The sequence below is a fragment of the Arthrobacter sp. PvP023 genome, assembly GCF_017832975.1.
GTDB lineage: Bacteria > Actinomycetota > Actinomycetes > Actinomycetales > Micrococcaceae > Arthrobacter.
Genome location: NZ_JAFIBI010000001.1, coordinates 3,257,434 through 3,315,104, shown reverse-complemented (window position 1 = coordinate 3,315,104; position 57,671 = coordinate 3,257,434). Strand labels below are relative to the sequence as shown.

50 protein-coding genes and 1 tRNA gene (2 of these 51 only partly in view) are annotated in these 57,671 nt (G+C 65.2%); 35 read left to right on the top strand and 16 right to left on the bottom strand.

Annotated features, from left to right (window positions below; genetic code table 11):
• From JOE31_RS15220 to JOE31_RS15205, 4 genes are all read right to left on the bottom strand, one after another.
• Window positions 1-669, bottom strand: partial view of a bifunctional 2-methylcitrate synthase/citrate synthase gene (locus tag JOE31_RS15220; protein WP_209746055.1) — the 5' portion only. The gene continues 471 nt to the left of window position 1, outside the view; the window shows 669 of its 1,140 coding nt (coding positions 1-669); the start codon lies at window positions 667-669; its stop codon lies beyond the left edge, outside the window.
• 65 nt (window positions 670-734) lie between these two features.
• A complete protein-coding gene (prpB, locus tag JOE31_RS15215; RefSeq protein WP_209746053.1) occupies window positions 735-1,640 on the bottom strand; it encodes a methylisocitrate lyase in 906 nt (301 codons plus the stop codon).
• The gene (locus JOE31_RS15210) at window positions 1,640-3,160 is read right to left on the bottom strand and encodes an MmgE/PrpD family protein (RefSeq protein ID WP_209746051.1); all 1,521 of its coding nucleotides are present in this window, start codon (window positions 3,158-3,160) and stop codon (window positions 1,640-1,642) included. The genes prpB and JOE31_RS15210 overlap by 1 nt, the downstream gene beginning before the upstream one ends.
• A gap of 10 nt (window positions 3,161-3,170) precedes the next feature.
• Window positions 3,171-3,812: a GntR family transcriptional regulator gene (locus tag JOE31_RS15205; protein ID WP_104175530.1), complete on the bottom strand. Its 642-nt coding sequence runs from the start codon at window positions 3,810-3,812 to the stop codon at window positions 3,171-3,173.
• Between the two features lie 175 nt (window positions 3,813-3,987).
• Here JOE31_RS15205 and JOE31_RS15200 point away from each other — a divergent pair, with 175 nt between their 5' ends.
• Complete coding sequence (locus tag JOE31_RS15200; RefSeq protein ID WP_209746050.1) at window positions 3,988-5,889, top strand: AMP-binding protein; 1,902 nt, start codon at window positions 3,988-3,990, stop codon at window positions 5,887-5,889.
• Between the two features lie 43 nt (window positions 5,890-5,932).
• Here the strand turns inward: JOE31_RS15200 and JOE31_RS15195 are convergent, their stop codons facing one another.
• Together JOE31_RS15195 and JOE31_RS15190 are read right to left on the bottom strand one after the other, a co-directional pair.
• Window positions 5,933-6,643, bottom strand: a complete 711-nt coding sequence (locus tag JOE31_RS15195; protein WP_209746048.1) for a response regulator — start codon at window positions 6,641-6,643, stop codon at window positions 5,933-5,935.
• The gene (locus tag JOE31_RS15190) at window positions 6,640-8,271 is read right to left on the bottom strand and encodes a sensor histidine kinase (RefSeq protein ID WP_209746046.1); all 1,632 of its coding nucleotides are present in this window, start codon (window positions 8,269-8,271) and stop codon (window positions 6,640-6,642) included. Before JOE31_RS15190 ends, JOE31_RS15195 begins: the two co-directional genes overlap by 4 nt.
• A gap of 140 nt (window positions 8,272-8,411) precedes the next feature.
• Between JOE31_RS15190 and JOE31_RS15185 the strand changes: the two genes are divergently transcribed.
• The 10 genes from JOE31_RS15185 to JOE31_RS15140 all read left to right on the top strand — a co-directional run bounded on the left by JOE31_RS15185 (window position 8,412) and on the right by JOE31_RS15140 (window position 18,215).
• Window positions 8,412-9,749 carry a cation:dicarboxylate symporter family transporter gene (locus tag JOE31_RS15185; protein ID WP_209746044.1) on the top strand — a complete coding sequence of 446 codons (1,338 nt, stop codon included), beginning with the start codon at window positions 8,412-8,414 and terminating at the stop codon, window positions 9,747-9,749.
• 260 nt (window positions 9,750-10,009) lie between these two features.
• Window positions 10,010-10,909 carry a ParA family protein gene (locus JOE31_RS15180; RefSeq protein WP_028271698.1) on the top strand — a complete coding sequence of 300 codons (900 nt, stop codon included), beginning with the start codon at window positions 10,010-10,012 and terminating at the stop codon, window positions 10,907-10,909.
• 8 nt (window positions 10,910-10,917) lie between these two features.
• Entirely contained in the window at window positions 10,918-11,811 is an 894-nt protein-coding gene (locus JOE31_RS15175) for a ScpA family protein (RefSeq protein WP_374100850.1), read from the top strand.
• Window positions 11,812-11,912: 101 nt separating this feature from the next.
• Window positions 11,913-12,527, top strand: coding sequence for an SMC-Scp complex subunit ScpB (locus JOE31_RS15170; RefSeq protein WP_245199742.1), 615 nt, complete (start codon window positions 11,913-11,915; stop codon window positions 12,525-12,527).
• A 110-nt stretch (window positions 12,528-12,637) separates the two neighbouring features.
• Window positions 12,638-13,858: a pseudouridine synthase gene (locus JOE31_RS15165; protein ID WP_209746040.1), complete on the top strand. Its 1,221-nt coding sequence runs from the start codon at window positions 12,638-12,640 to the stop codon at window positions 13,856-13,858.
• A gap of 1 nt (window position 13,859) precedes the next feature.
• Complete coding sequence (locus tag JOE31_RS15160) at window positions 13,860-14,969, top strand: prephenate dehydrogenase (RefSeq protein ID WP_209746038.1); 1,110 nt, start codon at window positions 13,860-13,862, stop codon at window positions 14,967-14,969.
• Window positions 14,969-15,682 (top strand): (d)CMP kinase, encoded by a 714-nt coding sequence (gene cmk, locus JOE31_RS15155; protein WP_209746036.1) that lies wholly within the window; start codon window positions 14,969-14,971, stop codon window positions 15,680-15,682. Before JOE31_RS15160 ends, cmk begins: the two co-directional genes overlap by 1 nt.
• Window positions 15,683-15,743: 61 nt before the next feature.
• Window positions 15,744-16,427, top strand: coding sequence for a 1-acyl-sn-glycerol-3-phosphate acyltransferase (locus JOE31_RS15150; protein WP_209748479.1), 684 nt, complete (start codon window positions 15,744-15,746; stop codon window positions 16,425-16,427).
• 10 nt (window positions 16,428-16,437) lie between these two features.
• Window positions 16,438-17,988 (top strand): ribosome biogenesis GTPase Der, encoded by a 1,551-nt coding sequence (gene der / locus JOE31_RS15145; protein WP_043480377.1) that lies wholly within the window; start codon window positions 16,438-16,440, stop codon window positions 17,986-17,988.
• A 150-nt stretch (window positions 17,989-18,138) separates the two neighbouring features.
• A tRNA-Pro gene (locus tag JOE31_RS15140) sits at window positions 18,139-18,215 on the top strand.
• 96 nt (window positions 18,216-18,311) lie between these two features.
• Here the strand turns inward: JOE31_RS15140 and JOE31_RS15135 are convergent.
• Complete coding sequence (locus JOE31_RS15135; protein ID WP_209746034.1) at window positions 18,312-19,202, bottom strand: Fpg/Nei family DNA glycosylase; 891 nt, start codon at window positions 19,200-19,202, stop codon at window positions 18,312-18,314.
• A gap of 148 nt (window positions 19,203-19,350) precedes the next feature.
• Between JOE31_RS15135 and gcvH the strand changes: the two genes are divergently transcribed.
• From gcvH to JOE31_RS15110, 5 genes are all read left to right on the top strand, one after another.
• Window positions 19,351-19,737 carry a glycine cleavage system protein GcvH gene (gene gcvH, locus JOE31_RS15130; RefSeq protein WP_043429635.1) on the top strand — a complete coding sequence of 129 codons (387 nt, stop codon included), beginning with the start codon at window positions 19,351-19,353 and terminating at the stop codon, window positions 19,735-19,737.
• Window positions 19,738-19,872: 135 nt separating this feature from the next.
• Complete coding sequence (locus JOE31_RS15125; RefSeq protein ID WP_209746032.1) at window positions 19,873-20,349, top strand: FHA domain-containing protein; 477 nt, start codon at window positions 19,873-19,875, stop codon at window positions 20,347-20,349.
• A 23-nt stretch (window positions 20,350-20,372) separates the two neighbouring features.
• The gene (locus JOE31_RS15120) at window positions 20,373-21,089 is read left to right on the top strand and encodes a MerR family transcriptional regulator (protein WP_209748477.1); all 717 of its coding nucleotides are present in this window, start codon (window positions 20,373-20,375) and stop codon (window positions 21,087-21,089) included.
• A complete protein-coding gene (locus tag JOE31_RS15115) occupies window positions 21,089-21,592 on the top strand; it encodes a bifunctional nuclease family protein (protein WP_011691403.1) in 504 nt (167 codons plus the stop codon). Before JOE31_RS15120 ends, JOE31_RS15115 begins: the two co-directional genes overlap by 1 nt.
• 241 nt (window positions 21,593-21,833) lie before the next feature.
• Window positions 21,834-22,430: a MerR family transcriptional regulator gene (locus tag JOE31_RS15110; protein WP_209746030.1), complete on the top strand. Its 597-nt coding sequence runs from the start codon at window positions 21,834-21,836 to the stop codon at window positions 22,428-22,430.
• Between the two features lie 129 nt (window positions 22,431-22,559).
• Here JOE31_RS15110 and JOE31_RS15105 read toward each other — a convergent pair whose 3' ends face one another.
• The gene (locus tag JOE31_RS15105; RefSeq protein ID WP_209746028.1) at window positions 22,560-23,396 is read right to left on the bottom strand and encodes a ParA family protein; all 837 of its coding nucleotides are present in this window, start codon (window positions 23,394-23,396) and stop codon (window positions 22,560-22,562) included.
• A 306-nt stretch (window positions 23,397-23,702) separates the two neighbouring features.
• Between JOE31_RS15105 and JOE31_RS15100 the strand changes: the two genes are divergently transcribed.
• Window positions 23,703-27,098 carry a pyruvate carboxylase gene (locus JOE31_RS15100; protein ID WP_209746026.1) on the top strand — a complete coding sequence of 1,132 codons (3,396 nt, stop codon included), beginning with the start codon at window positions 23,703-23,705 and terminating at the stop codon, window positions 27,096-27,098.
• 54 nt (window positions 27,099-27,152) lie between these two features.
• Here JOE31_RS15100 and JOE31_RS15095 read toward each other — a convergent pair whose 3' ends face one another.
• Window positions 27,153-28,991 carry a long-chain fatty acid--CoA ligase gene (locus JOE31_RS15095; RefSeq protein ID WP_209746024.1) on the bottom strand — a complete coding sequence of 613 codons (1,839 nt, stop codon included), beginning with the start codon at window positions 28,989-28,991 and terminating at the stop codon, window positions 27,153-27,155.
• Window positions 28,992-29,212: 221 nt separating this feature from the next.
• Here JOE31_RS15095 and JOE31_RS15090 point away from each other — a divergent pair, with 221 nt between their 5' ends.
• A complete protein-coding gene (locus JOE31_RS15090; protein ID WP_209746022.1) occupies window positions 29,213-30,304 on the top strand; it encodes an ROK family glucokinase in 1,092 nt (363 codons plus the stop codon).
• Between the two features lie 29 nt (window positions 30,305-30,333).
• Here JOE31_RS15090 and JOE31_RS15085 read toward each other — a convergent pair whose 3' ends face one another.
• From JOE31_RS15085 to JOE31_RS15075, 3 genes are read right to left on the bottom strand one after another with little or no spacing between them, the layout of a single operon-like run.
• Window positions 30,334-30,873, bottom strand: coding sequence for a hypothetical protein (locus JOE31_RS15085; RefSeq protein ID WP_209746020.1), 540 nt, complete (start codon window positions 30,871-30,873; stop codon window positions 30,334-30,336).
• Window positions 30,870-31,697 carry a carboxylesterase gene (locus JOE31_RS15080; RefSeq protein WP_209746018.1) on the bottom strand — a complete coding sequence of 276 codons (828 nt, stop codon included), beginning with the start codon at window positions 31,695-31,697 and terminating at the stop codon, window positions 30,870-30,872. The genes JOE31_RS15085 and JOE31_RS15080 overlap by 4 nt, the downstream gene beginning before the upstream one ends.
• Window positions 31,694-32,482, bottom strand: coding sequence for a carboxylesterase (locus JOE31_RS15075; protein ID WP_209746017.1), 789 nt, complete (start codon window positions 32,480-32,482; stop codon window positions 31,694-31,696). Before JOE31_RS15075 ends, JOE31_RS15080 begins: the two co-directional genes overlap by 4 nt.
• Before the next feature lie 111 nt (window positions 32,483-32,593).
• Here JOE31_RS15075 and JOE31_RS15070 point away from each other — a divergent pair, with 111 nt between their 5' ends.
• Both JOE31_RS15070 and JOE31_RS15065 read left to right on the top strand, forming a co-directional pair.
• On the top strand, window positions 32,594-33,367 hold the full coding sequence (locus JOE31_RS15070; protein ID WP_209746015.1) for a 1-acyl-sn-glycerol-3-phosphate acyltransferase: 774 nt from the start codon (window positions 32,594-32,596) through the stop codon (window positions 33,365-33,367).
• Between the two features lie 92 nt (window positions 33,368-33,459).
• Entirely contained in the window at window positions 33,460-34,851 is a 1,392-nt protein-coding gene (locus JOE31_RS15065; RefSeq protein WP_209746013.1) for a class II 3-deoxy-7-phosphoheptulonate synthase, read from the top strand.
• Between the two features lie 95 nt (window positions 34,852-34,946).
• Here JOE31_RS15065 and JOE31_RS15060 read toward each other — a convergent pair whose 3' ends face one another.
• Window positions 34,947-37,079, bottom strand: a complete 2,133-nt coding sequence (locus JOE31_RS15060; protein ID WP_209746011.1) for a Stk1 family PASTA domain-containing Ser/Thr kinase — start codon at window positions 37,077-37,079, stop codon at window positions 34,947-34,949.
• Window positions 37,080-37,180: 101 nt separating this feature from the next.
• Complete coding sequence (locus JOE31_RS15055) at window positions 37,181-38,524, bottom strand: lytic transglycosylase domain-containing protein (RefSeq protein ID WP_209746009.1); 1,344 nt, start codon at window positions 38,522-38,524, stop codon at window positions 37,181-37,183.
• A gap of 243 nt (window positions 38,525-38,767) precedes the next feature.
• On the opposite strand from JOE31_RS15055, the gene JOE31_RS15050 reads away from it, so the two are divergent.
• Window positions 38,768-39,121, top strand: coding sequence for an Rv2175c family DNA-binding protein (locus JOE31_RS15050; protein WP_209746007.1), 354 nt, complete (start codon window positions 38,768-38,770; stop codon window positions 39,119-39,121).
• Window positions 39,122-39,175: 54 nt separating this feature from the next.
• On the opposite strand, the gene JOE31_RS15045 is transcribed toward JOE31_RS15050, so the two are convergent.
• Both JOE31_RS15045 and JOE31_RS15040 read right to left on the bottom strand, forming a co-directional pair.
• A complete protein-coding gene (locus JOE31_RS15045) occupies window positions 39,176-40,270 on the bottom strand; it encodes a polyprenyl synthetase family protein (protein WP_209746005.1) in 1,095 nt (364 codons plus the stop codon).
• On the bottom strand, window positions 40,267-40,797 hold the full coding sequence (locus tag JOE31_RS15040) for a hypothetical protein (RefSeq protein ID WP_011691418.1): 531 nt from the start codon (window positions 40,795-40,797) through the stop codon (window positions 40,267-40,269). Before JOE31_RS15040 ends, JOE31_RS15045 begins: the two co-directional genes overlap by 4 nt.
• 140 nt (window positions 40,798-40,937) lie before the next feature.
• On the opposite strand from JOE31_RS15040, the gene dinB reads away from it, so the two are divergent.
• From dinB to JOE31_RS14970, 14 genes are all read left to right on the top strand, one after another.
• Complete coding sequence (dinB, locus tag JOE31_RS15035; protein ID WP_209748475.1) at window positions 40,938-42,098, top strand: DNA polymerase IV; 1,161 nt, start codon at window positions 40,938-40,940, stop codon at window positions 42,096-42,098.
• A gap of 320 nt (window positions 42,099-42,418) precedes the next feature.
• A complete protein-coding gene (locus JOE31_RS15030) occupies window positions 42,419-42,790 on the top strand; it encodes a DUF3040 domain-containing protein (protein WP_011691420.1) in 372 nt (123 codons plus the stop codon).
• A 388-nt stretch (window positions 42,791-43,178) separates the two neighbouring features.
• Complete coding sequence (mraZ, locus tag JOE31_RS15025; protein WP_011691421.1) at window positions 43,179-43,607, top strand: division/cell wall cluster transcriptional repressor MraZ; 429 nt, start codon at window positions 43,179-43,181, stop codon at window positions 43,605-43,607.
• A 188-nt stretch (window positions 43,608-43,795) separates the two neighbouring features.
• Window positions 43,796-44,794 carry a 16S rRNA (cytosine(1402)-N(4))-methyltransferase RsmH gene (gene rsmH, locus JOE31_RS15020; RefSeq protein ID WP_209746003.1) on the top strand — a complete coding sequence of 333 codons (999 nt, stop codon included), beginning with the start codon at window positions 43,796-43,798 and terminating at the stop codon, window positions 44,792-44,794.
• The gene (locus tag JOE31_RS15015; RefSeq protein WP_209746001.1) at window positions 44,791-45,453 is read left to right on the top strand and encodes a hypothetical protein; all 663 of its coding nucleotides are present in this window, start codon (window positions 44,791-44,793) and stop codon (window positions 45,451-45,453) included. The genes rsmH and JOE31_RS15015 overlap by 4 nt, the downstream gene beginning before the upstream one ends.
• A gap of 43 nt (window positions 45,454-45,496) precedes the next feature.
• Window positions 45,497-47,299 (top strand): penicillin-binding protein 2, encoded by a 1,803-nt coding sequence (locus JOE31_RS15010; protein ID WP_209745999.1) that lies wholly within the window; start codon window positions 45,497-45,499, stop codon window positions 47,297-47,299.
• 77 nt (window positions 47,300-47,376) lie between these two features.
• Complete coding sequence (locus JOE31_RS15005) at window positions 47,377-49,029, top strand: UDP-N-acetylmuramoyl-L-alanyl-D-glutamate--2,6-diaminopimelate ligase (protein ID WP_209745997.1); 1,653 nt, start codon at window positions 47,377-47,379, stop codon at window positions 49,027-49,029.
• A 6-nt stretch (window positions 49,030-49,035) separates the two neighbouring features.
• Entirely contained in the window at window positions 49,036-50,511 is a 1,476-nt protein-coding gene (gene murF, locus JOE31_RS15000) for a UDP-N-acetylmuramoyl-tripeptide--D-alanyl-D-alanine ligase (RefSeq protein ID WP_209745995.1), read from the top strand.
• Window positions 50,508-51,617 (top strand): phospho-N-acetylmuramoyl-pentapeptide-transferase, encoded by a 1,110-nt coding sequence (gene mraY, locus JOE31_RS14995; protein WP_209745993.1) that lies wholly within the window; start codon window positions 50,508-50,510, stop codon window positions 51,615-51,617. The genes murF and mraY overlap by 4 nt, the downstream gene beginning before the upstream one ends.
• Window positions 51,599-53,200 (top strand): UDP-N-acetylmuramoyl-L-alanine--D-glutamate ligase, encoded by a 1,602-nt coding sequence (gene murD, locus JOE31_RS14990; RefSeq protein WP_209745991.1) that lies wholly within the window; start codon window positions 51,599-51,601, stop codon window positions 53,198-53,200. The genes mraY and murD overlap by 19 nt, the downstream gene beginning before the upstream one ends.
• A gap of 2 nt (window positions 53,201-53,202) precedes the next feature.
• Complete coding sequence (ftsW, locus tag JOE31_RS14985) at window positions 53,203-54,585, top strand: putative lipid II flippase FtsW (RefSeq protein ID WP_209745988.1); 1,383 nt, start codon at window positions 53,203-53,205, stop codon at window positions 54,583-54,585.
• A 6-nt stretch (window positions 54,586-54,591) separates the two neighbouring features.
• Window positions 54,592-55,692, top strand: coding sequence for an undecaprenyldiphospho-muramoylpentapeptide beta-N-acetylglucosaminyltransferase (murG, locus tag JOE31_RS14980; RefSeq protein ID WP_209745986.1), 1,101 nt, complete (start codon window positions 54,592-54,594; stop codon window positions 55,690-55,692).
• Window positions 55,689-57,092: a UDP-N-acetylmuramate--L-alanine ligase gene (gene murC, locus JOE31_RS14975; RefSeq protein ID WP_209745984.1), complete on the top strand. Its 1,404-nt coding sequence runs from the start codon at window positions 55,689-55,691 to the stop codon at window positions 57,090-57,092. The genes murG and murC overlap by 4 nt, the downstream gene beginning before the upstream one ends.
• Window positions 57,085-57,671 carry the 5' portion of an FtsQ-type POTRA domain-containing protein gene (locus tag JOE31_RS14970; protein WP_209745983.1) on the top strand. 295 nt of this gene lie beyond the right edge of the window, so the window shows 587 of its 882 coding nt (coding positions 1-587); the start codon lies at window positions 57,085-57,087; the stop codon falls past the right edge of the window. The genes murC and JOE31_RS14970 overlap by 8 nt, the downstream gene beginning before the upstream one ends.

The window sequence follows — 57,671 nt, the reverse complement described above, 5'->3', positions numbered from 1 at the left end:
GCCATGGAGCGCACCCTTGAGGGCACCGATGGCTCCGGTCACGGCCGAATGCAGGTCTGACAGCGTGGATGTGATCACCCGGGCAGTAAACGTGGAGGCGTTGAAGGAGTGCTCCGCGTACAGAATCATGGACACGTTGAACGCGTCCACGACCTCGGGCACCTGCTCTTCACCGAAGGTCATCCAGAGGAAGTTGGCGTCGTATCCCAGATCGTCACGGGGCTCCACCAGTTCCAGGCCATGGCGGCGGCGCTGGTCGTAAGCCACCACGGCTGGCATGGCGGCGAACAGGTCGATGGCCTTCTGCATATTTGCCTCGCGCGAGGAGTCCTCGGCAAGTTCATGCCGCGCTCCCATCACGGACGCCGCTGTCCGGCAGACGTCCATCGGGTGGGAGGTGATGGGCAGCGCGTCGATCACCTGCTTGACCACCGGATCCAGCCGGCGCCCCGCCTTTTCCTTGGCCGTGAACCCGGCCAGCTGCTCCGGCGTGGGCAGTTCACCGTTCCAGAGCAGGTAGGCCACTTCCTCGAAGCTGCACTTGGCTGCGAGTTCCTGGACCGGGTAGCCGCGGTAGAGCAGCGAATTGGTGTCGGGGTTGACCTTGGACACCGCGGTGTAGTCCACCACGACGCCGGCGAGGCCCTTTTTGATCTCATTTTCAGCCATGCTGAAACTCCTTCGTTCCTTATGCTGTGTGCCGGCCGGAGCCGGAAGTCCGGATAAATAGGGGGTCAGTTGGTGCCGGGAATCCTGAAATTGAAGACCCCGGTGTCAAAGCGGTTGTAGGCCTCGTAGTCCACCAGGTCGTACAGCCGCGCACGGGTCAGCATGCTCTCTACCTGTGCCTCCTGGGTGCCGTCGGACTTGATCGATTCCAGAGTACGCTCAGCTGCCCCCATGGCACTACGGAGCAGCGTGACCGGGTAGATGACCATGTTGACGCCCACGCCCTGGAGTTGCTCCACGGTGAAAAGCTCGCTCTGGCCAAACTCGGTCATGTTGGCGAGGATGGGCACGTCCACTGCGTCGCGGATGGCCTGGAACTCGCTGAGGTCCTTCATGGCCTCCGGGAAGATGGCGTCCGCCCCGGCCTCGACGAGCGCCTTCGCACGCTCCTGCGCCGCTTCCAGCCCGTCCGTGGCGCGGATGTCGGTCCTGGCCATTATGAGGAAGTTGGGGTCCCGGCGGGCGTCGGCTGCGGCGCGGATGCGCTTGGTGGCGGTGTCCAGGTCCACCACGTTCTTGCCGTCCAGGTGGCCGCACCTCTTGGGGTTGAACTGGTCTTCGATGTGCAGGCCGGCGAGGCCTGCGTTCTCGATTTCCTGCACCGAGCGGGCCACGTTCATGGGCTCGCCGAAGCCCGTGTCGGCGTCCACAATGCTGGGCAGGTCGGTCATCCGGGCAATTTGCCCGGCACGCGTTGCCACCTCGGTGAGCGTGGTCAGCCCGATGTCCGGCAGGCCCAGGTCATTGGCCAGGACGGCGCCGGAGATGTAAACCCCGGCGAAGCCCTTCTCCTCGATGAGCCGGGCCGAGAGCGGGTTGAAGGCCCCCGGGAACTGCTGGATCGAGCCGGACGCCAGGAGCTCGCGGAACCGGATCCGCTTCTGCTCCGGGGTGACCTTCGAATACAGCATTAGAAAAGTCCCTTCGGCGCGGCAGCGAGGTCGATCACGCCGTCGGCTGCCTTGATGTTCAGCTGGTCCAGTTCGCCGGCGGCCAGTTCCGGGAGCCGGGCTGCTGCGGCAAGGAACCGTTCGATCTCCTCTTCGGCGACGAGGCCGGCCGCGAGGGTGCGGAACTTGTTGACGTACTGCTCTCGGGCGAACGGCCGGGCACCCAGCGGGTGGGCGTCGGCGACGGCGATCTCGTCGGTAACGACAGTGCCGTCGTTGAGCGTGATTTCAACGGATCCGCCGAACGCCTTCTCCGCGATGTCGAGGGAGTGGTAGCGGCGGGTCCATTCCGGGTCCTCCACCGTGGTGACCTTGTGCCACAGCTCCACGGTGTCGGGGCGCGCGGCCCGCTCCGGGGCGTAGGAGTCCACATGGTGCCAGGCGCCGTCCTGCAACGCGACCGTGAAGATGTACGGGATCGAGTGGTCCAGTGTTTCGCGGGACGCGGTGGGGCTGTACTTCTGCGGGTCGTTGGCGCCGGAGCCGATCACGTAATGGGTGTGGTGGCTGGTCTTGATCAGCACCGACTTCACGTTGGCCGGGTCGGTGACCTCGGGGCGCTCGCCGTGCAGCTTCCGGGCGAGGTCGATCCAGGCCTGGGCCTGGTACTCGGCGGAGTGTTCCTTGGTGTACGTGTCCAGGATGGCGCGCTTGGCTTCGCCGGGAGTCGGCAGCGGCACCATGTAGGAAGCCTCGGGGCCGTCCAGCATCCAGGCGATGACGCCGTCTTCCCCTTCGTAGATCGGGACCGGCGACGTCTGGCCGCGCATGGAGCGGTCCGCGGCTTCGACGGCCATCTTGCCGGCGAAGGCCGGTGCGTGCGCCTTCCAGGTGGAAATCTCACCCTTGCGCGACTGGCGCGTAGCGGTGGTGGTGTGCAGGGCCTGGCCCACGGACTGGAAGATGGTCTCGACGTCGAGCCCGAGGAGGGTGCCGATGCCGGCGGCGGCGGAGGGGCCGAGATGGGCCACGTGGTCGATCTTGTGCTTGTGCAGGCAGATGGCCTTGACCAGGTTCACCTGGATTTCGTAGCCGGTGGCGATGCCGCGGATGAGGTCGTGTCCGCTGGAGCCGACGTGCTGGGCGACAGCGAGGATCGGCGGGATGTTGTCGCCGGGGTGGGAGTAGTCCGCGGCCAGGAAGGTGTCGTGGTAGTCGAGTTCACGGACAGCGACGCCGTTGGCCCAGGCGGCCCATTCCGGTGCCACGCGTTCGTCGATGCCGAAGACCTTGGATCCCTTGCCGCCGGTGGTGGGTCCGTGGGTCAGTGCCTGCGCGCGGGCCGCAACGATGGGGGCCCGGTTCAGGGAGGCGATGGCCACGGAGGCGTTGTCGATCACCCGGTTGATCACCATGTCGGTGACTTCGTCCGTGACGGCGACGGGATCGGTGGCAACCTTGGCGATCTTGTAGGCGAGCTGGTCCTCGCGGGGCAGGTTTTCCTCGCTCTTGTAAACGCGGACGTGGTGTTCCTTGACCATGGTGCTCCTTTTAGTGAGGTGTATGCGTGACTTTGACGTGGGAAAGACTTCGGTGCAGGTGAAGGGTGGTGGCCGCTTCGGCCAGCCGGGGATTGCCCGCGGCAATCGCTTCCGCGATGGCGGCGTGCTCGGCGGCGGCCGCGGTGAGCCGTTGGGTGTCGTCGGCGGCCAGGCGGCGGACCCGGACCAGGTGCACGCGCAGGCTGCGCATGGCCTGGGCCAGATAGGAGTTGGAAATCGCCGCGTCGATGGCGGCGTCGAGACGGCCCGCGAGCTCGTAGTAAGCATGGCGGCCGGGATCGCTGCCGTTGATCAGCTCCGGAGCCTGGAGGAGCTCAAGGCGGAGCTGTTCGAAGGTTGCGGAGTCGCCGCGCTCGGCGGCCAGGGCGGCCGCCTTGCCTTCGAGGGTTTCGCGCAGTTCGAACAGCTCGTCGATGTCGTCAAGCGAAATATCGGTGACGACGACGCCGCGGCCGCCTGCCGTCGTCGTCAGGCCCTCCGCGGTGAGCCGGCTCAGGGCCTCCCGGAGAGGTGTGCGGGAGATCCCCAGCCGCTCGGACTGCTCCACTTCCGCGAGGACAGTCCCGGGCAGGAGGCGCCATTCGATGATGTCATCGCGCAATGCCGCATAGGCCCTGTCGCTGGCGCGCATCTTTGCCTCCTTCAGTGGTTGACGCTCCCCAGTGTATACACGGAGGGCTCGATTGCCCAGTAATTGCCCTAAAATCTTGATTTGGCTTCGGATTTGTATACATGAGCCCTTGTGCCAGCTTCCCGGCCGGGACTAGCATGGCCCTCATCACAATGTCGTGGACGGGATGCATTTCATGGGTACCAAGAGCTATCAGGACAGCTACGCACAGAGCCTGGACAGGCCCGACGAGTTCTGGCTGGATGCTGCCGGAAAGATCTCCTGGTCGGCGCCCCCGACGCGGGCCCTTGATTCCGGCCGGGCGCCGCTTTACAGCTGGTTTCCGGACGGCGTCCTCAATACGTCCTACAACGCCCTGGACCGTCATGTGGCGGCCGGGCGTGGCGGGCAGGATGCGCTGATCTACGATTCAGCCATGCTCGGTATCCAGCGGCGCTTCAGCTACGCCGAACTCACGGAGCTCGTGGCCCGCTTTGCCGGGGTTCTGCGGCGGCGCGGCGTGGGCAAGGGGGACAGGGTTGTTATTTACATGCCGATGATCCCGGAAGCCGCCATCGCAATGCTGGCTACTGCGCGGCTCGGAGCGGTCCATTCGGTGGTCTTTGGAGGGTTTGCGCCCAAGGAGCTGGCGGCGCGTATCCGCGACGCCGCCCCCGCCGTGGTGGTCACGGCATCCGGCGGAATCGAGCCATCGCGCCGGATCGAATACCTTCCCGCGGTTGAGGAAGCCCTTGGCCTCGCCGGCGCTCCGGGGCTTCCCGTGATCGTCGCGGCACGGGAGGGGTTTGCGTCCTCAGTGTCTGACCACCCGGGCTGGCTGGACTGGGACAACGAGATGGCGGCCGCAGAACCGGCGGCGCCGGTGGACGTCAAGGCCACGGACCCGCTCTACATCCTCTACACCTCGGGAACCACGGGTGCACCCAAGGGGGTGGTGCGGGACAACGGCGGCCATGCCGTGGCGCTTAGCTGGACCATGGAAAACGTCTACGGCATCGGCCCGGGAAACGTCATGTGGACCGCTTCCGACGTCGGCTGGGTGGTGGGGCACTCCTACATTGTCTACGGGCCGCTGCTGGCCGGAGCCACCACTGTCCTCTATGAGGGAAAACCGGTAGGAACACCTGATGCGGGCGCTTTCTGGCGCGTGATCCGGGACCACAAGGTCAATGTCCTCTTTACGGCCCCCACAGCGCTGCGCGCCATCCGCAAGGCCGACCCCGAAGCGAAACTGCTGCGGGACTATGACATCTCCAGCCTGCGAACGCTTTTCGCAGCGGGGGAGCGGCTGGACACCGATACTTTCCATTGGGCCGCGCAGACCCTGGGTGTCCCCGTGGTGGACCACTGGTGGCAGACCGAGACCGGCTGGGCCATCTGCGCCAACCCGCGCGGGCTGGAAGAGCTCCCCATCAAGGCGGGCTCGCCCAGCGTTCCGATGCCGGGCTTCAAGCTCAACATCGTGGACGGTCTGGGGGAGGACGTCGAAACCGGGACGGAAGGAAACATTGTGCTGGGGCTGCCGCTGCCGCCCGGAACGCTGACCACTCTCTGGGGCGACGACGAACGCTACGTCTCCTCCTACCTCCAGGCATTTGAGGGCTCCTACGCCACCGGCGACTCCGGCTACCGGGACGAGGACGGCTACGTGTTCGTGATGGGCCGCACTGACGACATCATCAACGTGGCAGGTCACCGGCTGTCCACCGGCGCCATGGAACAGGTCATTGGACAGCACCCGGCGGTGGCCGAGTGCGCGGTGATCGGCCTGGCGGATCCGCTGAAGGGCCAGCGGCCCAGCGGTTACGTGGTGCTGAAATCGGGGGTGGATGTGCCGGAGGACATTCTGGTCAAGGACCTGATCGCGCTGGTCCGCCGGGACATCGGAGCCGTCGCGGACTTCAAGCACGTGGCAGTGGTCGATGCCCTGCCCAAGACCCGTTCGGGCAAGATCCTCCGCAAGACCATGAGGCAGATTGCGGACGGCGAGGAGTATGTCGTGCCGTCCACGATTGAGGACGCCGGGGTGATCGACCAGCTAATCGAAACACTGCGTCCGGCCGCGCCCCGGAACTAGCCCGGGGAGCTATCAGCCGTGCGCTCGCCGGAGCCCGCCACCGTCAGCTCCTGATCCAGCGGTACTCGTTCTCAGGCCTGCCCGGCGCACCGTAACGGGCAGTCCTGGAGACGGTTCCGGCATCCGCGAGGTACTCGAGGTACCGCCGGGCCGTCACGCGGGACATCCCGAGGGCGTCCATGACTTCCGTGGCGGAGACGGCATCAGCCTGCTGCTTCATGAACTCCTGCACGGCGTCCAGGGTCGACGTCGACAGGCCCTTGGGAAGCGGCAGCTCACTCGGCGCCCGCAGGCTCGCGAATGCCTGGTCGACGTCGCTCTGTGACGCGCCGGACCTGCTCCCGCCCACCCCTGCGGCGAGCTGCTCACGGAACTGCCGGTAGCTGGCCAGCTTGTCCGCGAACGTGGCGTAGGTGAAGGGCTTGATGAGGTACTGGACCACGCCGATGGACACTGCGCTGCGCACGATATTGAGTTCACGCACGGCGGTGATCGCAATGATGTCCGGCAACAGGCCTGATGACCGCATCCGCCGGGCGATGTCCAGGCCATGGAGATCGGGAAGGTTCATGTCCAGCAGGACGAGTTCCACGGGGTTGCCGGCGGCAGCGAATTCCGCCAGGAGCCGCAGCGCCGATTGGCCGTCAGGAGCCGTGCCGGCCAGGGAAAAGCCTTGGAGCCTCCCCACGTAGGCGCCGTGCGCGGCCGCGGCCACCGGTTCGTCCTCGACGACGAGGACTCGGATATCGCTCATGAAGTCTCCTTGGTGGTGCCTGCTGCGGGTAGGAAAACATGGAAATGCGCCCCGCGGGGATTGGTTATCGCCACGGTGCCACCCAGCCGGTGGACGGCCTGCCGGACCAGCGCCAGGCCCAGCCCCCGGCCGTACGTGCCGGACGCCTTGGTGCTGAACCCGTGGCGGAACACGTCGTCGACGGCGCCGGGGTCGATTCCGCGTCCGGAGTCCTCCACTGTGATATCCACACCCCTGACGCCCGACTCCACCGACAACTCGACCCATTTGGGCGCCGGAGCGTCGGCCGCAGCGTCGATGGCGTTGTCCAGCAGGTTGCCAAGTATGGTCACCAGGTCCTGGACGGCCACACCGGCCGTCCCGGCAGTGCTGTTCGCCTGCAGGCCCAGTTCGACGCCGCGTTCGTGCGCCTCGGCCGCCTTGCCCATGAGGAGGGCACTCAGCACCGGCTCTTCCATGGCGCCCACCATCTCATCGGTGAGCTGCTGGCTGAGCTCCAGGTCCTTGGTGGCGAAATCCAGGGCTTCGTCGGCCCGCCCAAGTTCCATCAGGGAAACGATCGTGTGGAGGCGGTTGGCGTGCTCGTGGGTTTGGGCGCGCAGTGCGTCCGAAAGTGTACGCATGGTTTCCAGTTCGTTGCCCAGGGACTCGATCTCCGTGCGGTCTCGGATGGTGGCCACGGTCCCGAACACTGCCGGGCGCTGCCGGCCGGCCGATGAAGCCGGGCCCACCGCAGGTCCCTGGTTGATCACCAGCACACGCGGGCCGGCCAGGTGGATTTCATCCTGGGCCGCCCGGCCGGACTCGAACAGGTCCTTCAAGCTGGGTGCCAGGGGGAGGTCGCCGAGCAGGAAGGCTGAGGCGGGATCGGCCCCCGACGGCCGTGGCGTGAGCCCCAGGAGCTCGGCCGCCTGGTCGTTGTACATCACCACCCGGCCCTTGGGATCGATGAGGATCACCCCCTCGCGGACGGAGTGCAGGACGGACTCGTAGTACGCGAACAGCTGGGCGAGCTGCTCGGGACCCCAGCCCCGCGTGACATTGCGCAGGTACCGGCCCAGCAGCCAGGACGCCACCGAGCCCCCCACCAGGAGGGCAAAGGCAATGGCCAGCAAGGCAGGCAGGCGGCCTGAGACGGCAACGTCCACCGTCCGGACCGTCACCCCGGCTGCCACCAGGGCCTTGACGTTTCCGGACTTGTCCTTGACGGGCGCTATCGTGCGGACCGACGGGCCCAGCGTGCCGGCCGTGATTTCCGTGAACACCTGCCCGTTCAGGGCGGCATCAATGGACCCGATGTACGGCTTGCCGAGTTCCTCGTCGCGCGGGTGCGTCCACCTGGTCCGGTCCGGAGCCATGATGGTGATGAAATCCGCGTCGGCGTCGCTCATCACGTCCAGGGCGTAGGGCTGCAGCACTGCGGAGGGGTTGGCCGACGCCGCTGCCTGCAGGACCAGGGGGTTGTCCGCAATGGCCGTGGCGATGCCGGACATCCGCCGGCCGGCCTCGTCGTAGGCGTGGTCCCGGGCGTCGATAAAGGTGGCTGTTCCGACTGTCGCGGTCAGCGCGAGCATGAACAGCAGATGCGCCACGAACAGCCGGCGCGCGATGCTCCACTTGTGCCTCATTCCAACCTTCCACGACCAATATGAACGCAACGGTGAGCCAGGTCACGCCATGCCCAATGATGGATATCACACCGGACGGACGTGCAGAGCCCAGAGACTGTGCCGCAACGTCTTCCAGATTATCCATAAGGAGACACATCATGGCTTCTCAACGAGGAGAGTCAGCTGCGCCTGTCAAGGCGAAGCGCAAAGGACTCGACAAGTCGCACTACCTCTACATTGCCGTCATCGTTGCCGTGATCCTCGGCGCAGTGATCGGCCTCATGTTCCCGGAGGTCGGCAAATCTCTCAAACCGCTGGGCGACGGCTTCATCAAGCTGATCAAGATGATGATTGCGCCGGTGATCTTCTGCACCATCGTCCTGGGCGTCGGCTCCATCGCGAAGGCTGCCACTGTAGGCAAGGTGGGCGGCCTGGCGCTGGGCTACTTCATCGTAATGTCCACCTTCGCGCTGGCCATCGGCCTCGTGGTGGGCAACCTCATCCACCCCGGTGAAGGCCTGAAGCTGACGCCGTACGATCCCAACAAGAAGGCCGCCACAGACAGCACGGTTGACTTCCTGCTGGGCATCATCCCGGGCGACATTCCGGTGCTGCCCACCCTGCTGGCCGCGATCCTCGTCGGCTTCGCCCTGCAGAAAATGGGCCCCCAGGGTGCCCCCATCCTCAAGGCCATCGGCCACGGCCAGGCGCTTGTCTTCCGCATCCTCATCATGGTCATGTGGCTGGCGCCGGTCGGTGCCTTCGGTGCCATCGCCGCGGTCGTCGGCGCCACCGGGTTCCAGGCGATCGTCAGCATGTTCACCCTGATGCTCGCCTTCTACATCACCTGCGCACTGTTCATCGTGGTCATCCTCGGCGGCCTGCTGCAGGTCGTGGCAGGCGTCAACATCTTCCGCCTGATGAAGTACCTGGCCCGCGAATACCTGCTGATCTTCTCCACGTCCTCGTCCGAGGCCGCCCTGCCGCGCCTCATCGCCAAGATGGAGCACCTGGGTGTCTCCAAGCCGGTTGTCGGCGTCACGGTACCCACCGGATACTCCTTCAACCTTGACGGCACGGCCATCTACCTGACCATGGCGTCCCTCTTCGTGGCCAACGCCATGGGCACACCGCTGGACCTCGGCGCCCAGGTTTCCCTGCTGGTCTTCATGATCATCGCTTCCAAGGGCGCTGCCGGCGTCACCGGCGCCGGCCTCGCCACCCTGGCCGCAGGCCTGCAGGCCCACAAGCCCGAACTGCTCGGCGGCGTCGGCATGATCGTCGGCATCGACCGCTTCATGTCAGAGGCCCGCGCCCTGACCAACTTCACGGGGAACGCGGTGGCCACGGTCCTGATCGGCACCTGGGTCAAGGAGATCGACGGCGGCCAGGTGGAGCGTGTCCTGTCCGGCGAAGAGCCCTTCGACGAGCAGACCATGATCGCCGGCCACCACGTCGAACAGGAAGTTCCGGCACCGGCTCCGGCACGCGCCTGAACTGCCTTCGCCTGAACGGCCGGCTTCAATCGCCAGCCTGAGGCACACTCGAACCGCCCGCGCAGGAGCATCCTGCACGGGCGGTTTTTGTGTCCCCTCCGGCAACCTTCGACCTTTACCAGAAGGTAAAGGCTCAAGCAAGGGCGCGTGTCAAGTTCCGTTGAATCACGGATGCGGCGCTGTAACCTTGGTGGGAAGAACCATAGGCGCTGAACATTCAGCGGCAGGACATCAACGTCATCGAAAGTGTGGATAGATACGTGAGCAGCGAACAGGGTTCAGCAACTCTGGAAGGCACCGAACTCGATCTGGAAGACGCCGTCATGGGTCCTACCGGGCGCCCCTACCGCGAATTCCCCGAGCCTGCGCCCCTGTCGTCCCACGGCCCCGCCCGTGTGATCGCCATGGTGAACCAGAAGGGCGGCGTCGGCAAAACGACGTCCACCATCAATCTGGCCGCCGCACTCGCCGAATACGGCCGCCGTGTCCTGCTGGTCGACTTTGACCCCCAGGGCGCATTGTCCGCAGGCCTCGGGACCAATCCGCACGAACTGGACCTGACGGTCTACAACGTCCTGATGGACCGCAAAGTGGACATCCGGGACGCCATCCAGCACACCGGCGTCGAGAACGTCGACCTGCTGCCGGCAAACATCGACCTCTCCGCCGCGGAAGTGCAACTTGTCAATGAAGTAGCGCGCGAACAGGTGCTGGACCGGGCACTGAAGAAGGTTGAAGACGACTACGACGTTGTCCTGATTGACTGCCAGCCGTCGCTAGGCCTGCTGACGGTCAACGCACTCACCGCCGCCCACGGCGTCATCATCCCGCTGATCTGCGAGTTCTTTGCACTGCGTGCCGTGGCGCTGCTGGTGGAAACCATCGACAAGGTCCAGGACCGGCTGAACCCCAGGCTCCAGGTCGACGGCGTGCTGGCTACCATGTACGACGCCCGCACGCTGCACAGCCGCGAGGTCATCAGCAGGCTGGTGGAAGCATTCGGGGACAAAGTCTTCGAGACCGTCATCAAGCGCTCCATCAAGTTTGCCGACGCCACGGTGGCCGCGGAACCCATCACCAGCTATGCCGCCAACCACATCGGTGCCGACGCTTACCGCCGCCTGGCCAAGGAGCTGATTTCGCGCGGCGGCGCGCCCTAGCCAAGGCCGTGGCACTGGCAGGCACACCGCTCGCTCCCGCAGGCCCGCAGGCCGGCCCGGCGGAAGCACCGGCGACTGACCCGCACAGCGGACCGGGGAAGAAACCCGGCTTCGAAGTGCGGCTCGCCAACTTCACCGGACCCTTTGACCTGCTGCTCGGCCTGATTAGCAAACACCAGCTGGACATCACCGAGGTGGCACTGGCCACGGTGACCGATGAATTCATCAAATACATCAGGAACCTCCAGCAGCTGGGCGAAGAATGGGCGCTTGATGAGGCCAGCGAATTCCTGGTCATCGCAGCCACCCTCCTTGACCTCAAGGCCGCCCGGCTCCTGCCGGCAGGGGAGGTTGAGGACGACGAAGACGTGGCCTTGCTCGAAGCGAGGGACCTCCTCTTCGCCCGCCTGTTGCAGTACAAGGCATTCAAGCAGGTGGCGGGACTGATTAACTCCACCCTTGAGCTCGAAGCCCGCAGTTACCCGCGCCAGGTTGCCTTGGAAGAGCACTTCGCGGCGCTGCTTCCGGAACTCGTGTGGCGGCACACGCCCCGGCAGTTCGCCGCCCTGGCGGAAGCCGCCCTGAAGCCCAAGGAAGCGCCCCCGAACGAGGTTGGCCTGGCGCACCTGCACGGCAGCACCGTCAGCGTGAAGGAACAGGCTGAAATCCTTGGCCTGAAGCTCCAGGCGGGACGGCCGTTGTCCTTCCGGGCACTGATCGCGGACGCCGAATCGACGCTGGTTGTGGTGGCCCGCTTCCTGGCACTCCTGGAAATGTTCAGGGACAAGGCGGTAGCGTTCGACCAGCTCCTCCCGCTGGGCGACTTGACGGTCCATTGGACGGCGGGACGCGATGACTGGAGCAGCGATCATCTCACCGAGGAATACGAGGAGCAGCCGTGAGCGCCAACACCCCGGATCCCGCCACCAGCGGGGACAGTGACAGCGGCTTGAATGTCGCCGAACTTCCCGGCGGCGCACATGCCGCCCTCGAGGCGGTGCTGATGGTGATTGACCAGCCGGCCACCGCCGTCGAACTGGCCGCCGGGCTCAATCTCACGGTCGACGCCGTCGAGCAGCTCCTGGCGGAACTTCAGCGCGAGTATAACGGCTATACTGTTAATGCCCCGGACTCGGACGTTGCCGACACCGCTTCTACAAACACGGCTTGCAAAAACGCTGCTTGTATAGACGCTGCTGGCAACACATCCAGACCCCGGGGTTTTGAATTGCGGAATATCGCCGGAGGCTGGCGCATCTATTCCCGTACGGATTTTGCCGACGTCGTGGGCGGATTCGTTCTGGAAGGACAGACAGCCAGGCTGACGCAGGCGGCGTTGGAAACGCTCGCCGTCATCGCTTACCGCCAGCCCGTATCAAGGGCCAGGGTGTCTGCAATTCGAGGAGTTAATGTTGACTCTGTCGTGCGGACGCTGATGCAGCGGGGACTGATCGAAGATTCGGGGACCGATCCCGAATCCGGAGCCATCCTTTACCGCACGACGTCGTATTTCCTGGAACGCATGGGAATCGGCTCGGTGGCTGAGTTGCCGCAGCTTTCACCCCATCTTCCAGGGCTTGAAGGCATCGAAGAGTTCTACGACGCCGGAAGAATGTAGGCAGTATCCATGCCTGCGCACGAGTATCCACCAGGGCGGAAGCAATCCGCCCGGCTGGCTGGTGTTGTCGGGAGACAGCCATCGCCGGCCAACATAACGAAGGACGGGTCATGACACAGGCGGGACGCCAGGGTTCACCACGTAACAGTTCGGGACGCAACAGCGCCGGACAGGCCAAAGATGGCCAAAACAGGGCCGGACGCAATCCGGTCCGGGGCGGCAGCAGCCGCGGCGCCGGGGCCGGCGGCGCCGGCTACAAGGGCGGCGGCGACCGTCCCTTCAAACGCCCCAAGCCTCGCGAAGAGGCCTTCATCGATCCGGACCTGCAGGGCCCCGGCGGCGCGCCGGCGGACCGGCCGGCAGCCGGCGACTGGAAGCAGGGCAAACCTGCCGCCCGGAAGCCCGGTTCGCGGAAACCCGGCGCCGGCAAGGAGCCCGGCACCCCCGGCGCCCTCAAGCCCAAGCCGCGGTCCGCTGCCGCGAAGACCTTCGGCACGCGCGCCTTCGGCGGCGAACGGTTCGGCCAGAACCTCGGCCCCGTCCGCAAGCCTTCACGCAAGCGCGGACCCCGCGGCGAGGTGCCGCAGTCCGAAATGCACGATGCCGACGGCATCCGCCTGCAGAAGGTCATGGCCTCCGCCGGCGTCGCTTCACGGCGCGTGTGCGAGGAAATGATCTCCGAAGGCCGCGTGGAGGTGGACGGCAAGGTTGTCACCGAGCTCGGCGTCCGCGTCGACCCGAAGACGGCAGTGATCCACGTCGACGGCCTGCGCATCCAGCTGGACGAGAACATGGTGTACATGGTGTTCAACAAGCCCAAGGGCGTTGTATCCACCATGGAGGACCCGGACGGCCGTCCGTGCATCAGCGACTTCGTCCGCAACACCCACGGCGAACGCCTCTTCCACGTGGGACGCCTCGACGTCGCCACCGAGGGCCTGCTGCTACTGACGAACGACGGCGAACTGGCCAACCGTTTGACACACCCCTCCTACGAGGTACCCAAGACGTACCTGGTCCAAGTGCGCGGTCCGTTCCCGCAGGGAATCGGCGCGCAGCTGAAGGCGGGCGTCGAGCTTGAGGACGGAATGGCCTCGGTTGACTCCTTCAAGCTGGTGGACTCAACCCCGGGCCACGTGCTGATCGAGGTTGTGCTGCACTCCGGCAAAAACCGGATCGTGCGCCGTCTCTTTGACGCCGTCGGTTTCCCGGTACTCCGGCTCGTGCGCGTCAAGGTGGGACCCATTGGCCTGGGAGACCAGCGCCAGGGGAGCATCCGCAACCTCGGCAAGCAGGAAGTCGGCCACCTGCTGGCATCCGTAGGGCTGTAGCATGTCTGCCTTTCGCACCCACGGTCGCGGGCACCTGAACGGCCCGGTGGTGGTTATCGGCACGGGACTGCTGGGAACCAGCATCGGCCTGGGCCTTCGGGGCCGCGGAGTATCCGTGTTCCTGTCCGACCCGTCGCCCACCAACCAGGCGGTCGCCGTCGATATCGGGGCAGGCCTTCCGTTGTCGCGCCTTGGCGACGAGCAGCCCGAACTCGTTGTCGTGGCCGCGCCGCCGGACGTGACTGCGGACGTAGTGGAACGCTCACTGGCTGATTACCCGACCGCAACAGTGGTGGACATTGCCAGCGTCAAGGCAGGCATCCTGGCGGACCTCCGCGGTCGTGGCGTGGACCTCGCCCGCTATGTGGGTACTCATCCCATGGCCGGCCGGGAAAAGTCCGGGCCGGTGGCGGCGCGGGGTGAGCTGTTTACCTCCATGCCGTGGGTGGTCTGCCCCTCCGGGGAAACATCCGCCGGTGCGCTGCAGGCCGCCCGCGCCCTGGCAACCGACCTGGGCGCAGTGGTGACACAGTTCGGCGCCGAAGAACATGACCACGCCGTGGCGCTCGTGTCGCACCTTCCCCAGGTGATGTCTTCGCTCGTGGCCAGCCGCTTGCAGGGCACGCCCATGCATGCCCTGTCCCTGGCCGGAAACGGCCTGCGTGACGTCACCCGCATCGCTGCCAGCGACCCCACACTCTGGGTGCAGATCCTCGGCGCGAATGCCGGTCCTGTGGTGGAAATCCTGCACGGTGTCCGCGAGGACCTCAACCGCCTGATCGGAACCCTCGAAGATCCGGCTGCCCCCGGTGCCCGCCTCGACCTGGCGCAGCTGATCAGCGAGGGTAACGCCGGGCAGTCCCGTATTCCGGGAAAGCACGGCGGGCCCCCGCAGGCCTATTCCTGGTTGACCGTCCTGGTGGACGACCGGCCGGGCCAGATTGCCCGCCTCCTGACGGAGATCGGCGAAATCGGGGTCAACCTCGAAGACCTGCGGCTGGATCACTCCTCCGGGCAGAATGTAGGCATGGTGGAACTGTCCGTTTTGCCCAACAAACATGATCTGCTCATCGAAGCTCTCAACGACCGTGGATGGCGGGTACTGCAGTAATGACACAGGAACTCATCGAAACCGTGCCCATGCTTCGCCAGGGCAGGCCGCTGGTTGTTGCCATTGACGGGCCCTCGGGATCCGGAAAGTCCAGTGTGAGCAGGGAAGTGGCGCGACGCCTCCGCCTGGCCTACCTGGACACCGGTGCCATGTACCGGGCGCTCACCTGGTACTGCCTGGACCGGGGTATCGATCTGGGGGATGCCGCGGCCATCGAACAGGCCTCCGAGGACCTGCCGTTGGACGTCAGCACCACCCCCAACGAGGAGTACGTCAAGGTCGGCGGAACGGACGTCACCCAGGCGATCCGGGAACCGGCCATCTCTTCGGCCGTCAGCGCCATCGCCACCACCCTCGGTGCGCGGAAGGAACTGGTCCGCCGGCAGCGTGAACTGATTGAGGTCCACCACCGCCGCATCGTGGTGGAAGGCCGGGACATCACCACCGTCGTGGCGCCCGGAGCCGAAGTCCGCATGCTGCTGACCGCCAGCGAGGAGGCCCGGCTTCGCCGCCGGGGAGTCCAGCTGGGCGGCACGCAGAGCGCGGAGCAACTGGCAGCGCAGGTCACTCAGCGCGACGCCAAGGACTCCACGGTGGTCAACTTCACCACGGCTGCGGACGGCGTGGTCACCCTGGATTCCTCGGATCTGGATTTCGACGGCACAGTTGACGCAGCCCTGGGCATAGTCAACAAGGTCCTCAACCGTGACTGACGCCGGCGGTCGCCGTCAGGGCCCGCTCCAAGCGGGCGGTGCCCTGCCGGGTGCCTGGACCATGGCGTGGAGCCGGCCCGTCGGCTGGTTGCTCGACCACATGGTCTACCGGACAACAATCAGCGGACGGGAAAATGTCCCGGCCGAAGGGCCTGTGATCTTCGCCGGCAACCACATCAGCTTTCTGGACGGACCGGTGATGTTCGGAGCATCACCTCGGCCCATGCACATCCTCGTCAAACAGGAAATGTTCAAGGGGATCCTTGGCCGGGTCCTCACGGCGTCGGGCCAGTTTCCGGTGGACCGCTCGGGGGACCGTGCCGCGCTGCAGCTGAGCAAGAGCGCGCTCGACGCCGGCCGGTGCGTCGGCATCCTTCCCGAAGGAACACGGGGGAGCGGCGAGGCCTCCGCCATTAACAACGGGGTGGCCTGGCTCGCGCTGAACTCCGGTGCGACCGTGATTCCCGTTGCCATCCTGGGCACCAGGATCGGCGGCGAACACCTCGACGCCGTTCCGCGGCCGGGCCGGAGGCTGCACGTCAGCTTCGGCAAGGCCGTGGCTGTGGGGCGCAGGCCCGGCGAGACAGGGCGTGTTTCAATGGACAGGGCGGGAAACGAGATCCGCGCTGCACTGGCACGGCATGTCCAGCAAACGATTCAACTCAGCGGGCAGGCTTTGCCCGGCGCGGATTCACCGCAAGAACGTCATGAAGAAGTAGCCGGGACGCCGGCAGATCACCACTAAGGAAAGTGCAATGAGCGATACGACTCAAACCTCCGGCAAATTTGGCGCCGGCGAAGACGAATACACGCCCACCGGCACGGACCAGGTGGCAGAGCATCTTGCTGCCCTGGACGATGACGAGGCCGAGCTCCGCGCTGCCTCGCTCCGGGCCGGCCTGGACGACTACGAACTGGATGAAGAAGACGCCGCCCTCCTGAGTGGCCACTACGACGACCAGGACTTCGACGGTCCGGTCAAGCTCGATCCGGTCCTGGCCATCATCGGCCGGCCCAACGTGGGCAAATCCACCCTGGTAAACCGTATCCTCGGACGCCGCGAAGCCGTGGTGGAAGACACCCCCGGCGTCACCCGTGACCGCGTGATGTACTCGGCCACGTGGAACGGCCGGAACTTCACGGTCGTCGACACCGGCGGCTGGGAGCATGATGCCCGCGGCATCCATGCCCGCGTGGCCGAACAGGCCGAGATGGCCGTGGAGCTCGCCGACGCCGTGCTGTTCGTGGTCGACTCCGCAGTCGGCGCCACCGCGACGGACGAAGCCGTCGTGAAGATGCTCCGCAAGTCCAAAAAGCCGGTCATCATGGTGGCCAACAAGGTGGATGACTTCGCACAGGAAGCCGACTCGGCAACGCTCTGGGGCCTCGGCTTCGGCGAACCGTACCCGGTATCGGCACTGCACGGCCGGGGTGTCGCCGACCTCCTGGACCACGTCATGGACACCCTGCCCGAGTACTCCACGATCGAAGGTCTGGAGCGCTCCGGCGGCCCGCGCCGCATCGCCCTCATTGGCCGTCCGAACGTCGGCAAGTCCTCGCTGCTGAACAAACTGGCCGGTTCCGAGCGCGTTGTCGTGGACAACACCGCCGGCACCACACGCGACCCCGTCGATGAATTCATCGAACTCGGCGGCCGCACCTGGCGTTTCGTCGATACCGCCGGCATCCGCCGCCGCCAGCACATGGCGCAGGGCGCCGACTTCTACGCCTCACTGCGCACGCAGAGCGCCCTGGAAAAGGCGGAGGTCGCCGTCGTGCTCCTCGCCGTGGACGAAGTGCTCAGTGAGCAGGATGTCCGCATCCTGCAGCTGGCCATCGAATCCGGCCGCGCACTGGTTCTCGCATTCAACAAGTGGGATCTGCTGGACGACGAACGCCGCACCTACCTGGAGCGTGAAATCGAGCAGGACCTCGCCCACGTGGCCTGGGCTCCGCGGGTCAACATTTCAGCCCTGACCGGCTGGCACAAGGACCGCCTCGTTCCTGCCCTGGATACCGCACTGGAAAGCTGGGACAAGCGCATCCCCACCGGACGCCTGAACGCTTTCCTCGGCGAACTGGTGGCCGCGCACCCGCACCCCGTCCGTGGCGGCAAGCAGCCCCGCATCCTCTTCGGCACCCAGGCCTCCAGCCGTCCGCCGAAGTTCGTCCTGTTCACCACCGGTTTCCTGGATCCGGGATACCGCCGCTTCATCACCCGGCGCCTCCGCGAAACCTTCGGTTTCGAGGGAACGCCGATCGAGGTCAACATGCGTGTCCGCGAAAAGCGTGGCAAGAAGCGTTAATTACGACACACCTCGCCCGTGTCACACGCAAAGTGTCACTGGCACCCTCCGGAATCGTGTAAGCTTTTGGAGGTGGTTCGGCCGGACTGCTGAGGTAAAAATCCAGGGGAAACCCGGGAGGACAACCGAGGCGGAGAACGGCGGAACTAACGGGCTGTAGCGCAGCTTGGTAGCGCACTTGACTGGGGGTCAAGGGGTCGCAGGTTCAAATCCTGTCAGCCCGACCAAAGAAACCGCTCCGTTTCCGGGAAGTATCCCGGAGCGGGGCGGTTTTTCTTTAAGCTTTTTCTCTGCGTCGCGTTCCGCTGCCGGGTTGCCGCGCCCTACTTCAGGAAACGCGACGTCCTCCGGTCGGCGAGGATCTTGCCGCCTGTCTGGCAGCGCGGGCAATATTGGAGCGCCCTGTCAGCAAACGACACTTCCCGGACCGTGTCCCCGCAGACCGGGCACGCCTGGCCTGTCCGGCCATGGACCCGCATGGTGCTCCGCTTCGCGTCCTTCAGTTCGTTCGGAGCCTTTCCCACAGCCTCCTCCACGGCGGCACCCAGAATATTGTGCACGGAGTCGTAAAGGACGCGGACTGATTCCGGGTCCAGTGACTTCGCGATGGCGAAGGGGGAGATCCGGGCAGCGTGGAGGATTTCGTCGCTGTAGGCGTTGCCGATGCCGGCGATCACCCCCTGGTTTCGTAACAGTCCCTTAATCTGCTGGCTGCTTGAGGAAAGAATCCCGGCAAAATCCTCAAGGCTGAACGAGGCGCTCAAAGGATCCGGGCCCAGGCTTGCGATGCCGGGGATCTCCTCCGGGTCGCGGACTACGTAGAGGGCCAGGCTCTTCTTTGTGCCCGCCTCGGTGAGATCGATCCCTAGATGGGATTCGCCGCCGTGGGCATCCGGGCGGCTCCGGGCGAACTCGAACCGCGCGGCGATATACCCTTTGCCCCGGGGCAACAGGGCGTTCGACGGCGATTCGGTGTACCTCAGCCAGCCGGCCTTGGCGAGGTGGAACGCGAGATAGACGCCGTCGGCATCAATGATGATGAATTTGCCCCGGCGCTGGACACCGGAGATGGTGCGGCCCTCCAGCACCGCATATGGCGGGTCTGCCGTTTTGAGGACCGCGAACGAAACGATCTGGATTTTCGTCAGTACAGCTCCACGAAGCCGGTCGCCCAGGAAAGCGCCCAGCCCGGCCACTTCGGGAAGTTCTGGCATGCCACTACTGTGCCATAAGGGTCCGCCAGGGCGCTCCCTTCCGGGGCAAGTGATGTGCATATACTTTCAGCGGCGGCTTGTTCTGCAGACCTCCGTTGACATTGCTGATTGACCAACATTCCTGGTTGACCCGATGAAAGGCCCCCTGATGAGCAACATTCCCGAAGACCTGTCCTACACTGCCGAGCACGAGTGGGTTTCCGCCCCCAACACTGACGGCGTGGTGCGGGTGGGCATCACAGATTTCGCCCAGGACGCCCTCGGTGACGTCGTGTACGCGCAGATGCCCGAAGTCGGCACCAAAGTGACGGCAAACGAGGTCGTGGGCGAAGTTGAGTCCACCAAGAGCGTGAGCGACATCTACGCTCCCGTGAGCGGGGAGGTCGTCGCCAGGAACGAAGCCCTGGACACCGACTCGGCGCTTATTAACAGCGATCCTTACGGTGAGGGCTGGCTGATTGAGGTCAAGCTCGCTGAGGCCGACGCAGTGGAGTCCCTGCTCAGTGCATCGGAGTACGAACAACAGGTAGGCTAAAGATAACCGGCATGGAGGTCCGGCTGTTGAGGGATTAACAGCCGGACGACACGCCGTAGGACCGGATCTGCCAGGCTTTTCCGGAGGGCACGCGTTGTTTGCAGGGGGACATCTGCAACGGAAGAGGAGGAATCCATGGTTGGTCACGAAAATAGCCACAGCGGTGGTGATTACGGCACGGGCGGAGTGAAGGCTTCGGAGACCACCTCAATCCACCTCACGCCAATCCGTGACGAGCCGACCATCGCGCCCAAGCTCTCTCCGGAAGAACGGGTAGCCGTCGAAGCCCTTCCATACGGCTCAGCGCTCCTGGTTGCCCACAGCGGTCCCAACACCGGTGCACGATTCTTGTTGGACTCCGACGTCACCACTGCCGGACGCCACCCGGACGCGGACATCTTCCTCGACGACGTCACGGTGTCCCGCCGCCACGTCGAATTCCGCCGGACGGCACGCAGCTTCGAAGTTGTCGATACCGGCAGCCTCAACGGCACCTATGTCAACCACGACCGTGTGGACAGCGTGGAACTGAAGTCCGGTAACGAAGTCCAGATCGGCAAGTTCCGGCTCACTTTCTACCTCAGCCCTGCCCGCGCAGCAGGCAACGTCTGATCCCGGGGTAGTTGCCTGTGGCACTGGCACAACCGGAACGGCGCGGACCCCAGGTCCTGAACATAGGGGAAGTACTCGCGCAGCTCAGCGACGACTTCCCTGGCATGACTGCGTCCAAGATCAGGTTCCTGGAAGAAAAGGGCCTGATCAATCCGCAGCGCACCCCGGCCGGTTACCGGCAGTATTCCGACACGGACGTGGAGCGGCTCCGGTTCGTGCTGGCGCTGCAACGGGACCAATATCTTCCGCTGAAGGTCATTAAGGACTACCTCGACGCCATCGACCGCGGCGAACGCCCGGAAAACCTGCCGCCGGGCGTCACTGTGTCCCCGCGGATCGTGTCGGACGAGCTCGCCACTGAGCTGCAGAACAAGGTTCGCCGGCTCAGCGAGGACCAGCTGCGGGCCGAATCCGGCGCGAGTGTGCCGCTGTTGAGGTCCCTCCTCGAGTTCGGCCTGATCGGACACATCAACGGGAAGTTCGATGAACATGCCCTGCAGGTGGCCCGCGCCTGCGTGCAGCTGGAAAGCCACGGCCTTGAGCCGCGCCACTTGCGGCCGTTCCAGGCCGCCGCGGAACGGGAGTTCGGACTGGTGGAGCGTGCCGTAGCCCCGCTGACTTCCCGCAAGGATGCCGCCTCGCATGCCCGGGCCGCCGAGGCTGCCCGCGAAATCAGTGATCTCTGCCTGACATTGCACCGTGCCCTGGTGCAGGACCGTATATCGCGAATGGATATCTGATGATTGAAGTCGAGATCGTGGGTGTGCGGATCGAATTGCCGTCGAACCAGCCGCTGGTGCTGTTGCGGGAGATTCATGGAGAACGGCACGTACCCATCTGGATCGGCACCCCTGAAGCCAGCGCCATTGCGTTGGCGCAGCAGGGTGTGGTGCCGCCGCGTCCCATGACGCACGACCTCCTCATCGATGTCGTCGAGTCGCTGGGCCATTCCATTGTCAGCGTGAACATCGTCGCCGTCGAAGACAATATCTTCTACGGACAGCTGCAGTTCGAAGACGGCACCACGGTCAGCTCCAGGGCCTCGGACGCCCTTGCGCTGGCGTTGCGGGCCAAATGCCGCATTTGGTGCGCCGACTCGGTGATGGATGAGGCCGGCGTCAGGATCACCGAGCATGATGAAGGCGAAGACACCGAGCCTGGCCCCACCGTGGACGAGGAGCGCGAACTGCGGCGCTTCCGGGAGTTCCTGGACGACGTGGAGCCGGAAGACTTCGACGGCTGAGATCACGTTAAGGTTAAAGTTGAGGCTGAAAGTTTCGACACGCCCCTGAAATGGGGCCAACGTCTTTGACCTTGGGGCACGGCAGGCCTAACGTCGAAGATATCAAGTTCCCATTGCATCCAACAGCCGCGCAAGTCACACTGGAATGTGCAGCCCCGGCTGAATTACACAGATGAATTTCAGATCTGTGATCGCTGTTGCTGTGACTTCCTTAGGGGAGCAAAAGACGAGGAGGGTCCACGTGAGTCCGAAAGGCGAAGCTGGCGAGCTAAAGCAGGCTTCAACGGCAGGCGTCGCCCTGCCTGCGAGCGGTGCTCAGGGACTCCTCTTCACGGAAGACCTCCCGGTACTGGACGAAGATGCGGGCTACCGCGGACCGACGGCCTGCAAGGCAGCCGGTATCACTTACCGCCAGCTGGACTACTGGGCACGCACAGGGCTGGTTGAGCCCGCCGTGCGCGGCGCCGCCGGTTCCGGCTCGCAGCGTCTCTACGGCTTCCGCGACATCCTGGTGCTGAAAGTCGTCAAACGGCTGCTGGATACCGGAGTGTCACTGCAGCAGATCCGTACCGCCGTTGAGCACTTGCGCGAACGCGGCGTTGAGGACCTGGCGCAGATTACCCTCATGAGCGACGGCGCCAGCGTCTACGAGTGCACGTCTGCGGATGAGGTCATCGATCTTGTCCAGGGCGGCCAGGGCGTTTTCGGGATTGCAGTCGGACGTGTGTGGCGCGAAGTGGAAGGCAGCCTCGCAGCGCTTCCCAGCGAGCACGCCGTCGAACAGTCCTTTCCCGACGACGAACTCAGCAAGCGCAGGGCCGCCCGTAAGACCGGCTGAAGCCGTCGGACCGGCTGACGCCGTGCCGTAGCAGAAACCCGCAAGCAGCAGAAAGGCCGCCTTCCATTCGGAAGGCGGACTTTCTGTGCAGTTGGTGTGTCGGCGTCGGCCGTCTGCCCGGGGGATCCGCTACCGAAGGCTGCGTTCGCGGAGTGCCCCGGCGGAACCCGTGCCGTTGGAGGCCATGAGGTTGTCGAGAAGTGTGTTAAACAGGCTGGCCGCATTTTTCGCGGAATCGCCCGGCCAGTGGTGCACGGAATGGGCCGCACCCTGGATCTGCTGCCAGTTCGCCTGCTCCGGAATGTGCGGTGTTAGCAACAGTTCACCGAACATCGACTGCATCTCGGCGAGGCGGAAGGCGTGCTCCGAAGACCCGGAGCGTACGCGGTTCGCGATAATGCCGGCGGGGGAGAGGTTCGGGGCGAACTCCTGGCGGAACAGCTGGATGGCCCGCATGGTGCGCTCTGTGCCTGCCACTGAAAACAGCCCAGGCTCGGCAACGAGGGCCACCTTGTCGCTGGCGGACCATGCCATCCGGGTCAGTCCGTTCAGCGAGGGCGGGCAGTCAACCAGGATCAGCTGGTACTTGTCCGTGCCGGCCAGGACTGCCGAGAGCCTGCGCAGGTCCCTGCGGCCCAGGTCCGGCCGATCGTAAATGCCGGTATATGCGGAGCCCACAGCGACGTCCAGGACGGCGGGCCGGGCTCCGTTGTAGTTTTCCCGGGCCACCCAACCGCTGGTGACCACGTTCTCCGCAAGCTTGGCGCGGCGCGGGCTCTTGAGCATCCGGCCGATGTCCAGCTGCTCATCCGGCTGGACACCCAGCGCCGTGCTGGCATCCGCGTGCGGATCAAGGTCCACCACAAGGGTGGGGATGCCGGCGGCCAGGGCCGCAGATGCCAATCCGGTGGTGACGGAAGTTTTGCCGACCCCGCCTTTGAGGCTGCTGATGCTGACTACTTGCACTTGAAAAACCAATACCTAACGCCGGTTGCCGTGTTGGGGTAGTGCCGGCTCCGGCTCCCCGGAGCGGAGGGCGCGCGTAAGCACCCCCGACTCATCATATGTTGCCGCGGTGTTGAATCCCGTTTTATCGGGCGTGTGTGCGGCGCATCCCACGCCGCCGTCGGGGGCATCACTGGTTGGCCCTGCCTAATCCCGCTGAGATGACGGATAATCTTGTGATGGTCGACACAATGATTTGTGTTTCCACGCGCCCGTCTTACACACTGTGACCACTTATCGATACACCCGCAATGATGCAGGAGAAGTATGTTTTCCAAAATTCTGGTGGCTAACCGCGGCGAAATCGCGATCCGCGCCTTCCGTGCCGGCTACGAGCTGGGCGCCAAGACTGTTGCCGTGTTCCCCAACGAGGACCGAAACTCCATCCACCGCCAGAAGGCTGATGAAGCGTACCTGATCGGCGAAGAGGGCCACCCCGTCCGCGCGTATCTTGACGTGGACGAAGTGGTCCGCGTGGCCAAGGAATCCGGCGCCGATGCCATCTACCCCGGTTATGGCTTCCTCTCGGAGAACCCCCGCCTGGCCCGGGCCGCCAAAGAGGCCGGCATCACCTTTGTTGGCCCGCCGGCCGAGGTCCTTGAGCTGGCCGGAAACAAGGTCGCCGCGCTCGAAGCTGCCCGCGCCGCCGGCGTACCCGTCCTCAGGTCGAGCCAGCCCTCCAAGGACCTGGATGAACTGATCGCCGCAGCGGACGAAATCGGCTTCCCCATCTTCGCCAAGGCCGTAGCCGGCGGCGGAGGCCGCGGCATGCGCCGCGTGGACACCCGCGAGGCTCTCCCCGAGGCTCTGCAGGCCGCCATGCGCGAGGCCGACGCCGCTTTCGGTGACCCCACCATGTTCCTGGAACAGGCCGTTCTCCGCCCCCGCCACATCGAGGTCCAGATCCTGGCCGATGCCGAGGGCAACATCATGCACCTCTTCGAACGCGATTGCTCCATCCAGCGCCGCCACCAGAAGGTGGTGGAGATCGCTCCGGCACCGAACCTGGATGAAGGGATCCGTCAGGCGCTCTACCGTGATGCGGTGAAGTTCGCCAAGGCGCTCAACTACGTCAACGCCGGTACCGTGGAGTTCCTCGTGGACACCGTCGGCGAACGCGCCGGCCAGCACGTGTTCATCGAGATGAACCCGCGCATCCAGGTGGAGCACACGGTCACCGAGGAAGTCACCGATGTGGACCTCGTCCAGGCACAGCTGCGCATCGCGTCGGGCGAAACGCTCGCTGACCTTGGCCTTTCGCAGGACACTGTCCAGCTCAAGGGCGCCGCACTGCAGTGCCGCATCACCACCGAGGATCCGGCCAACGGCTTCCGGCCGGACGTCGGAAAGATCACCGGCTACCGTTCCGCCGGCGGCGCCGGTGTAAGGCTCGACGGCGGCACCGTCTACTCGGGTGCCGAAATCAGCCCGCACTTCGACTCCATGCTGGTCAAACTGACCTGCCGCGGCCGCGACTACCCCGCAGCAGTGGCCAGAGCACGCCGAGCCCTCGCGGAGTTCCGCATCCGCGGCGTCTCCACCAACATTTCCTTCCTGCAGGCCGTCCTGGACGACAAGGACTTCATTGCCGGCGATGTGGCCACCAACTTCATCGACCAGCGCCCCGAGCTGCTCAAGGCCCGCGTTTCCGCGGACCGCGGCACCAAACTGCTGACCTGGCTGGCAGAGGTCACCGTCAACAAGCCCAACGGCGACCTCACGGTCCACTCGGACCCCGCGGCGAAGCTGCCCGCAGTCGGGGACACGCCCGCCCCCAAGGGTTCGCGCCAGAGGCTGCTTGAGCTGGGTCCCGAGGGATTTGCCAAGGCCCTGCGCGAGCAGCAGGCCGTCGCGGTCACCGACACCACCTTCCGTGACGCCCACCAGTCGCTGCTGGCCACCCGGGTCCGTACCCGCGACCTCGTGGCGGCCGGCCCTGCCGTGTCCGCGCTGCTTCCTGAACTACTGTCCGTGGAGGCCTGGGGCGGCGCCACGTACGACGTCGCCCTGCGGTTCCTCGGCGAAGATCCCTGGGACAGGCTTGCGGCGCTGCGCAAGGCACTGCCCAACATCTGCCTGCAGATGCTCCTCCGGGGCCGCAACACCGTGGGCTACACGCCCTACCCCGAGGAAGTCACCGAGGCATTCGTCAACGAGGCCGCCGCGACCGGCATCGACATCTTCCGCATTTTCGACGCCCTCAACGACGTCAACCAGATGGCTCCGGCCATCCGCGCTGTGCGGGCCACCGGCACCGCCGTCGCCGAAGTCGCCCTCTGCTACACCGGCGACATGCTCGATCCGGACGAAAAGCTCTACACGCTCGACTACTACCTGGAGCTGGCTCAGAAGATCGTCGATGCCGGCGCCCACATCCTCGCCATCAAGGACATGGCAGGGCTGTTGCGTCCCGCGGCCGCCGCCAAGCTTGTGGCGGCCTTGCGGGAACGTTTCGACCTGCCGGTCCACCTGCACACCCACGACACCGCAGGCGGCCAGCTGGCCACGCTCCTGGCGGCAGTGGACGCAGGCGTGGACGCCGTTGACGTTGCTTCGGCTTCACTGGCCGGCACCACCAGCCAGCCGTCGGCGTCCGCCCTGGTTGCCGCCCTGGCCCACACCCCGCGCGACACCGGGCTGGGCCTGGCCAAGGTCAGCTCGCTGGAACCCTACTGGGAGGCCGTGCGCCGCGTGTACGCTCCATTCGAGTCGGGCCTGCCCGGTCCCACCGGCCGCGTCTACCAGCACGAGATCCCCGGCGGCCAGCTCTCCAACCTGCGGCAGCAGGCCATGGCCCTTGGCCTCGGCGAACGCTTCGAAGCCATCGAGGACATGTACACGGCGGCCGACCGCATCCTGGGCCGCCTCGTGAAGGTCACTCCGTCCTCGAAGGTGGTGGGCGACCTTGCCCTGCACCTCGTTGGCCTCAATGCCGATCCTGCAGACTTCAACGAAAACCCGCAGAACTACGACATCCCGGATTCCGTCATCGGCTTCCTCTCCGGAGAACTTGGTGATCCTCCCGGGGGCTGGCCTGAGCCGTTCCGCACCAAGGCCCTCCAGGGCCGCAGCATCAAGGTGCGCGACGCCGAGCTGAGCGCCGAGGACAGCGCCGCGCTGAAGGGCGATTCCAAAACCCGCCAGCAGACGCTCAACCGGCTGCTCTTCGAAGGTCCCACCAAGGACTACCAGAAGAGCGTGGAAACCTACGGCAACCTCTCGGTCCTGGATACCCGTGACTACCTCTTCGGCCTCCAGCGCGGAGCCGAGCACGAAATCGAGCTGGAGAAGGGCGTGCGCCTGATCGCGTCCCTCGAAGCTGTCTCGGAGCCGGACGAGAAGGGCATGCGCACGGTGATGTGCACGCTCAACGGACAGTCCAGGCCCGTAGTGGTCCGCGACCGCTCCGTCGTCAGCAACGTCAAGGCAGCTGAAAAAGCGGACGCGAGCCAGCCGGGCCACGTCGCCGCGCCGTTCGCCGGAGCCGTGACCCTCACGGTCAAGGTGGGCGACGCCGTCAACGCCGGCGATACCGTTGCCACCATCGAGGCCATGAAGATGGAGGCCTCAATTACGACGCCGGTGGCCGGCACGGTTGGGCGCCTCGCAGTCGGCGCCGTGGAACAGGTCCAGGGCGGAGACCTGCTGCTCGTCGTCGAGTAAGCACACACACGAAAAGGGGCCTCCCGCCGGGAGGCCCCTTTTCGGTGTCTGGCGCTAGTGCTGGCCGGACGGCTCCGTACGGGCCGGCCGCGGTGCAGCGTACATGTCGCTGATGACGGCGTCGAAGTCCTTCATCACCTGGGCCCGCTTGACCTTCATGGACGGGGTGAGGTGGCCGGATGCCTCGGTGAAATCAGACGGTACGATCCGGAATGATTTGATGGCTTCCGCTTGGGACACGGACTGGTTGGCGCGAGTGATGAGGTCCTGGACGGCGGCCTTGACCACCGGATGGCCTGCCGCTTCCGCGACGGTGGTGCCGGCCGGAAGTCCGTGACGCTGCAGCCATCCCGGCAGGGCTTCCTCATCGAGAGTAACCAAGGCGCCGATGAACGGCATGTTGTCGCCCACAACAAGGACCTGCGAGACGAGGGCGTCGGCCCGGATCTGGTCTTCCAGCAGGGCAGGCACCACGTTCTTGCCGCTGGCCGTCACGATGATTTCCTTCTTGCGGCCTGTGATGGTCAGGAAGCCGTCGGCATCCATTTGTCCAATGTCGCCAGTGCGGAACCAGCCGTCCACGAATGTGTCTGCTGCGAGGTCGTCGCGCTTGTAATAGCCGCGCATCACGCAGACGCCCTTGGCGAGGATCTCGCCGTCGTCGGCTATCTTCACCGCATTTCCCGGCAGGGGGGCGCCCACCGTCCCGATCCTGATGAGCGAGGGGGTGTTGACGGTGATCGGCGCGGTGGTTTCGGTCAGGCCGTAGCCTTCGAGGATCTGCATGCCGATGCCCTGGAAGAAGTGCCCGAGGCGTTCGCCCAGCGGACCGCCGCCGGACACTGCGTGGGCCACCTGGCCGCCCATGGCAGCGCGGAGCTTGCTGTAGACAAGCTTGTCGAACAGGGCATGGCGGAGTTTGAGGCCCAAGCCGATGGAACCGGCCTGCCGGGCCCGTGAGTAGGCGATGGCGGTGTCGGCGGCCTTATGGAAGATGGCGCCCTTGCCGCTGTCCTCGGCCTTGGTCAGCGCGGAGTTGTAGACCTTTTCGAATACGCGCGGGACGGCGAGGATGAACGTGGGCTTGTAGCTCTGCAGGTCCGGCAGGAGGTGCTTGATGTCCGGGGTGTGCGCCACGGTGACGCCGGCAGCCACGGCCAGGACCGAGATGAACCGGGCGAACACGTGGGCCAGCGGCAGGAACATGATGGTCCGCGCCTGCTCGTGGACGATGCCTGACAGCGAAGTGGCGAGTGCGTTCTCGGACAGTTCCACGAAGTTTCCGTGCGTCAGCTCGCAGCCCTTGGGCCGTCCGGTGGTGCCGGAGGTGTAGATGATCGTCGCGACGTCGGCCAGCGAAGCCAGGCTCCGGCGGGCTTCTAGCTCCTCGTCGCTGACGGCGGTCCCGGCCGCGCGGAGCTCGTCCAGCCCGGCGCCCTCAAGCTGCCAGACGTGGGCCAGCGACGAAAGCCCTTCCGACGTGACGGCCTGCCGGATGATGTCCTCGTGGTGCGCCGACTCGCCGAAAGCCGCGACGGCACCAGAGTCGCCCAGGTTCCAGGCAACCTGGCTGGGGGAGGAGGTTTCGTAGATGGGGACGGAGATGCCGCCCGCAAACCAGACCGCAAAGTCCACCAGCGCCCACTCGTAGCGGGTGCGGGACATGATGCCGACGCGGTCGCCTGCTGCCACGCCGCTTGCCATGAGGCCCTTGGCCAGGATGCGCACGTCGGCGAGGAAATCCGTGGCAGAAATATCCTGCCACTGTCCGGCGGCATCGAGCCGCGAAAACAGGGACGGGTTCGAGGCCTTGGCGGCCTGCCGCAACACCAGGTCGGTGATGTTGGTTTCCGGGGGTACATTCACCAAGGGCGGAACACTGAATTCGCGCACGATAGCTCCTTTGTTATCCATAGACCCGCAGGGGGTACTGCTAACACTAGTACGCCCGTTGCGGAGGTGTGTCCTGATTCACCTACTGGCGAGTAACTTTACGGTTAAGTGCCTGAAACCCGCTACTCCCGTCCGCCGGGGGTGCACCTTGAGCTGTTGCAGTAGCCGTTTTCCGCATGTCCGGCATTACCGGAATAGGGGCGGCAATAGAATGGGGAACCATGCACACACCTTCGCCCGGCGACCAGCCCAGACCCTATCGACGGACGGCCGCATGGCGGCGCAGGAAGCCTTCCGGGCAGGATGCGCTGGCCGCCAGCCAGGGCTTCCGCGAGCACCTCCGGCTCGGGCGCAAAGGGTTGGCGATCGGTGTGGACATCGGAGGCACCAAGGTCGCCGCCGGCGTCGTGGACGCCGACGGCCGCATCCTCAGCCAGGCCAGGCGCTCCACGCCCGGGAACGACCCCCGCGCGGTGGAACAGGTGATTGTGGAACTCGTGGAGGAGCTGAGCCGCGGCCACCGCATCTGGTCGGTGGGAATCGGCGCGGCCGGGTGGATGGACCTCGACGGCGGGACGGTGCTGTTCAGCCCGCACCTCGCCTGGCGCAATGAACCGTTGCGGGACAACCTCCAGCGACTGCTGCGCCGCCCGGTCCTGCTGACCAACGACGCCGATGCCGCCGCGTGGGCGGAATGGCGCTTTGGCGCCGGGCAGGGGCAAAGCAGGCTCGTCTGCATCACCCTGGGCACGGGGATCGGCGGTGCCATGGTGATGGACGGCCGGCTGGAACGCGGCCGTTTTGGCGTTGCGGGAGAATTTGGCCACCAGATCATCATGCCGGGCGGCCATCGTTGTGAATGCGGAAACCGCGGCTGCTGGGAACAGTATGCGTCCGGAAACGCGCTGGGTCGCGAAGCCCGCGAACTGGCTGCTGCCAATTCGCCCGTGGCGCAGGAACTCCTGAAGGCCGTGGACGGTCAGGTGGACCGTATCACCGGGGCCATCGTGACGGAGCTGGCCAAGGCGGGCGACCCCACCTCCCGGGAACTGCTGGAGGACGTTGGGGAGTGGCTGGGCCTGGGACTGGCCAACCTGGCTGCCGCGCTGGACCCCGGAAAGTTCGTGATCGGCGGAGGCCTATGCGATGCGGGCGAACTGCTGGTGGCGCCGGCACGTAAGGCTTTTGCCCGGAACCTGACCGGGCGCGGATTCCGGCCGGCTGCCGAAATCGCACTCGCGGCCCTGGGCCCCAACGCCGGGCTGATCGGGGCCGCAGACCTGTCGCGTGTCAGCAGCAGGATGCACGGCTGATCCGGCCTCAGCGGGCAAGGCCCGAAACGCTAAACCCTGGCGCCGTCGTCGTGCTCATCCTTTTCCTGCGGCAGCTGCATGATCAGGTAGATCACTGAGACGACGAACGCGGCGACGATCCCCAAAATAGCCATGAGTGGCGCGGACCTCCAGAACATGGCGGACAGCACCAGGGCGACGGGTCCGCCCACGGCGCCCAGCCAGGCCAGCACGGTCAGCGGGTCACTGCCGGCCAGGCTCGGGGGTTCCTCCGGAACGAAAGGCTCGTCGTCGTCGGCCTCGTAGTCACGGGGCCCGCTGGCTGGCTCCGCGCGGTCCGCGCCCGCGTGGCCCGCCTCCGGCTGGGGTGCACGGACGGCGGCCCCGCGTTCGGCCGCCGAGGGCTCCGTTGGAGCGCTGCCGGCGAGGCCCAGCGGGTCGAAGTCGCGGAAGGGCCGTTTGTGCGGTTCGCTGCCGTCCCCGGCAGGAGCCGGCGTGTCGGTGCCCTCGAGCCGGGAAACCAGGTCAAGCCACACGGCGTCGTCCTGGTTGGCGCTCTGGTCCGAGGAATTGGAGTCAGATCTGGTCATCGGCCGTGTCCTTCGGGGCTGGCGGGGGAGGCGTCCGCGTTTTCCGGAACCGGTGCTCCCGGAACCTGTGCTCCCGGAACTACGGTGCGGATGAACTCCGTGGTCCCGCTGAAGATCTCCGCGGCATCGTTGTCCAGGGTGGCCACGTGGTAGCTGTTTTCCAAAGCGCTCAGCTGGAGCCGGGTGTTGGTGAGGCCCCGGCGCAGCGCCACGATGCTCGAGTCGGACACCACGTGATCCACTGTGGAGCGAAACACGCGAACAGGTGCCGTGATCTGCGGCAGCAGCCGCCTGGTGTCCTTGAACATCTTGTTGAGCTCGTGCGCCGCTGCCACGGGTGTCCGCGGATATGCGCCTTCATCCGTGTCCGGCTTGAGGATGTCGTTCGCAATGGCAGGGGTGCTTTTCAGGACCAGTTTCAGGATCCCGGCCAGCGGCGCGCGGGGATCATCGATGACCAGGCCGGGATTGACCACGATGGTGCCCGCCACGGGACGCAATGCCGCCACCCGCAACGCCAGTGCACCTCCCATGGACAGCCCGGCAGTGAAGACGTGATCGCATTCAGCTTCGAGCTCAAGGTAGGCCTTGTCGTAGGCGGAATACCACTCCTGCCAACGCGTCCTGGCCAGTTCCTGCCAGCTGGTGCCGTGTCCGGGCAGGAGCGGCATCCGCACCGCAAATCCGGCGTCGGCCAGCGATTGGGCCCAGGCCCGCACACCGTGCGGGCTTCCGGTGAAGCCATGGGAAACGGCGACACCGATCGAGGGACCGTCGCCGGTAAAGGGACTGCTGAAAGGGCTGTGGTCGGCGGCAATACTCATGATGTCTCCGAGGATACGTGGTGCGGCGCGTGCTCGTGGAAGAAGGTGGTGGAATGCCCGAAGATCGCGGGCGCATCGTTGTCCAGCGTGGCCACGTGACCGCTGTTGGGCAGCGGCACCACGCGAAGTTCCGCCGACCCCAGCCGCCGCCGGATCAGCTCCAGGGACGACGGCGGCACAACCTCGTCGGTGTCCGACTTGAAAACCAGGACCGGCGCTGTCACCCGGGGCAGTCCGCGGCGGGCAGCGGCAAACAGCTTCTTCAGCTGGTGGACGGCGGCGAGCGGCGTTTGCGAATAGTCGCCGTCCTCGGTGGTGGCAGCTGTGGGGTTGGCCTCCACAATCGGCAGCGTGGTCGGTTGGAAGTACTTCAGGATGCCGATAATACGAACCCGCCGGTCGTAGAAGCTGAGTCCGGGATTAACCACGGCTACACCGGCAACACGGTGGCGTGACGCCGTGCGCAGCGCGACGGCGCCGCCCATGGAGAGCCCGGCGACGTAGCAGGTGTCGGTCCGGGCCGCGAGTTCAAGGTAGGCGGTTTCGAATGCGCCGGCCCATTCACGCCAGCCCGAACGGGCCAGCTCGCGCCAGTGGGTCCCGTGCCCGGGCAGGAGCGGGACGGAGACGGCAAACCCTTGCTCCGCCAGGTGCAGTGCCCACGGCATGACGCTGAGCGGACTCCCGGTGAAGCCGTGGCAGATGGCGACGCCGATCCGGGCGTTGTTTCCGTGGCCGGGGTAGCTGAAAGCGGCAGGCACAGTCTGTTTGCTGCTTTCTCTCATGTGCCCATCGTGTCACCATTCGCGGCAAATCTCACTAGAGTAGGGTTGCATTGAAGTCCTGGCCGGACCCGTCGGAGGGCCGGCCAGACGCCTTCCGGAGAGGTACACCACGTGTTTTATTGGTTCATGAAGACCTTCGTCCTGGGACCGGTGCTGAAGCTCCTGTTCCGGCCCTGGGTCAAGGGGCTCGACAATGTGCCCGCGGAAGGCGCCGCCATCCTGGCGTCCAACCATTTGTCGTTCTCCGACTCCATCTTTATGCCTCTGATGGTTCCGCGTCCCGTGATCTTCCTGGCGAAGTCGGAGTATTTCACCGGCACCGGCCTCAAGGGCAGGCTGACTGCACTGTTCTTCCGGCTGACAAACCAGCTGCCCATGGACCGTTCCGGGGGAGCGGCTTCGGCGGCGTCGCTTAATGCCGGCATGGATGTCCTGTCGCATGGTTCGCTGCTGGGCATTTATCCCGAAGGCACGCGCAGCCCTGATTCACGGCTGTACCGGGGCAAAGTCGGTGTCGCGAAGCTTGCCCTGCAGGCGAGGGTTCCCGTGATTCCGGTAGCCATGATTGGGACCGACAAGGTCCAGCCCATTGGCAAACGGATGCCGAACATCAGGCGGATCGGCATGATCTTCGGTGAACCGCTGGACTTCAGCCGGTACTACGGCATGGAAGACGACCGCCTGATCCAGCGGTCCGTGACCGACGAAATCATGTACGAGCTCATGCGGCTGTCCGGGCAGGAATACGTGGACGAATACGCGGCGGTAGTTAAGCTCAGGCTGGCAGGGAAACCCACCGATGCCTCCACCGGCTTGGACGGCGCCGGGGACAACGGCTCCGCCGGCTCCGGGGACAACGGTTCCGCGGAGCCCGGAAACGCGTGACGCCGCCTTTGGTGTCCAGGTTCTGTGACGGCGGTTTGGGGCTGATGACGGTTACGGTGCGGAAACCCGGATACGGGAACTAGTCTTGTAGTGTGACTGAGCTATCTGCAAAACCTGCCTCCCTGCTGACCAGTACCGCCCAGAGCGGTGCCGCCAACTATCCGGGACTGGACCACTGGCGGGAACTGCCGGTTTCCCAGCAGCCCAGCTGGCAAAACAAAGAGGTCTTTGACGCGTCGGTGAAGGAACTTTCCGTCCTTCCGCCGCTTGTATTTGCCGGCGAGGTGGACATCCTCCGTGAACGGCTCGCCGCGGCAGCACAAGGCAAGGCCTTCCTGCTCCAGGGCGGGGACTGCGCTGAAACGTTTGAGGCCGCGACGGCGGACAAGATCAGCGCCAGGGTCAAGACCATCCTGCAGATGGCGGTCGTCCTGACTTACGGCGCAGCGATGCCGGTCATCAAGATGGGCCGCATGGCCGGACAGTTCGCCAAGCCGCGGTCCTCCAACGATGAAACGCGCGACGGCGTGACACTCCCGGCATACCGCGGCGACATCGTCAACGGCTACGACTTCACCCCGGAATCCCGGGCCCACGACGCCGGCCGGATGCTCAAGGCGTACCACACCTCCGCATCGACACTGAACCTTATCCGGGCGTTCACGCAGGGCGGCTTCGCTGACCTGCGCCTCGTCCACCACTGGAACAAGGGCTTCACCGAGAACCCGGCGCACGCCCGCTACGAATCCTTGGCGCGTGACATTGACCGGGCCATCAAGTTCATGGCATCCTGCGGGGCGGATTTCGAAGCACTGAAGCGGGTTGAGTTCTTTGCGAGCCACGAGGCGCTGCTGCTGGACTACGAGCGCGCACTGACCCGCATCGATTCACGTACGGGGCTTCCGTACGACACGTCGGCGCATTTCCTCTGGATCGGCGAACGCACCCGCGAACTGGACCACGCCCACGTGGACTTCCTGTCCCGGGTCCGCAACCCGATCGGGGTCAAGCTGGGGCCCTCCACTTCCGGCGACGATGCCCTGCGGCTCATCGACAAGCTGGATCCGGACCGCGAACCGGGCCGCCTGACCTTCATCACCCGGATGGGCGCCGGGAACATCCGGGAGAAGCTCCCCGCCATCGTCGAAAAGGTCACGGCGTCCGGTGCACAGGTCCTCTGGGTCACCGATCCCATGCACGGGAACACGGTCACGTCGCCCAACGGTTACAAAACCCGCAACTTCGATGACGTCATCGACGAAGTGCGCGGCTTCTTCGAGGTGCACCATTCGCTGGGCACCATTCCGGGCGGCCTGCACGTCGAAATGACCGGCGACGACGTCGCAGAGTGCCTCGGTGGCGCGGACCCCATCGACCAGGAAGCATTCCTGGACCGCTACGAGTCGGTCTGCGATCCGCGCCTGAACCACATGCAGTCCTTGGAAATGGCGTTCCTCGTCGCAGGAGCCCTGTCCAAGCGCTGACCCGCTGCCCTGACTGACCAAAAAGCTCCGCCCGGCTGGACCAGCCGGGCGGAGCTTTTTGGTGTGGCGGCTGCTTCGAGCGGTGCCGGTTGCGCTCAGACGACGGTGAGGGTAACGACGGAACCTTCGGGCACCTGGGTGTCCACCGGATCCTGGTCCCGAACGGTTCCGAAGAAGCCGCCCAGGACGTTGTTGACCCGGACCTCGAAGCCGAGCTTCTCCAGCGCCTTGCGTGCATCATTGGCCTGCTTGCCGATATAGCTGGGCACATTCACGAGCTTGGGCCCCTTGGATACCGTAAGGGTGACAGGCGCACCCCGGGTGAGGGTGCCGTTGGATGGCTCCTGGGCCACCACGGCGCCCTTGGGGACCTTCTTGTCGTTGACCGTCTCGGGTGAGATCACAGCCTTCAATCCCGCGGCCTCCAGCGCTTTGACTGCGGCGCCCTGTTCCTGGCCGCGCACGTCGGGCACAGGAATGGGTTCGGGCCCCTTGGAGACAGTGAGGCTGACAGGCGTGCCGCGCCTGGCCGGGGTGCCCGCCGCGGGGTCCTGGGCGAGGACTGTACCCGCCGGCTCGGTTTCGCTGTACGTCTCTGTGACACTGCCCAGGGCCATCTCGGCACTGTTGAGCTGGCTCTTTGCCTCATCCAGGGATTTGCCGCTCATTCCGGGCAGCGGAAAGAGTTGCGGGCCTTTGGAAACGAACAGCGACACCATCTGGAACTTGCGGATTTCCCGCCCTGCTTCGGGTTCGGTACCCACGACGAGGCCGGCCCGGATGTCGTCGTCGAAGACATCCTTCGTGGTGGACTGGAATCCCGCTGTGCCAAGCAGTTGCTGGGCCTCGGCGACGGTTTTGTTGGCCACCCTGGGTATGGTCCCCGGGGAGCCGGGTCCCATACCAAAGAACCAGCCGGCGCCGGTGGCGAGCAAAGCCGCGATCACCAGGATGATGATCCATAGAAGGCCGCGACGGCGCGGGTTGCCTTCGCGGAGCGAGCGCACCGGAGTGGACGCGGCTTTGGACTCGGCCTTGGCGGCGTCGCGGTCCAGCTTGCGCTGGGCACGCTTGCTCAAGGGAACCGCGGTGTCCGGCCCGTCGTCGCCCGGATCCGCAAAGGCGGGCTCCGGCTCCGCCGGGGCGGCCAGTGCACCGAACTGGCCCGGCCGGCGCGCAGCCGACAGCACCGTGGTGGGATTGCTTTGGCGGTTGATGATTTCCGTTGGATGCTGCCCGGCGGACAGGATCTCCGTCTGGTCCCGGCGCTCCGTGGACGGGGCCTCTGAAGGACGATTGGACGGCGGGTGCGCAGGCGGGCGGAGCCCCGACGGAGAATGGGCGACGGCGGCGATCGCTGCGGGGGGCTGGAGATCCAGTTCAGCGTCGGTCAGGTTGGTCCGGATGTGCCTGAGTTCGGACAAGAGTGCGTTGCCGTCGACCGGGCGCTGTTCGGGATCGCGCGCCGTGCACCACTGGACCAGCTCGTCGACTTCGGCTGCCAGCCCCGGAACGACCGCCGAGGGGGCTTCCACGGAGGAATTGACGTGCTGGTAGGCCACCTGGATGGGGACTTCGCCGTCGAAGGGCTGCCTGCCGGTGATCATTTCGTACAACATGATGCCCACGGAGTAGATGTCGCTGCGGGCATCCGCCTGCCGGCCGAGAACGAGCTCCGGTGACAGGTAGGCCACGGTGCCGATCAGCGCCCCGGTGCTCGTTGAGGTGGTGACCGCACGGGCCAACCCGAAGTCACCGACCTTGATTCGGCCGTCGTCGGCGATCAGGACGTTTTCGGGTTTGATGTCCCGGTGGATGAGCCCTGCGGCATGCGCCGCCCCCAGCCCTTCAACCACGGGGTCGATCAGCGCCAGGGCCAGCCGCGGAGACAGCGCCCCCTTCTCCTTGATGACGTCCCTGAGCGTGTGGCCCTTGATGTACTCCATCACCAGGTAGGCAGTGTGGCCGTCGCTGCCCTGGTCAAGGACGCCCACCACATGGGCGTGGGACAGCTTGGCCGCGGCCTTGGCCTCACGGCCAAGCCTGTCCAGGAAGTTACCGTCATTGACCAGGTGCGGGTGGAGGACCTTCAATGCGACGTCGCGCTCCAGACGTTGGTCCGTCGCGAGGTAAACGGTGGACATTCCGCCGCGCGCCAGCCTTGACTGAACCCGGTAACGGTTGTCCACCAGCGTTCCAACGAGGGGGTCCGACACTTTATCCTGCACCCTACGATCCTAAGTGCTACACGGAAACGGGCCCGAATCGACATGCAATCCGGACCCGTATCGTTACCCTCCCGGCACCCGCTTCCCGGCGCCGGCGCGGTTTAGCTGAAGTTCTTCTTGTGCGCCTTGATCGCTGCCACGTATGCCTTCGTGTCGTCGAACATGCCGTTTTTGCTGACGGAGTACTGGCCCTGGTAATAGCCGGCGATGGCGTTGTCCAGGTCCTTGCTGGTGCGGATCAGCTGGCGGATGATGGCCACGCCTGCGGTTGCGTTGTCGTAGGGATCGAGCAGGTTCAGCTTGCGGCCCACGAGATCTGAGGCCCATTCGCCCGACGTCGGGATGACCTGCATGGTGCCGATGGCGTTGGCCGGCGAGACTGCGCGCTGGTCGAAGCCGGACTCCTGGTAGGCGAAGGCAAGGGCAAGCGAGGGATCCACGCCCATCCGACGTGCCGTGTCCGCAACGATCGACTTCATCTGCTCCCTGGTGGGTACAGGAGAAGAGTTGAGCAGGGCCTTGTTCTGGTTGGCGGAGGAGACCACGGCGGACGGGTAGGTGAATCCGAGGAAGGAACTCGGCACCAGGGGAGTAACGCTGGCTGCCGGCTGGATCGAGGACCCGCCGGGGATGGCCAGCTTGTTGCCGGGGAAGATGACGCTGGTCATGGTCAGCTTGTTCGCGGCCAGAATGTCTGACAGCTTGACCCCGTGCTTTGCGGCGATGGCGGACAAAGTATCGCCTGACTTCACGGTGTAAGAGCCCGAACTGGTGGCCGGAGCCGGTGCCGGAGCAGGAGTAGCCGCCGGAGCAGGAGCCGGCGCCTGGCCGCCGCCGATCTTGATCTTCTGGCCCGGGTAGATGATGGAGTTCATATTCAGTCCGTTCCAGCTCAACACCTCGGACAACTTGACCCCGTGCCGTGCCGCGATGGCGCCCAGTGTGTCGCCGGACTTAACGGTGTAGACATTGCCGGCTGAGGTGGCAGGGGCGGGAGCCTCCGGCTTTGCCGCCGGAGCGGAGGGGGCCGGTGCCGAACCGGTCAGCTTGATCTTCTGCCCCGGATAAATGATGGTGTTCGGCTGCAGGTTGTTCAGCTTCAGGATGGCGTTGGTGTCAAGGCCGTAGCGACCGGCGATGCCGCTGATGGTGTCACCGCGGGCAATGGTGTACTCGGCCGGCGCGGAGGGCTGGGCGGGCCGCAGGGATGCGGGGAGGGCCGTCGAAACCGAGGCCGCGGGAATGACGCCGGCCTTAATGGCGGCTTCCTGGGCCTGGATTGCCGCCGCGAGGGTCGCAGGCACGGTCCGCGGGCGGGATTCCGCCGCCGCCGGCTGGGCGATGGCCAGCGAGGAAAGGACGACTGCCGGGAGGGCAGCCGTGGTGGCCGCAATCATGGGCAGGCTTGGCCTGGTGTGCTGCTTTGGCGATCGGGGCGTCGTCATGGGAGTGATCCTCTTCTCAGCGGCAAATGCTGTCGGTCAGGCCGTTGTTACGAATGGTACTAGTGTTACTAAAGTTAGTGTTGATGCAAATGTGATCTATGTGAATCTCTCACGAATTGCCGATTAGCACAAGAAATGTGTGGCATTGGATATATGCCTTTTTTCGGAGTGTCGATTCGCGGGGTCACGCCCCTGCTTTGCGCTGACTAGGCGCATTAGCGCCCGCCGTGGCAATCTTGATCCGTGAGTACTGTAGAAAGCCTTGTAGGCGAATGGCTGCCGCTGCCCGACGTTGCAGAAATGATGAACGTGTCCATCACTAAGGTCCATGGATTGCTGGACGAAAAGGCGCTGGTGGCCCTCAGGGTCGGCGAACGCCGGATCAGGTCCGTTCCCGCCGACTTTATGCAGGACGGCCATCCGGTAGAGAGCCTGAAAGGGACAGTCGTGGTCCTCGCGGATGCCGGCTATACCGATGAAGAACTCATTACCTGGCTTTTCACCCCGGATGAATCTCTGCGGGGCCGTCCGATTGATGCGCTGCGCGAAGGCCGGAAGACCGAGATCCGCCGACGGGCACAGTCCCTCGCCTGGTAATACTGTCCAGGCCCCCCGCAATACATGCTGAGCGCGTCAGCCGCGCCGCCACAATCAGGCGGCGCGGCTGACGGTTGCCTCGGCCAGTTTCCGCAGGGCCGTCTTGGGGAGATCGTCCAGCGGCAGCAGGTCCAGTTCCGCGAAGGCGGCACGGCCGAATTCCTCAATCAGGACCTCAGTAGCCTGGAGCGCGCCGCAGTCCACAATGATCCGACGGATTTCCTCCACGTCGTCATCGGACAGGTCCGGGCTTCCAAGCTTCGCATCGAGGAAACGGGATTCCTCCGGGGAAGCCTGGTCCAGGGCGAAGGCAACCAGGACCGTACGCTTTCCTTCCCGCAAGTCATCGCCAGCGGGCTTACCGGTGGTCACCGGATCACCGAAGACACCGAGTACGTCGTCCCGGAGCTGGAAGGCTTCCCCGAGCGGCAGGGCGAACGCTGAATAGCCGCGAAGCAGTTCGTCGGAAGCACCTGCCAAGGCGCCTCCCAGGGCGAGCGGGTGCTCCGTTGAGTACTTCGCTGACTTGAACCGGATTATTGACTGGGCCCTGTTGACGGCTCCCGCCCGGTCGCGCATGGGACCGGCTACTTCTTCCAGGATGTCAAGGTACTGGCCCGCCATCACTTCGGCGCGCATCAGGTTGAAGATCAGCCTGGCCTGGCTTCCCGACGCTGCCGCCTCGCCTATGTCCGTGAACGTTTCTTCGCTGAAGGAGAGGCAGAGGTCGCCGGTCAGGATGGCTGCGGCATGGCCGAACCGTTCGCTGTCCAGGGCCCACCCCTGGTCTTCATGCAGCTGGCTAAACCGCCGGTGCACACTGGGACCTCCGCGCCGGGTATCCGAGCGGTCGATGATGTCATCATGAATCAGCGCTGCTGCCTGGAAAAGCTCCAAGGCGGATCCGGCAGTGACCACCTCGGTGGCAGCAGCCTCACCGCCGGCGCCACGCCAACCCCAATAGCACATCAGTGCACGCAGCCGCTTGCCGCCGGTAACCAGGTTGGAGATGGAGCCCATCAGCGGATCAATATCCTGTGAAATGGCGGACATCACGGACTGGCGTGTGGCCAGGAAGTCGTTAAGCTTGCCGGCGACGGCGGCTACGAATGCCGTCTGTTCCAGGCGCAGCTGCTCCGCGACCGTCACTTCGCGGACTCAGCTGCGACGTTGGCACCGATGGTGAATGTGGAGACCCCGCCGGTCTCCACCACTGCAACGTTCACTGTTTCGTTGTCGCCGCGGAGGAAATCCTTGGACGCGACTGCACCCACGTTCTCCCCGGGCACCGCTTTGAAGCCTTGGGCCTCCAGCTCCTTTGTATAGAAAGCCACGACGGCGGCGGCCGGCGAACTGATGTTACCCACCAGCGCTGCAGTGGCCGGGGTGGACGTCTTGTCGAAGCTGCTTGAAACCACCCTGGCCCCCGGCATCACGGGCAACAGCTTTTCCGGGAAGCCGTCGACGAGTGCGCCGACGACCGCAGTGGTACCCGGCGACGCCGACGGGCTGGCCGGTGCCGTGGTGGATACCTGTCCGGTGGCGGAAGCTGAAGCGCTGGCGGTCCCGGTTGCCTTGGCTCCGGAATCGGCCGGGGTGCACGCAGCCAGGGCAAGCACCGCGCCGGCCACAATCACTGCGCAGCCCGCAGGCTTGAGCTTTCCAATTACCTTCACAGGGACAGTCCTCCTGGTGTTGACGCCGGATGCAGCCTCCAGTTTAGTCAGTCCCACGGCATAGGATTGAAGACGTGGGGTCGGAACAGGATAAACAGCAGCTCGAAGCGACCCTCCGGGAGCTACGTCGAAGCAGCATCATGCACGTGGACATGGACGCATTTTTCGTCTCCGTGGAACTCCGGAGCCGTCCGGAACTGATCGGAAAACCGGTCATTGTGGGCTATCCGGCGGACCGGTCGGTGGTGCTGTCCGCTTCCTACGAGGCACGGAAATTTGGCGTCAAGTCTGCAATGCCCATGGCTATGGCGGCGCGCATATGCCCCTCGGCAGTCATCATCGAGCCAAGGCACAAGCTGTACTACGAGGTGTCCGCGCAGCTGATGGCCATCTTCGGTTCGATCACTGACCTGGTGGAGCCCCTGAGCGTCGACGAAGCCTTCCTCGACGTCGGCGGAGCCATCCGGCGACTGGGGAGCCCGCGTGAGATCGGCGCGATTATTCGCCGGCGTGTGCGGGACGAACTCGGTATCACCGCGTCCGTTGGCATCGCCGCCAGCAAGTTCGTGGCCAAGATAGCGTCCACCCGCTGTAAACCGGACGGGCTCCTGCTGATCGGACCGGACGAGACCGTTGCCTACCTGCACAGCCTTCCCGTCAATGCGCTGTGGGGGGTGGGGGCCAAGACGGGAGAGGTGCTGGCGCGAATGGGGATCCGCAGCGTGGCGGATGTTGCCGCAACCCCGCCGTCCGCACTGAAGAAGCTCCTCGGGGCGTCAGGCGAGCACGTCTACCGGCTGTCCTGGGGGATTGATCCGCGGCCTGTGACTCCGGTCCGCCTCGAGAAGAGTATCGGTGCCGAGGAGACGTTTGCCGTGGACACCGCGGACGACGCCCTTCTGCACCGGGAGTTGCTGCGCTTGTCGCACCGCACCGCCGAGCGGCTCAGAAGCACGGGGATGGTCGCCAGGACTATCTCCCTGAAGCTTCGCTACACCGATTTCTCCACCATCACGCGCAGCAGGACGGTGCATGCCCCGGTGGACAGTGCCCAGTTGATCTATGCCGTCACGGTTCAGCTGCTGGAATCGCTCGGCCCGCGAGCCATGACAGTCCGCCTTGTTGGCGTAAGGGCGGAGCAGCTTGAGGATGCAGCCCAGACCTCGCTGCAGCTGAGCTTTGACCGCCGCGACGACAACTGGCGGGCCGCGGAACAGGCCCTGGACAGGGTGGCGGAGAAGTTCGGTTCCAAGTCGGTGCTCCCTGCACGGCTGCTGGACCCGAACACCGCCGCTGACTGACTTTTCCCCGGCCGACTGCCGGCAAAAAAGCTGCTTACCCGGTGCGCCCGTCGCCCTTGGATGCAGCGCCGCCGGCGACGGGGTGCGCCGCGTGTGAGTGTCTTTCAGAACAGGGCGCAACAAACTATCCTTAGATATACATAGATTTCGAACGTCTGGACATACCAAAAGCCGTCTGTATCAGCCCGCCGTCCGAATGCGTGGAATCCGGTTGCCCGATATACGGTGGCCGGGAACCTCCTGCGCATGCCGGTCGTTATCGGATTGACAACATAAAGGCCACGGCAGGTCCGGACGTTGGCCGACTTAAGGAGGTCGTGATGCCGCTCTCGGAGCACGAACAGAAGTTGCTCGAGCAGTTGGAGAAGCAGCTGCACGAGGACGATCCGAAGTTTGCCAACTCAATGGGATCGGATCCGGGCCGTAACTGGTCCACACGCCACATAGTGATAGGCGTGCTGGCCACCCTGGCTGGTGTCCTCCTCCTGCTGGTGGGCGTATCACTTCAGAGCATTTTTGTTGGTGTCCTCGGGTTCATCGTGATGGGAGCCGGAGTCTATTTCGCAACGATGCGTAGTTCCGCTGCCGGCAAAGCCAAACCGGCCGGAGGCAAGAAGGCCGGCAAGGGGCGCAGCTCGTTCATGAGCGGTCTGGAAGAACGCTGGGACGAACGCCGCCGCGGTGAACCGTGACAACCCCGTCCTGACAGCCGGCCCGTGACTGTCATTCCCTAACTCTCCACTTCGCACCACCTGCCCGCGGGCAGGCCTGCAGGAAGACCCGCCCCGGCGGGTCTTTTGCATTTAATCGCCCCGCTGCGGGCCCGGACGTCCGGGCGGATCCCCACCGGCCGCCGTCGTATATTCCTTGGCGCGCCCCATGCGCCATCGGCGCCAAAATCCCTCCACTTTGCACCACCGCCCGGAAACCCCGGATTTCCGGGCCCGGATTCCTCCAATCCCGGGAGGAATCTTCCGTGTCGCGTTGACTGTGGAGCGATGTGGAGTAAAGTGGAGCAGGTAAGAGGGTAGTGGCAGCACAGGGGACGTGCAGCTCCTGACGACAGACAGGCGGGTGGCCATGTTTCTTGGCACTCATTCGCCGCGTTTGGACGAAAAGGGGCGGATCATCCTCCCAGCGAAGTTCCGCGAGGAACTTGCCAGCGGATTGGTACTCACCAGGGGCCAGGAACGCTGCATCTACGTCTTCAGTGAGCGGGAATTCGGACGGATTCACGAGCAAATGCGGGAGGCGCCCATCTCCTCCAAGCAGACTCGTGACTACATCCGGGTTTTTCTCTCTGGAGCCTCGGACGAGGTACCTGACAAGCAGGGGCGCGTGACTATTCCTCCCGCACTCCGGGCATACGCAGGTCTTGGCAGGGAGCTTGCCGTCATCGGCGCCGGCTCCCGCGCGGAGATCTGGGATGCCCAGGCCTGGAACGAGTACCTGGCAGAGAAGGAAACCTCCTTCTCTGAAACCGATGACGCCATCCCGGGAATCTTCTGAGGCCCGGAGGCGACAACGGCAACGCTTCTTGAACGAGATCTCCAGCCGCCCATCCGAACGTTTTCCTGGCTCACTTCCCCGGAGCCAGGCGGACGCCCGGATAGGCGCGGATGGGGATCTGGCTCAAGAAGCACACCGAGGACCAACGCTGCCTACCGAGGCACAACCAGGCACGAAAGGACGAAGGTATGAGCGATCCCAACCAGCCAAAACCCACGTCCGAACGCCATGTACCGGTCCTCAAGGACCGGTGCATCAATTTGTTGGCCCCGGGAATTGAAGCGGCACGCCAGCGTGGCGAGACGCCCGTGGTCATCGACGCAACCTTGGGAATGGGCGGCCACTCCGAAGCCCTGCTCCAGCGGTTTCCGGACCTCCACCTGATCGGGATCGATCGCGACGAAGAGGCGCTGGCCCTCGCCGGGGAGCGTTTGAAGCGCTTCGCGGACAGGACCGACCTGGTCCACGCTGTTTACGATGAGATCCCGGATGTCCTCCGGGATCTTGGCGTTATCGAAGTCCACGGTGTCCTCATGGACCTGGGGGTTTCTTCCCTGCAGCTGGACGAGCGCGAGCGAGGTTTTGCCTACTCCTTTGATGCGCCGCTGGACATGCGCATGGACACCAGCCGCGGCCAGACGGCCGCTGACGTGGTTAACAATTACAGCGAAGAGGACCTGGTCCGGATCATCCGCAAGTGGGGTGAAGAAAAGTTCGCCGGCAGGATCGCCAACCGCATCGTGGCGGCTCGCGAGGCAAAGCCGTTCACCACCACCGGTGAACTGGTAGACACCATCCGGGCGGTCGTTCCGGCCGGCGCGGCCAAGACCGGCGGACACCCGGCCAAACGGACCTTCCAGGCCCTGCGGATCGAAGTCAACGAAGAACTTGATGTCCTGGAACGTGCGGTTCCCGCTGCCGTGGATGCACTCGCCATGGGGGGCCGCGTTGTGGTCATGTCTTACCACTCGCTGGAGGACAAGATCGTCAAGAAAGTCTTCCAGGCCGGTTCCAAGTCCTCAGCGCCGTTGGGTTTCCCGGTGGAACTGGAAGAGCACAAGCCCGAGCTCAAGACCCTGACCAAAGGCACCGAGGTGCCCACGGCAGAAGAAATCGCCGAAAACCCACGCGCAGCATCCGCCCGGTTGCGCGCCGTAGAACGAATCAGAGCCAGGAGGGCCGCATGAGCACCGCCGCTGCTAAGAACTTCCCAGTCGTGTCAGGTACGGCGGCCCGTGCCCTCACGGGGATCAAGCCCTCGGAAGGATCCGAACGCAAACTGCGGACCCCGCTGTCCGTGGTCCGCTCCACGCCCCGCAAGCGCAGGGCCCCTTTCGTCGTGCTCTGCTTCGCGCTGCTCGCCGTGGCGCTCATGGCGGTCCTGGTACTCAACATTTCCGTCTCCACGGCCCAGTACCAGCTGGTGCAGCTCCGGAGTGAGCAGTCCACCCTGACAAAGCAAAACCAGGACCTGACACAGCAGGTCCAGAACTTCGATGCTCCCCAGAACCTGGCCGCCAAGGCCACGGAACTGGGCATGGTAGCTTCCACTGGCAAGGGCCAGATCGACCTGTCCACACTGACCGTCAGCGGTACCCCGAAGCCCGCGGTCAAGGGTGACAAGCCGGGAGCCATCATTGCAGCGCCTGCCGTCGCCGGTCAGCTGACGGTGGTGCCGCCCGCCACGACCAAGGAACCGTTGGCTGTCCGAAAGCCGGCTGAGGCCGCCGCTCCCGCGGCTTCGGCTCCTGCGGCTTCGGCACCGGCGGCGGCTGCCCCTAAGCCCGCGGTTAATCTCCACGGAGGATCAGTGCCGGCTCCGCAGCAAAAGACGCCCGGACAGTAACTGACAGGACTGCTCACCAGTACGCAACCAGCAAGGACTCACCGTGGCGAAGAGCACCGGCAAGAAGACAACCGCAAAAGTGCCCAACGCCACCAGGAGGCTCCGCCTCGGCCTGGGCATGATGCTGGCGCTGCTGCTTGTGGTGGGCGGAAAACTGTTCATGGTCCAGGGGCTGGACATCGGCGGAATGGCCGAAGCGGCGCTGAACAACCGGCTTACCCCGATAGAACTCCCGGCCGAGCGCGGCAGCATCCTGGATGCGAACGGGACGGTCCTCGCCAACAGCGTCATCCGCTACAACGTGGTGGTGGATCAGCGCGTCAACACGAAGACGGAGTCATTCAAACGACTGGACACCGTCGGCGACAAGGAAGAGCTCGTTACCGTTTCCAGGGACAAGGGCATCCAGGAGCTGGCAGCCGTGCTGGGACAGGATCCGGCAGACGTCAAGGACGCACTGACGGGGGAGAAGCCCTACTACATCGTGGCGAAGGACCTTAAGCCCGACATGGAGGACCGGATTTCCAAGCTGCAGATTCCGGGAATCGTCACCGTTGGAACCAGCAAGCGCGTCTACCCCAACGGTGCCGTGGCCGGCGGCATCGTCGGCTTCCTGCAGGACGGCACAACCGGCCAGGCGGGGCTGGAGCAGACGCAGGACGAGATCCTCAAGGGAACTCCCGGCAAGCGGCTCTTCGAAATCGGTGCAGACGGCCTGCGTATCCCGGTTGGCGTAGACGAACTGACGCCCGCTGTCGACGGCAAGGACATCCGGCTTACCCTCAACTCGGACCTGCAGTATTTTGCCCAGCAGGCCATCCAGAACCAGTCGGACAAGCTGAGCGCCGAATGGGGCGTCATCATTGTCCAAGACATCAAGACCGGCAACATCATCGCCATGGCAGACACCAACGCCCCGGATCCCAACGACCCCGGAAAGGTGGCAGCCAAGGACCGCGGCGTTCGTTCGGTGACAGCCGCTTACGAGCCGGGCTCCGTGGAAAAGATGATCACCGCCGCGTCAGTCATTGAAGAAGGCAAGTCCAGCCCGTTGGACCATTTCACCATCCCGCCGTCCTACGTAGTGGACGGACAGGTCTTCACTGACTCGTTCGATCACGGGACTGAGGAACGGACCCTGGCCGGCATCCTCGGCTGGTCCATGAACACGGGAACGGTCATGGCCGGGCAGCGCCTCACGAAGGAACAGCGGCATGACTGGCTGCAGAAGTTCGGAATCGGCGAAGCCCCGGACATCGGCCTTCCCGCCGAAGCGAGCGGCATCCTCACCCCGGCCGATCAGTGGGACGGCCGGCAGGAGTACACCGTCCTGTTCGGCCAGGGTGTGTCGCAATCCACGCTGCAGACCGTCCGTGCCTATCAGTCGATTGCCAACGATGGAGTCATGCTGCAGCCGCGCCTGATCGACAGCTATATCAGCCCGGACGGAACCGAGGAGAAAGTCCCGGCGAAGGAAAGCCGGCAAATCGTGTCAAAGGAAACAGCGAAACAGGTGCGGGACATCCTGGAGAGCGCAGTGACCGAGGGCCAGATCAAGGACGCGGCCATCGATGGTTACCGCGTCGGCGCCAAGACGGGAACCTCCGAATCTCCGTGCGACGACGGCAAGTCCGGATACTGCGGCTACACGGCCTCGATGGTGGGGATGGCGCCGATGGACGATCCGCGGTTTATTGTTGAAGTTGTCCTGCAGCGTCCCAAAGGCAGTATCTACGGAATCACCAATGGTCCGGTATTCCGCTCCGTGATGAGCCAGGCGCTGCGGACCTACAACGTTCCGCCATCGACGGGCGAGCCGGTCAGGCTGCCCCAATACGTCAAGTAGCACGTCCACAGCATCGTACGTACGAGGGGAACGTCCTCTACGCCCGGTGTGATCCACTAGCACCAACGGAGATCCACTTGTCAGAGCACCATGCCCCAGGCAGTACCGATACAACGGGCGGCGCGGTTCCCGGTTCCGGGTTCCGGCCGACCGCCGTTGCCGCGGTGCCCCTTGGCACCATCGGCGAGTCTGTCGGCGTCGTCGTTCCCGGGGCATCCAGCTCCATCCCTGTCACCGGGATTTCCCTGAACTCGAGGACCGTCCAGCCGGGCGATCTCTATGTCGCCTTGCCCGGCGCCGCCAGGCATGGAGCTGACTTCGTATCGCAGGCCGTCGCGGCAGGCGCCGTCGCGGTAGTGACGGACGACGACGGCGCCAGGCTGCTTGCGTTGTCAGCGGACACTCCCGTACCGGTCCTGGTGGTTGACGGGCCCCGCAGCGCCGTGGGCGGGCTCGCGGCACTGATCTACCAGAGCCGGCCGGAAGGCGGGACTTCGCCGTCGCTGTTCGGTGTTACCGGCACCAACGGCAAAACCACCACCACGTACTTCATTAATGCGCTCCTGCAGGCGCTGGGCCGCCGGACCGGCCTGATCGGCACCATCGAGATCCTCGCGGGCGGTGCGCCGATTCCCAGCCTGCTGACCACGCCTGAGTCCACCGACCTTCACGCGCTGCTGGCACTGATGCGTGAACGCGGCCTGGACGCTGCGTCGATGGAGGTCTCCTCGCACGCAGTATCGTTCCACCGCGTCGACGGGGTGCAGTTCGACGTCGCCGGCTTCACCAACCTCACCCAGGACCACCTGGACCTCCACGGGACCATGGACGAATATTTCCAGACCAAGGCCCGGCTCTTCACGCCCCGGCACGCCAAGTCGGCCGTGATCACCGTAGACGACGAGTGGGGCCGCCGCCTCGCATCCGCGGCCGAAATTCCGGTCACCACCCTGGCGACCGCCCAGGCCAACGATCCCGCGGCGCCGGCTGCTGACTGGACAGTCACGGCCGCCGCCCCCCGGGGCCTTGGCACGCAGTTCCGGCTGCGGCACCGGGACGGCAGCGAACTGCGTGTACACACGGGGCTGCCGGGAAGCTTCAATGTTTCCAACGCCGCCCTCGCGACCGTTATGGTACTGGCCAGCGGCGTCGAGCCGGCCACGCTGCAGGCTGCCCTGGACGAGGCTGATCCGTTCACCGTTGCCGTTCCGGGACGCATGCAGCTCGTCTCCACTGCGCCGGCCGCCGTCGTCGACTTCGCCCACAACCCGGATGCCCTGCAGCGTGCGCTGGAGGCTGTGCGCTCAACCGAACCCGGTTCGAGGGTGATTGTGGTCTTCGGCGCCACCGGACAGCGGGACCAGGGCAAACGCCCGGCCATGGGGGCCATCGCGGCGCGGCTTGCGGACGTCGTGATCATCAGCGACGACGACCCCCACGACGAGGACGCCGCCGCCATCCGTGCGGACGTCCTGGCGGGCGCGCGCGAGGCGAAGGAATCCGGCGGCCTTGGCTGCACGATCCTGGAATCGTACCCACGCGACGTGGCGATCCGGGAGGCCGTCAACATGGCGCAGCCGCAGGACACGATCCTGGTAGCCGGGCGCGGCCACGAAGTCTGGCAGGAAGTCAAAGGCGTCAACCTGGCGCTCGACGACAGGGTGGAGCTCCGCGAGGCCTTGACAGCACGCGGATTCACCGTTCTGAATGACGAGCGGATAGAGTCCTAGACCGAGATGATTGCATTTACTGCGGCGGAAATAGCCGAAATTACAGACGGCCGCCTTGCCGCCGATCCGACCATCACGCCCTCGGCAGTGGTCACCGATTCCCGGGAAGCCACTGAGGGGTCCCTCTATGTGGCCAAGCCCGGCGAAAGCGCTGACGGCCACGACTTCATCGGCGCAGCCTTTGAACGCGGCGCCGCCCTGGCCCTCGTGGAACGGGACGTCACCGACGGCACCGGCACGACGTATCCCGCCATCGTGGTGAAGGACGCGGTCCTGGCCATGGGCGAACTGGCCGCCGAATCAGTGCGCCGCATCCGTGCCCGCCGTGAGGCTGAGGGTACGGAATTCACCGTCATCGGCATCACCGGGTCCGCCGGCAAAACCACCACGAAGGACCTCCTCGCCGGAATCCTTTCCGCCGAAGGCAGCACCGTTTCACCCCAGGGCTCCTATAACGGCGAAGTGGGTGTTCCGCTCACTGTTTTCCAGGCCGGGTTCGACACCCGCTACCTGGTGATCGAGATGGGCGCCACCGGGATCGGCCACATCCGCTATCTCGCGGACATGGTGCGTCCCTCCATCGGAGTGGTCCTGGGCGTTGGAACCGCCCATGCCGGTGAATTCGGCGGCGTGGACAACATCGCCGTGGCCAAGGGCGAGCTGCTTGAGGCCCTCCCCGACAACGGAACCGCTGTGGTCAACCTCGATGACGGCCGTGTTGCCGCGATGAGGAGCAGGACCACTGCCAACGTCCTGGGCTTCTCGGCACAGCCGGCTGACGACGTCCCGGGTGCCGACCTGCGTGCCGTCCACGTCGAAACGAACCCGGCCGGAAATCCCGAGTTCGAACTTCTCTTCCCCGGCGAAACCGAAGGGCACCAGGTAAGCAGCCGCCTCATTGGCGCACACCACGTGACCAACCTCCTGGCAGCGGCCGGAGCCGCCTACGCTGCCGGTGTCACGGGTGAACGGATCGCGGCCTCCCTCAGCACACAGTCCGCGGCCAGCCGCTGGCGGATGGAACGCACCGAGCGGCCGGACGGCGTGACCATCATCAACGATGCCTACAACGCCAATCCCGAATCCATGCGCGCTGCCTTGCGGACGCTGGCGGACCTCGGCCGGGGACGCCGGACCTGGGCCGTTTTGGGCGCCATGCTGGAACTGGGCGATGAGTCCATTCGAGAGCACATGGCAGTCGGCACGCAGGTGGTGAGGCTCAACATTTCGCGCCTGGTAGTGGTTGGCCGCGAGGCCCGTTCTCTCTACGTCTCCGCCGTCAATGAAGGCTCCTGGGGCGACGAGTGCGTCTTCACCGAGTCGGTTGACGAGGCCTACGACCTCCTCCAACGTGAGCTGGAACCAGGCGATCTTGTCCTCTTCAAGTCCTCCAACAGTGTGGGGCTGAGGCATCTGGGTGATCGGATAGCATTACCCCCACAAGTCCGAGCAACCGCCAATGAAGGGAGCGAGTCGCTGTGATTGCACTGCTGATCGGCGCTGGCCTGGCCCTGCTGTTTGCGTTGGTGGGAACCCCGCTGTTCATCCGTCTACTGGTGCGGAAGAGCTACGGCCAGTTCATCCGGGACGACGGTCCCACATCGCACCACACCAAGCGCGGCACCCCGACCATGGGCGGCACCGTGGTGGTCTTCGCGGTCCTGCTGAGTTACGCGCTGACCCACCTGATCATGTGGATGATGAATCCAAGGTCACCCGGGCCGTCGGCCTCCGCACTCCTGCTCCTGTTCCTCATGGTGGGAATGGGGCTGGTGGGATTCCTGGACGACTTCATCAAGATTTCCAAGCAGCGCAGCCTAGGCCTGAACGCCAAAGCCAAGCTGGTACTGCAGGGCGCCGTAGGCATCATTTTCGCTGTCCTGGCCTTGAACTTTCCCAATGCCGACGGCGTCACCCCCGCATCCACCCAGATCTCCCTGGTGCGGGACATCCCGTGGCTGAACCTTGCTTTCGGCGGCACAGTCCTCGGCGCCATTCTGTTCGTCCTGTGGTCCAACCTGATCGTGACGGCTGCCACCAACGGCGTGAACCTCACCGACGGCCTGGACGGGCTCGCGGCGGGGGCCTCGGTGATGGTGTTCGGAGCCTACACACTGATGGGCATCTGGCAGAGCAACCAGGCCTGCGGTTCGCCGCGGCAGACCGGCGGCGGCTGCTATTCCGTCCGGGATCCGCTGGACCTGGCACTGCTGGCCGCGATCTTGAGTGCGGCCCTGGTTGGCTTCCTGTGGTGGAACACCTCCCCGGCGAAAATCTTCATGGGCGACACCGGCTCGCTGGCCATCGGCGGTGCCGTCGCCGGCTTCGCCATCCTGTCCCGGACCGAACTCCTGCTCGCCTTCATCGGCGGACTTTTCGTCCTCATCACACTTTCCGTGATCATCCAGGTGGGCTACTTCAAGATCACGAAGGGCAAGCGGTTCTTCAAGATGGCTCCGCTCCAGCACCACTTTGAACTCAAGGGCTGGGCGGAAGTCACCGTGGTGGTCCGGTTCTGGATCCTCGGCGGCCTCTTCGTCGCCGCGGGTCTGGGCATCTTCTACGCAGAATGGGTGGTCCTGCTGTGAGCAGTCCTATACCTTCGCCGCTGGCAACGTCTCCCCGTCTCGAAAACCTGGTGAGCTGGGACTCGGACTGGGCCGGGCTCAGGGTGGTGGTGACCGGAATCGGCGTGTCCGGCTTCGCCGCGGCAGACACCCTGATCGAACTCGGTGCCCGTGTTGTGGTGGTTGACGCCGCTACCAGTCCCACGGCGCGGGCCCAGGCGGACACCCTGAAGATCGTGGGTGCCGTGGATGTCCTCCTCGGCGAGGACGCCGTGCACTCCGTGCCGAAAATTGACGGCCTGAAACCGGACCTCATTGTGACGTCACCGGGATGGCGCCCGGACCAGGCCCTTCTCGCGGCGGCTGCCCGGTCCCACATCCCGGTATGGGGCGATGTGGAACTTGCCTGGCGCGTGCGCGAACGGAAGGGCCGCAAGACCGCGGACTGGCTGACCATCACCGGAACGAACGGGAAGACCACAACGGTGGGCCTCACCGAATCCATGCTGCAGGCGGCCGGGCTCAAAGCCATCGCCGTCGGAAACGTGGGAACGCCCATCCTGGACGCCCTGCGCGACCCGGTTGAATACGATGTCTTTGCCGTCGAGCTGTCAAGCTTCCAACTGCACTGGAGCCACTCCGTCTCTCCGATCGCAAGTGTGTGCCTCAACGTTGCTGAGGACCACGTGGACTGGCACGGATCCTACGCCTCGTACCTGGCCGACAAGGCGAAGGTTTATGAGCAGACGCAAAAGGCCTGCATCTACAACGCCGAGCAGATCGAAACAGAACGCATGGTGGAGAACGCGGACGTCGTGGAAGGCTGCCGTGCCGTCGGTTTCACAACGTTAACGCCGGCCATCAGCATGCTCGGCGTGGTCGAGGGCCTCCTGGTGGACCGCGCCTTCATACCCGAGCGCAAGGACAGCGCTGCCGAGCTTGCCGCGATGTCGGACCTCGGCCCGGTGGCCCCGCGCCACATGGTGGCCAACGCCCTGGCAGCGGCGGCCCTGGTCCGGGCTTACGGTGTGGAACCGAAGGCGGTACGCCAAGGACTGAAGGACTACATTCCCGGAGAACACCGCATCCAGCTTGTAGCCCGGTACAACGATGTGTTGTGGATCAACGACTCCAAAGCCACGAACCCGCACGCCGCTGCTGCATCGCTGTCCGCCTTCACCAACGTCATCTGGATCGCCGGCGGTCTCTCCAAAGGCGTGAGCTATGACGAACTTGTCCAGGAACAGGCGCCGCGGCTGAAGGCCGTAGTACTGATCGGAGCGGACACCACGGCGCTCTCGGACGCCCTCAAGCGACACGCACCGGATGTCCCCGTGATCGGGCGCACGAAGGGCGACACTGAAAATGTGCAGTCAGCCGGGACGGGCGATGCCGGCACAGTGCCCTCGCCGATTTACGGGGAAACTGTGATGGCCCAGGCCGTCGCCGCAGCGGCACAGCTGGCTTCTCCGGGAGACACTGTGCTCATGGCCCCGGCGGCTGCTTCCATGGATCAGTTCTCTTCCTACGCTCACCGTGGCGACGCCTTCATTGAAGCTGTCCGCGGGCTCGTGGAAGGGCAGGCTCAGACCGGCGAGGAGTAACAATGGTCAGCACGCCCACCCGTGCCCCGGCTGCCAGGCAGCGGGGCGCAACCCCGCACCCGCCGGCTTCGCGGACAGGCAAGGCGGCAGGTTCCAAACCGCCGTCGCCAAAGGACCGGGCCCGCGGGACCGCAGGGACCGGCCACGTGCCGCCGCTGGCCAGGCTTCGCGGCTGGCACCGGAGTTTCTGGGCGAAGCTGGAAGGAACCGGAAAGTCACGCAACGGTTCCACGTACTACCTGATCCTCGGGTCCACCCTCGCACTGACGGCCATCGGCATCATGATGGTGCTGTCCGCGTCCAGCGTCGAGGCGATCGCGGCGGGGGAGTCGCCGTACACGGCAGCACTCAAGCAGGGCATGTTCGCCGCCATCGGGGTTTTCCTGATGTTCGTCCTCTCGCGCGTCAACGTGGTCTGGCTCAAGCGCCTGGCCTGGCCGGGGATCGCCGGAGCCTACGTGCTCCTGGTACTCGTGCTCCTGATCGGCACGAGTACCAACGGCAACCAGAACTGGATTGAATTCGGCGGCATCACCTTCCAGCCGTCAGAAGCGGCCAAGCTCGCCCTGGCGCTTTGGATGGCGACCGTGCTGGCGGTCAAAGCAAAACTGCTCCACCGCTGGCAGCACGTGGTGGTTCCGGTCCTTCCTGCTGCCGCCGGCATCATCGGGCTGGTCCTGGCCGGGAATGACCTCGGCACTGGAATGATCATCATGATGATCATGGCCGCTGCGCTGTTCTTTGCCGGCGTCCCGCTCTACATGTTCGGCATCGCGGCCCTGGTCGCCGTGGCCGGGGCCGGGTTCATGGCTGTGACAAGCTCCAACCGGATGTGCCGGATTACGTCCTGGTGGACCGGAAACTCCTGCGGCGAAGGCATTGACGCCAACTACCAGTCAACCAACGGCCTCTACGGGCTTGCCTCCGGCGGTTGGCTGGGGGTCGGGCTGGGGCAAAGCCGGCAAAAGTACAGCTGGATCCCGGAAGCCCACAACGACTTCATCTTCGCGATCATCGGCGAGGAACTCGGCCTGGTGGGCACCGTCGTCGTGCTCATCCTCTTTGCCATCCTGGGTGCCGCGATCTACCGTGTGGTGGTGGCGCAGGAGGACCTCTTCCACCGCGTCCTTGCAGGGACCATCATGGTGTGGCTGCTCGGCCAGGCCACCGTGAACATGTCCGTGGTCACCGGACTCGTTCCCGTCATCGGCGTACCGCTGCCCTTCATTTCCTATGGCGGCTCAGCGTTGCTGATGTCGTTGTGTGCCGTCGGCGTAGTGTTGTCGTTGGCCCGGGAACAGATGGCGCCAAGCGTGCAGCCCAAGCGGCTGCTCAAGTTCCGCACCAAGGGCGGCCGCCCGCACCCCACACGAAAGCGTAAATAGCACTTAATGAATGCCGAGTCTTTGTCAGTAGTCCTTGCCGGCGGCGGAACGGCGGGGCACATCAGTCCGCTGCTGGCCATCGCGGCCGCCTTGCGGGACGTTCGTCCGGACGTTCGCCTCCTGGCGGTGGGAACGCCCAGCGGAATGGAAACCAGGCTGGTCCCCGCGGCCGGCCTGGAGTTGGTCACCATCAGCCGTGTGCCCTTTCCCCGCCGGCCGTCGCTGGACCTCCTGCGGCTGCCGGGACGGCTGGCCGGCGCTGTTAAGCAGGCCGGAAGGATCCTCGATGACGCTCACGCGGACGTCCTGGTCGGCGTGGGCGGTTACGTCTGCACCCCGCTGTACCTCGCCGCCCGGCGCCGAAAAATTCCCATTGTCATTCACGAAGCCAACACCCGGGCCGGACTGGCCAACAAGGTAGGTGCCCGCTTCAGCCACCACGTCGGCGTCGCATTTGCTGGCACGAAGCTGCGCGGTGCCCGTCACGTCGGCATGCCAATGCGCAGGGAAGTCTCCGGGCTGGATCGCGCCGCTTCCCGGCATGCTGCACGTGAGCTGCTGGGCCTGGACCAGCACATGCCGGCGCTTATTGTCACCGGCGGCTCGTCCGGGGCGCAGAGCATCAACAGGACCATTGCGGCGTCCGTGGAAGCACTGGCCAAGGCCGGAATCCAGACCCTGCACATCACCGGGAAGGGCAAGTCAGTGCTTGACGGCGAAGGCAAACCTCTCGCCGCGGACGGCTACCGCCAGGTGGAGTATGTCGACGGGATGGAGAACGTCTACGCGGCCGCCGACCTGCTGCTGGGGCGTGCAGGAGCGGCCACGGTCTGCGAAACCGCTGCTGTGGGTGTCCCGGCCGTGTTCGTTCCGCTCCCGATCGGCAACGGCGAACAGGCCCTCAACGCCGCCGGTCCGGTGCAAGCGGGAGGGGCCCTGGTGGTTGACGACGAATCGTTCACGCCCGAATGGGTCAGCAGGGAAATCATCCCGCTGCTCTCAGATCCTGCCCGGCTGGCGAAAATGGCGGCCAGCTCTGAAGCCCTCGGTATCCGAAACGCAGATCGCCGTATGGCCGATCTGGTCCTGGAAGCGGTAAGCAAATGACGACGTCCACAGCAGGCACGGCCGTGCGGAGCCTGGCATCTTTGGGCCGCGTGCATTTCATCGGCATTGGCGGCGTGGGCATGTCCGCAGTGGCCCGGATCATGGTGGCCCGCGGTGTCCCGGTGACGGGCTCCGATGCCAAAGACCTTCCGGTCATGGCAGACCTCGCTGCTGCCGGCGCGGGCATCCACGTGGGCTATTCCGCCGTCAACCTGGGCGCGGCCGAGACCGTGGTGGCCGGCTCCGCCATCCGTGCGGACAATCCGGAACTCCAGGCCGCGCATGCCGCCGGGCTGCCCGTCTTGCACCGTTCGGAGGCGCTGGCGGCGGCCATGGCGGGTGACCGGGTGGTTACGGTGGCCGGCACCCACGGGAAGTCAACCACCACGTCCATGGTCACGGTGTTGCTGCAGGGTGCCGGGCTGGACCCCACTTTTGCGATCGGGGCCAATGTCCCGTCCCTGGGGGTGAACGCCGCTAGCGGCACTTCGGGCATCTTTGTTGCCGAGGCCGACGAATCCGACGGGTCGTTCCTCAATTACCGTCCCCACATTGCGGTTGTCACCAACGTGGAACCGGACCACCTTGACTACTACGGCACCGCCGAAGCCGTCTACAAGTCGTTCGACCGTTTCACGGAGCTGCTCCCTACCGACGGCGTTCTGGTGGCCTGCGCCGATGATCCCGGTGCCCGCGCACTGGCGGAACGGACCAAGGCGCGGGGCAACACCAGGGTGGTTACGTACGGCACTGCTGAAGATGCGCAGCTGCGGCTGCACGACGGCGGCCCGGGAGACGTATGGGTGTCCACCGGCGCGGGAATGTTTGCACTGGCCCTCCAGGTTCCCGGACGCCACAACGCCCTCAACGCTGCAGCCGCATTTGCCGTGGCCCTGGAACTCGGCGTCGCACCCGACGCGGCCTCCGGGGCCCTGGCCCATTTCTCCGGCGCATCACGCCGCTTCGAGTTCAAGGGAGAAGGCCGGGGAGTGCGGGTCTACGACGACTACGCCCACCACCCCACCGAGGTCCGGGCGGCGCTGGCCGCTGCACGTTCCGTAGCGGGGGACCACAAGGTTCACGTGCTGTTCCAGCCTCACCTGTTTTCCCGCACCAGGGAGTTTGCAGCGGATTTCGCCGAGGCGCTCAACTCCGCTGACACCGCCCTGGTCCTGGACATCTATCCGGCCCGGGAGGATCCGATCCCGGGGGTCAGCAGCAAGCTGATCGGTGACCGGCTTTCCGGGGGCGGCCGGCTGGTGTCCGCCGAAGACGCCGTCCGGGCCGTCGTGGCCAACGCGGCCGCCGGGGATATTGTGCTCACGGCCGGCGCGGGCGACGTCACCGCCTACGGTCCGCTGATTGTGGAGGCACTGCTGGCGGAGGCGCCGGGTGGCTAGCACGCGCCGGCCGACCTACAAGACCGGCTCGCCTGCCACTCAGGGAAAGACCACCCAGGGAAAGGCCGACCCGGCAAGCGGACGCGCGGACGTCATATCCGCCTCCAAGGCCGCCCCCGCGGCCGAAGGGGCGTCCCGTCCCGCCGCCACCGGAAACGTGCTGTCCTTCCCGGAGCCCAAAGGGAGACGGATCCGGCGCAACATCATCCTGGCTGCGTGCATTGTTGCCGCGCTGGTTGCCGGACTGCTGGCGGCAGCCGTCTACTCGCCGCTGTTCGCCGTACAGACGGTATCGGTGGACGGCACCAAAATGCTGACTCCCGGGCAGGTCCAGGACGTCCTGAAGCCGTTGCACGGCAAACCGCTGCCGCAGGTGAATGACGACGAGGTGAAGCAGCTGCTGCAGCCCCTCGTCCAGGTCAAGGACGTGACCACGGAGGCGCGGCCGCCGTCGGTACTGGTGGTGCACATCCATGAGCGCACACCGGTCGCCCTGGTGAAGCAGGGAGAAATGTTCCAGCTGGTCGACGTCGACGGGGTCCAGCTCGGCACGACCCAGGACCCGGGCAGCATCCAGCT

What these genes read in the sequence shown, in the direction of transcription:
- murC (WP_209745984.1), top strand. Translation starts at nt 55,689, where the DNA reads ATGACGACGTCCACAGCAGGCACGGCCGTGCGGAGCCTGGCATCTTTG.
- JOE31_RS15205 (WP_104175530.1), bottom strand. Translation starts at nt 3,812, where the DNA reads ATGCGCGCCAGCGACAGGGCCTATGCGGCATTGCGCGATGACATCATC.
- JOE31_RS15170 (WP_245199742.1), top strand. Translation starts at nt 11,913, where the DNA reads ATGGTGATTGACCAGCCGGCCACCGCCGTCGAACTGGCCGCCGGGCTC.
- der (WP_043480377.1), top strand. Translation starts at nt 16,438, where the DNA reads ATGAGCGATACGACTCAAACCTCCGGCAAATTTGGCGCCGGCGAAGAC.
- JOE31_RS15160 (WP_209746038.1), top strand. Translation starts at nt 13,860, where the DNA reads ATGTCTGCCTTTCGCACCCACGGTCGCGGGCACCTGAACGGCCCGGTG.
- JOE31_RS15200 (WP_209746050.1), top strand. Translation starts at nt 3,988, where the DNA reads ATGGGTACCAAGAGCTATCAGGACAGCTACGCACAGAGCCTGGACAGG.
- cmk (WP_209746036.1), top strand. Translation starts at nt 14,969, where the DNA reads ATGACACAGGAACTCATCGAAACCGTGCCCATGCTTCGCCAGGGCAGG.
- JOE31_RS15165 (WP_209746040.1), top strand. Translation starts at nt 12,638, where the DNA reads ATGACACAGGCGGGACGCCAGGGTTCACCACGTAACAGTTCGGGACGC.
- prpB (WP_209746053.1), bottom strand. Translation starts at nt 1,640, where the DNA reads ATGCTGTATTCGAAGGTCACCCCGGAGCAGAAGCGGATCCGGTTCCGC.
- JOE31_RS15150 (WP_209748479.1), top strand. Translation starts at nt 15,744, where the DNA reads ATGGCGTGGAGCCGGCCCGTCGGCTGGTTGCTCGACCACATGGTCTAC.
- JOE31_RS15100 (WP_209746026.1), top strand. Translation starts at nt 23,703, where the DNA reads ATGTTTTCCAAAATTCTGGTGGCTAACCGCGGCGAAATCGCGATCCGC.
- dinB (WP_209748475.1), top strand. Translation starts at nt 40,938, where the DNA reads ATGCACGTGGACATGGACGCATTTTTCGTCTCCGTGGAACTCCGGAGC.
- JOE31_RS15075 (WP_209746017.1), bottom strand. Translation starts at nt 32,482, where the DNA reads ATGAGAGAAAGCAGCAAACAGACTGTGCCTGCCGCTTTCAGCTACCCC.
- mraZ (WP_011691421.1), top strand. Translation starts at nt 43,179, where the DNA reads ATGTTTCTTGGCACTCATTCGCCGCGTTTGGACGAAAAGGGGCGGATC.
- JOE31_RS15185 (WP_209746044.1), top strand. Translation starts at nt 8,412, where the DNA reads ATGGCTTCTCAACGAGGAGAGTCAGCTGCGCCTGTCAAGGCGAAGCGC.
- JOE31_RS15030 (WP_011691420.1), top strand. Translation starts at nt 42,419, where the DNA reads ATGCCGCTCTCGGAGCACGAACAGAAGTTGCTCGAGCAGTTGGAGAAG.
- JOE31_RS15090 (WP_209746022.1), top strand. Translation starts at nt 29,213, where the DNA reads ATGCACACACCTTCGCCCGGCGACCAGCCCAGACCCTATCGACGGACG.
- ftsW (WP_209745988.1), top strand. Translation starts at nt 53,203, where the DNA reads ATGGTCAGCACGCCCACCCGTGCCCCGGCTGCCAGGCAGCGGGGCGCA.
- JOE31_RS15210 (WP_209746051.1), bottom strand. Translation starts at nt 3,160, where the DNA reads ATGGTCAAGGAACACCACGTCCGCGTTTACAAGAGCGAGGAAAACCTG.
- JOE31_RS15190 (WP_209746046.1), bottom strand. Translation starts at nt 8,271, where the DNA reads ATGAGGCACAAGTGGAGCATCGCGCGCCGGCTGTTCGTGGCGCATCTG.
- rsmH (WP_209746003.1), top strand. Translation starts at nt 43,796, where the DNA reads ATGAGCGATCCCAACCAGCCAAAACCCACGTCCGAACGCCATGTACCG.
- murF (WP_209745995.1), top strand. Translation starts at nt 49,036, where the DNA reads ATGATTGCATTTACTGCGGCGGAAATAGCCGAAATTACAGACGGCCGC.
- murD (WP_209745991.1), top strand. Translation starts at nt 51,599, where the DNA reads ATGGGTGGTCCTGCTGTGAGCAGTCCTATACCTTCGCCGCTGGCAACG.
- JOE31_RS15135 (WP_209746034.1), bottom strand. Translation starts at nt 19,202, where the DNA reads ATGCCAGAACTTCCCGAAGTGGCCGGGCTGGGCGCTTTCCTGGGCGAC.
- JOE31_RS15055 (WP_209746009.1), bottom strand. Translation starts at nt 38,524, where the DNA reads ATGACGACGCCCCGATCGCCAAAGCAGCACACCAGGCCAAGCCTGCCC.
- JOE31_RS15015 (WP_209746001.1), top strand. Translation starts at nt 44,791, where the DNA reads ATGAGCACCGCCGCTGCTAAGAACTTCCCAGTCGTGTCAGGTACGGCG.
- JOE31_RS15115 (WP_011691403.1), top strand. Translation starts at nt 21,089, where the DNA reads ATGATTGAAGTCGAGATCGTGGGTGTGCGGATCGAATTGCCGTCGAAC.
- gcvH (WP_043429635.1), top strand. Translation starts at nt 19,351, where the DNA reads ATGAGCAACATTCCCGAAGACCTGTCCTACACTGCCGAGCACGAGTGG.
- JOE31_RS15125 (WP_209746032.1), top strand. Translation starts at nt 19,873, where the DNA reads ATGGTTGGTCACGAAAATAGCCACAGCGGTGGTGATTACGGCACGGGC.
- murG (WP_209745986.1), top strand. Translation starts at nt 54,592, where the DNA reads ATGAATGCCGAGTCTTTGTCAGTAGTCCTTGCCGGCGGCGGAACGGCG.
- JOE31_RS15085 (WP_209746020.1), bottom strand. Translation starts at nt 30,873, where the DNA reads ATGACCAGATCTGACTCCAATTCCTCGGACCAGAGCGCCAACCAGGAC.
- JOE31_RS15080 (WP_209746018.1), bottom strand. Translation starts at nt 31,697, where the DNA reads ATGAGTATTGCCGCCGACCACAGCCCTTTCAGCAGTCCCTTTACCGGC.
- JOE31_RS15195 (WP_209746048.1), bottom strand. Translation starts at nt 6,643, where the DNA reads ATGAGCGATATCCGAGTCCTCGTCGTCGAGGACGAACCGGTGGCCGCG.